The sequence below is a fragment of the Moraxella caprae DSM 19149 genome, from assembly GCF_000426885.1.
GTDB lineage: Bacteria > Pseudomonadota > Gammaproteobacteria > Pseudomonadales > Moraxellaceae > Moraxella > Moraxella caprae.
The window spans coordinates 1-55711 of the sequence record NZ_AUGF01000010.1 but is presented as its reverse complement, the minus strand read 5'-3'; the positions used below and the strand labels follow the sequence as shown (position 1 = coordinate 55711).

Sequence of the window (55711 nt, the reverse complement as noted above, 5' to 3'; positions counted from 1 at the left end):
TATACTTATGCCAAATCGGAAAATAATAAGCCCGTTCTTTCATTTTATAATACCACTTATTCCAAAACGACATAAGAGCCTTTTCATGTTTCACTTTACCGACCAAACTGCCTTTTTAGACAACATCACCACACTTGCCAACACACACATCGCCCCCAAAGTCATCGACATCGATAAGGGTTATTACCCCCTAGCTGAGATGGCTGAGCTGGGCAAGGCAGGACTGTTCGCCCCACACCTAAACGCCCACGGCAACCGCTTTGATTTGGCAATCCTTGCCAATGCCAACGTGGGGCGAGTGTGTGGCACGACCGCTTTTTTGACGTGGTGTCATCAAGTGATGGGGCTGTATATTGACCAATCGGACAACAGCCTGTTAAAGGGCGAATTTTTGGACAACCACGCCCTTGCCCACACCTTTGGCGGTACGGCACTGTCCAACCCGATGAAGACATGGGCAAACATCGAGAGCATGAAATTTGTCGCTAAAAAGGACGGTAGCGGCTACAAAGTTAGCGGTATCCTGCCGTGGATTAGCCACATCAAAGACGGTCAATACTGCGGTGCCGTGGCACAGATAGATGGCACGGACGATGAAGTGTTTTTCCTTTTGCAGTTTGATAAAGCACGCCAAAGTTCGTGGCAACTGCACCCTTGCCCTGCATTTAGTGGCATGGAAGGGTCTAGCACGCTACGTATTGAGCTGACCGACTACCCCATCAGTGCCGATGACATCATTGCCTTGCCCTGCAAAGCATTCATCGCCCGTATTCGCTCGGCATTTGTGCTCATGCAACTTGGTATCGGAGCAGGGATTATCATGGGAGCCATTGACGACATCAAAGAAGGCACGGCGGTCTCCAACGCCTTTTTAGAAGACCAAGCAGGCAGTCTAACCTTGGAGCTTGACAATCTGGTCGCCAAAACCCTAAGCCTTGGCAAAGATCCCTTTAACAGCGACAAAGAGTTTTTCTTAGACGTGCTAAACGTGCGTGAACAAGGGGCAATGCTGACCCTAAAAGCCACCCAATCTGCCATGCTTCACCAAGGAGCAAAAGGCTATCTGATGACTGCCCACCCCCAACGTCGTCTGCGTGAAGCTCAGTTTGTGGCGATTGTCACGCCTGCCATCAAGCATTTGCGTTATCTGTCTCATCAGCTGATGGATGAACCCAAAGTTCGTCCGATTGAGTATTTTATTTAAATTTATAAAAAGGTAATCATGACAACTTCCCCCACCGATGGTCGTGGTGCATGGCGTAAATTCATCTGCCTTGCCTGTGGCTATATCTATGATGAAGAACTGGGTGACCCCGAAGACGGCTTGCCTGCTGGCACTCGTTTTGAAGACATTCCCGATGACTGGCAATGTCCGCTGTGTGGCGTACGCAAAAGCGACTTTGAGCCTTATGAAGAGACAAGCCACATCGCCCCTGCCGTTGTCTTTGACCGCACCGAGCGTGGCGTGGTCATCGTTGGGGCGGGTCTTGCAGGTTGGGCGATGGTAGACGCTTTGCGTGCTTTGGACAAGGACTTGCTCATCACACTCATCAGTGCCGATGACGCCGACCGTTATCACAAGCCCATGCTGTCGGTCGCCCTATCCCAAAACAAAGGACGAGCCGAACTGGTGCGTGCCACGGGCAGTCAGTCTGCCCTTGATAACAACGTACGTCTGCTTGCCAACACCTACGTTACCAACATTGACACCCACACCCAGAGCCTGCACACCACCCGTGGCACGGTATATTATGACAAACTCATTCTCGCCATCGGTGCTAGCCCTGCCTATCCGCCCACCATCGCCAAAGAGATGGCATGGCACGTCAATCATTTGGAGCGGTTTGACGAACTCAAATCCCGCCTAACCACCCCCAAGCACGTCGCCATCATCGGGGCAGGCATGATTGGCACTGAGCTTAGCGAAGACTTGATAAAGGCAGGTCATAAGGTCAGTCTCATTGACGTACACCCCCGACCCTTATCCGCCCTACTGCCTGCCATGGCAGGTGAGCGGATTTTAAACGCCATTGTAGCCCTTGGGGTAAATTGGCTCGGTCATAGCATGGTCAAAGGTGTAAATGCCACCGCACACGGCTATGAGATTGATTTATTTGACTGCGACAACGAGACGGTCAGCCTCTTACTGGTCGATGAAATCATCGTCGCCACAGGGCTTCACGTTCACGAACGCCTGCCCTTGCGTGCCAATCTGACCTTTAACAAGCACACAGGCATCGCCGTCAATCCCCAAACCCTACAAACGAGCGTGCCTGACATCTACGCCCTAGGCGACTGTATCAGCATTGATGGCATGCCTTGTCGCTATGTCGCCCCCCACCGCTCACAGGCGAGCGTCATTGCAGGGCAAATCATCCAACAAGACGGACAGGGCACCATCTACAAACACACCCCACCGATGATTCGCCTAAAAAATAAATGCATCAGCGTCACCGCCAATGGTCTGCCCAAAGGCGTGGGCGACTGGCATGTGCTTAGCGATGATGATAATGGGCTTGTGCTTGAGATGAGAGAGCATGGCAATGTCGTGGCAACAGCAACGATAAAATCACCCTAACAAGCAAAAATACAAAGATAAAAAATATTCGGGGCGATGATTTGCCCCATTTTTATGAACGACGACATTTTATAATCGGTTCACCTCAAATACACCATCAAAGGGCGTGGAAAGCACGCCCCCACAAAGACATTTTTCATATTTGCATTGGTGCAAATTGGGGTTAATTTGCCATAATTGAGCTTACAATACTTTGAACGACAAAAAAACAACCGTAAATCGCTCTACGGTTGTTCATGCCATGGAGTGCCAAAATTAGAATGCTAGGTGAGCACCTACGCCCCACATGTTGGCATCAGAGTTTAGGTAGTTATAACCTGCTTCGATACCGAAGTTAGCGGTTGGTTGGAAACCCAGACCCACGCCACCAGCGATTGACGTTTTGTCTGTTTCGCTAGAATATAGGTTGCTGTTGGTTGTTTTGTTTTCAACTTCTGTTTTAGACAGACCCAATTTACCTTTGGCATAGACTGGTGAGTTGTTGAAGTGGTAACGATAATTACCATACGCACCATAAGTCTTCGCTTTTAGTTCGTAATCATTGCCATTATGGTTATATTTTTCGCTGTCAGCACCTTGGTATTCTAGCTCAACACCGACGTTTTGGTCGAAGTTATAACCACCATATACGCCATAAGCAGTCAAGTCACCTTTATGACCACGAGCGTTATCAACGTCAAATTGACCTACTTTTACGCCCACATAAGGCTGACCCACGCTATTTGCACCGTAGCTTACAGCAGCAGTAGCACTCATTGCCAATAGTGATGACGCACCAAGAGCTAGTAGGGCTTTGTTTAATGTTTTCATGGTTTCTCTCCAATTGTAGTGCAAGCACCGAGTTTGTTTATTATTTCGTCATCTGATGGTTCGTCATCAGTGCCGATGTGTGTATAGTAACAAAATATTTCTTAAAAACTGTGCGTATTTGTGGTGTCAAATGTAAAGTTTTGCAAAATTTCGCCCTACCCCCTTTTACATCTGCCCAATTTTGCAATATTTTGTTACTTTTATCACAATCCATGCCCAAATATTGCGTTATTTTGCCAAAAACATTCTTATTTATCATCAAAAACACCCAAAATCAGTTCAATCTTTTTAAAATTTTTGAAAATTTCAGCAAATTTTCCCCAAAAATTTTTAAAATCATCAAAAATTCTGGCGATTTTTGGTAAAAATGGGTAAGTTTTACATAAATTGTTACAATTTACGCCAAATTTTCATGATTTCTTGGTCAATGTTACAAACTTTTTGATAAAATCTAAGTTAAATCTTTTGGTAAATTTTAAAAATAGGCAAATTTATGACAAAATCACTCATCATTTTTGATTTGGATGGCACACTCATTGACAGCGTGCCTGATTTGGCGGATGGCGTGGACAAAATGCTTGCTCATTTTGACAAATCCCCTGCTGGCACCGACAACGCACGGACATGGGTGGGTAATGGCTCGGTGAAACTCGTGGAGCGGGCATTAGTGTGGGCGGAGCTATCACTTGACAATTTGCACCACGCCCATGAGATATTTTTAAAAGAATACGCCACTTGTCAAGGCAAAACGGTGGAGTACAATGGGGTAACGGACGGATTAAACTGCCTTATAACACAAGGCTTTACACTGGCTCTTTGCACCAATAAGCCCGCCCAATTTTTGCCCGACATTTTAAATAACATGGGCTGGACGGACAAATTCGCCTGTGTCATTGGGGGCGACAGTTTGCCTACTAAAAAGCCAGACCCCGCTCCGCTTTTGCACATTTGTGATACGCTTGGCATGGACAAATCGCAAGCGGTCATGGTGGGCGACTCCAAAAATGACATCTTAGCAGGACAAAACGCAGGGATAACCACGCTTGCCCTAACCTATGGCTATAACTATGGCGAGCCGATTGCCGACAGTCGCCCTGATGAGGTGTTTGATAATTTTGGCGATTTGGTTACATCTCTTTTATAACTCACAAAAACACACCCCAAAGACCTTGCTTGAGGTGTGTGCTGTGGTTTATTGACCGAACATTTGGACGTTTAGCCTTCCACCACAGGGATTTTACCGATTTTGGCTTGCCAGATTTTTGGGGCGGTGGCGTGTACCGATACACCATTGCTATCCACCGCCACCGTTACGGGCATGTCCTTGACTTCAAATTCATAAATCGCCTCCATGCCAAGCTCAGGAAAGGCAACCACTTTGGCGTTTTTGATGGCTTTTGAGACCAAATATGCCGAACCGCCCACCGCCATGAGATACACTGCTTTGTTGTCGGCGATGGCTTCACAGGCGATTTTGCCACGCTCGGATTTACCAATCATACCCAAAAGACCTGTTTGTTCTAGCATTTGACGGGTAAATTTATCCATACGAGTGGCAGTTGTCGGTCCTGCTGGCCCCACCACTTCATCACGCACAGGATCAACAGGTCCAACGTAGTAGATGAGTTTATTGGTAAAATCTACTGGCAAGGTTTCGCCATTATTTAGCATGTCAGTCATGCGTTTGTGAGCAGCATCTCGCCCTGTGTAGATTTTGCCGTTTAATAATAGCACATCGCCTGTTTGCCATGTCGCCACTTCTTCTTTGGTTAGGGTATCCACATTGACACGCTTGCCACTGTCGGGGCTATAAGTAATATCAGGATACACGTCCATGCTTGGCGGTTCTAGGTTTACCGCCCCTGTGCCGTCAAGTTCAAATTCCACATGGCGAGTGGCAGCACAGTTAGGAATCATCGCCACAGGTTTACTGGCTGCGTGCGTTGGATAGTCTAGGATTTTGACATCAAGCACGGTGGTCAATCCGCCCAAGCCCTGTGCCCCAATGCCAAGTGCGTTTACCTTTTCAAAGAGTTCAAGGCGTAGACTCTCTGTGGTAGAAAGCTCTGCTCCGCTTTCGGCTTTGGCTTTTAGCTCATGAATATCAATATGGCTCATGAGACTCTCTTTTGCCAAAAGGGTTGCTTTTTCAGGCGTGCCACCGATACCAATGCCCAAGATCCCCGGTGGACACCACCCTGCACCCATTTCAGGAATGCTCTTTAACACCCAATCCACGATACTGTCAGACGGGTTTAGCATGGCAAGTTTGGATTTGTTCTCGCTACCGCCCCCTTTGGCGGCACAGGTAACTTCTACCTTGTCGCCTGCCACGATTTCCATATGAATGACGGCAGGGGTATTGTCTTTGGTGTTCACTCGTTTGCCTGCAGGGTCGGCAAGTACGCTGGCTCGCAGGGTGTTATCAGGGTGATTGTAGGCACGGCGAACGCCTTCGTTGACCATGTCCGCCACGCTCATGTCACTGTCCCACGTTACGTTCATGCCGACTTTTAGGAACACTGTTGCAATCCCTGTATCTTGGCAAATCGGACGTTTGCCTTCGGCACACATACGGCTGTTTACCAAAATTTGGGTCATGGCGTCTTTGGCGGCGGGGTTTTCTTCACGCTCTAAGGCTTCGGCTAGGGCTTCGATATAATCGGTGGGGTGATAGTAGCTGATGTACTGAAATGCGTCTGCGATGGAGGCGATAAAGTCGTCTTTTTTGATGACAGTCATGTGAATTCCTTGTGATTGGCTCGCTAAAAAGCTGGCTGTTTTTATGGTCAAACAAATTTACAATAAGACAAACGAGACGAACGAAGTTGTACAAATAGTACTATGAGTGGGTGTGACGCAAGTATTATTGCAAAGTTGGCAGACCATTTGCTAAAAGCGGTATTATTGTAGCACAGATTATTACTGCTTTAAAATGTTTTTCCTAATTACCGCACAGGGTAATTGTACCACATCCCACAAAACAACAAGTGTTTAAAATAAGACCCATTTTACAAAGTTCTCACTCTACTATGTTTAATAGAAAGTTTGACATAACCACTTACTCAAACTAAATTTAATACAGTACAAATTAACAAGGCGTACTCATCATTGATGGCATCTTTACAGATATGATAAAAATTTGATGATTTAATCAATTTTTGCATGGGAAATAACAAAAACAGACTCACCCTAATTTTAAAGTTTTTAGCTATAATTTAACACCAATCGTATTTTTATTTGCCAGAAGCACCAACAAACCAAAATTTATGCAACAAAAAAACCAAACCTTAAAAAAGATTTGGTTTTTGTAGAAGTATTGACTATTATGGGCGGTCAACCAATTCTACATAAGCCATTGGTGCATTATCACCATCACGATAACCGCATTTGATGATACGCAAATAACCACCTGGACGAGTCTTGTAACGTGGTCCTAGCTCATTGAAAAGCTTACCAACGGTTGCCTTGTTACGAGTACGGTTAAAAGCAAGACGACGGTTTGCAACGCTGTCTTCTTTTGCCAGAGTGATGAGTGGCTCTGCTACACGACGTAGCTCTTTTGCTTTTACCAACGTAGTTTTAATTAGCTCATGTTCAATCAATGAATTGGTCATGTTTTGGAACATAGCCTTACGATGGCTGCTGGTGCGACCCAGCTTGACTCCGCTATTACGATGTCGCATGGTCAGTATCCTTTAAAATTAACGGCTACGGTAAGAAAAACGGTCATCAACTCGCAAATCGCTTGGTGGCCAGGTCTCTAAACGCATGCCCAACTCCAAACCTTTTGACGCAAGTACGTCTTTGATTTCAGTCAATGATTTCTTACCTAAATTTGGTGTTTTTAGAAGTTCAGTTTCAGAACGTTGCACCAAATCACCGATGTAGTAAATGTTTTCAGCTTTCAAGCAGTTTGCTGAACGAACCGTTAGTTCAAGGTCGTCCACTGGGCGTAATAGCACAGGGTCAATCTCTTCTTTTTCTTTAACTGGTTCAGGGGCTTCTTCGGCTTCTAAATCAACGAAGATTGCAATTTGTTGTTGCAAAATCGTAGCCGCCTTACGAATCGCCTCTTCAGGGTCAATCGTGCCATTAGTTTCAAGCTCAATGATGAGCTTATCAAGGTCGGTACGTTGCTCAACACGAGCATTTTCAACGTCATAAGCCACACGCAAAATAGGGCTAAAACTTGCATCAAGTTTTAAACACCCAATCGCTTTAGAATTGGCATCTTCACGACGTTGATTGGCAGGCTCATAGCCACGACCCATTACCACACGCAAACGCATTTTTAAATGCCCACGTTCACTTAGTGTACCAAGTACCAATTCAGGGTTGGCAATCTCAACATTATGTGGCAACTCAAGGTCAGCAGCAGTTACAACACCTGCACCCTTTTTATCCAATGTTAAATAAGCTTCGTTTTGGTCATGTAAGATGATTGCCAAACCTTTTAGGTTCAAAAGCAAATCTAGTACATCCTCTTGTAAACCCTCTAGTGTTGAATACTCATGATCAACGCCTTCAATTTCAGCTTCAATCACGGCAGCACCAGACAACGAAGATAAAAGAATGCGACGAAGAGCATTACCTAATGTATGCCCAAAGCCACGTTCTAACGGCTCGAGCGTGACCTTAGCAGTCGTTTCATTAACCGTATCTACATTAATTGCAGACGGTGTTAGAAACTCAGTTACATTTGTCATAAGTCACCTCGATTAGTTCGGATTATTTAGAATATAGTTCTACAATCAAGCTTTCGTTAATTTCAGCAGGTAGGTCACTGCGATCTGGTGCAGTTTTGAACGTACCTTGTAGTTTGCTGTGATCAACTTCTAGCCATTCTGGAATGCCACGTTGAGTCGCAAGCTCTACTGCGTTTTTAATACGAAGTTGTTCTTTTGACTTCTCATGCACAGCAATCACATCACCGTCTTGAACTTGGATTGAAGGAATGTTCACACGAACAAACTCATCACGACCTGCTTTTTTTAGCAGGATTGCACGGTGGCTTACCAACTGACGTGCTTCTGCACGAGTAGCACCAAAGCCCATACGATAAACAACGTTATCCAAACGGCGTTCTAGCATACCAAGTAGGTTTTCACCAGTAGCGCCACGCATACGAGCAGCTTCTTTATAGTAGTTTGAGAATTGACGCTCAAGCACACCATACATACGTTTTACTTTTTGCTTCTCGCGAAGTTGTAGGGCGTATTCAGAGGCTTTATTTTGGCTATTGCCATGCTGACCAGGTACGCGACCTGATTTTTTTGTCTTAACGTCGTAAGCTTTTACACCTGATTTGAGTTGCAGGTCAGTACCTTCACGGCGAGACAATTTTAGTTTTGGACCAATATAACGGGCCATGAGTTATCTCCTTAAACGCGGCGTTTCTTAGGCGGGCGGCAGCCGTTGTGTGGAATTGGGGTTACATCGCTGATGCTGTTAATTTTATAACCCAATGCACCTAATGCACGAACCGCAGACTCACGACCTGGTCCTGGACCTTTAACCAAGACATCAACGTTTTTAACACCATAGGTTTCTTGTGCTGTTTTACCAGCAACTTCAGCAGCAACCTGTGCAGCAAAAGGCGTTGATTTACGTGAACCACGGAAGCCTTGTCCACCTGAGGTGGCCCAAGCCAATGCATTACCCTGACGATCGGTAATGGTTACAATGGTGTTATTAAAAGACGCATGAATATGGGCGATACCTTCAGATACCGAACGACGTGCCACTTTTTTGCGGCTACGAGTGTCTTTTGCCATCTTTTAGCTTCCTAAATTAGTTACTTTTTAATTGCTTTGCGAGGACCTTTACGGGTACGCGCGTTAGTTTTAGTGCGTTGACCACGAACTGGAAGACCACGGCGGTGACGAAGACCACGGTAGCAACCCAAATCGACCAAACGCTTGATGTTCATTGAAATTTCGCGACGAAGGTCACCTTCGGTAGCGTAATTTGCAACTTCTGCACGAACAGCATCCAGTTGTGAATCATCTAACTGACCAATTTTGGTGGTCTCGCTGATACCTACGGTTGCCAAGATTTTCTTAGCAGTAGTGCGACCAATACCAAAAATGTAAGTTAGCGAAATCACAGCGTGTTTGTTGTCCGGAATGTTTACACCGGCAATACGAGCCATTGATTTCTCTCCGTTAGCACAAATGCTAGGCATTTGCTGTTTTACTCTACTGCTATCCTAGATAACAGCATGGCAATTAGCGGATGATACAATATCCGCTACAAAATTGCAAGTATTAATTTGTAAAATTAACCTTGACGTTGCTTATGACGTGGCTCTGAACTGCAAATAACGAGTACTTTACCTTTACGGCGTACGATTTTGCAACTGCCACAGATTTTTTTAACAGACGCTTGAACTTTCATGTCTACTCCTAATGTCATTTAGACTGGATTAAAGTTTGATCATGGTATTGATGGGTCATCAGATGTGCTTGCACCTGTGCAATGAAGTCCATAAGTACAACCACCATAATCAATAAAGATGCACCACCCAACTGAAAAGGCACGCCAAATGACGTTTGAATTACCATTGGCATTAGGCAAATGATCGCCATATACATCGCACCAATAAACGTTAGGCGATTTAGGACAAAATCCAAATATCGTTTCGTTTGCTGTCCTGGGCGTATACCAGGAATATAAGCACCACTACGCTTTAAATTCTCTGCCACCTCACCTGGGTTAAACATCAATGCTGTATAAAAATAACAGAAAAAGATGATTAGCACGCCAAACAGTAATAAGTACAAAGGACTGCCTGGTTGTAAGATGAGTGAAATGTTCTGCATGATATTTTGCAGTGTGGTTGGATTCGTCGAAGAACCTGCCCATTGCCCCAAACTTGCAGGCAACATCAGCAATGAGCTAGCAAAAATCGCTGGAATCACCCCTGCCATATTGAGCTTTAATGGCAAATGTGATTGTTGCTGAGCATAAACTTTACGCCCTTCTTGCTGTTTTTGAGCATAATTAACAGGCACACGACGTTGGGCACGTTCAATATAAACAATGCCAGCCGTCACTGCCAAACCCAATAAAGCAAAGATAAGGACAACCATTAAGTTCATGTCTTGACTAAATGCACCTGCAATCATGCCAGGGGCACTTGATACGATGCTGGCAAAAATAAGCATGGATATGCCGTTGCCAATGCCACGCTCAGTAATCTGCTCACCAAGCCACATCAAGAACATCGCTCCTGCGACCAATGAAGTTACCGCAGGAATCATGAAAGTCAAACCAGAGCTTAATGTCAAACCACCTGCAACAAGACCTGCTGACATACCAACCGCTTGCACAAATGCCAAAGCCAGTGTGCCTTGTCTCGTGTATTTATTTAAAATACGCCGACCAGATTCACCTTCTTTTTTTAGGGCATCAAGCGAAGGTATCACCGCTGACATCATCTGCACCACAATGGATGCCGAGATATAAGGCATGATACCCAGTGCCATGATGGACATACGCTCCAAAGCACCGCCTGAGAACATGTTAAACATGCCTAAAAAGGTGTTTTGACTGCCATCAAAAAATTGAGCAAGACGAATAGGATTCATGCCTGGTACAGGAATGTGCGAACCTAAACGATAGACAACCAACGCCCCAAGCAAAAATAACATGCGATGCCATAGCTCATCGTACTTACGAATAAAAGCCAATGGATTTAATGGAATGCCTGATTTAGGCGTTGATTTAGACATGGATTACTCCTCGACGCTACCACCAGCGGCAACGATGGCTTCTTTTGCACCTTTAGTAACTTTTACGCCTTTAAAGGTTAAAGCACGGCTAATCTTGCCTGATAGGATAATACGAGCACGCTTCATGTCACCACGGATGATATTAGCAGCTTTTAGCGTTTCAAGTGTTACCTCATTGCCTTCAATTTTGTTAAGCTCTGACAAACGCACTTCAGCTGTTGTCAAGGCTAGTTGGCTGGTAAAACCAAATTTTGGCAAACGGCGATAGATAGGCATTTGACCGCCTTCAAAGCCCACTGGAATGCTTGAGCCTGAACGTGAAGTTTGACCCTTGATACCACGGCCACCAGTCTTACCTAGACCTGAACCGATACCACGACCACGACGTTGGGCAGTCTTTTTTGCACCCACTGCTGGGGCAAGTTCATTTAAACGAAGACCCATTACGCTTCCTCCACTTTAACCATGTAATACACACGATTTACCATACCACGAGTAGATGGTGTATCTTCTACTTCTACGGTATGACCGATGCGACGTAGTCCCAAACCTTTTAGGCAGGCTTTATGGCTTGCCAAACGGTGTGAGCTAGACTTAGTTTGAGTAATTTTCATTGTTTTCATAACACTCACCTACTCTTAGCCCAAAATTTCTTCAACAGACTTGCCACGTTTAGCAGCAACTTGCTCTGGTGAAACCATGTCACGCAGACCTTTAAAGGTTGCATAGACCACGTTGGCAGCATTGGTAGAACCATAGCATTTTGCCAATACGTCTTGAACGCCAGCAACTTCTAGCACAGCACGCATTGCACCACCAGCAATAACGCCAGTACCTTCTGATGCAGGTTGCATGTATACTTTTGATGCACCGTGACGAGCATTAATAGGGTGTTGTAGTGTTGTGCCAGCAAGCTCAACAGTAATCATGTTACGCTTAGCGGCTTCTAGTGCTTTTTGGATGGCAGCAGGCACTTCACGAGCCTTGCCACGACCAAAACCAACACGACCATTACCATCACCAACCACTGTCAATGCAGTGAAGGAGAAGATACGACCGCCTTTTACAACTTTTGCCACACGGTCAACGGCAACTAATTTTTCTACCAAACCGTCAGTTTGTTCAACTTTTGCCATGATTAGAACTCCAATCCGTTTTCACGAGCAGCGTCAGCTAATGCTTTAACACGGCCATGATATTTAAAACCACTACGGTCAAATGCAACCTTAGTAATACCCGCAGCTTTTGCACGCTCTGCAATCAATGCACCCACAGCTTTTGCTGCTTCAACATTACCAGTCGCACCTGAGCGAAGGGTTGAGTCAAGGGTTGATGCTTGAGCCAAAACCACACCACCTGTTGGGGCGATGATTTGGGCATAGATGTGACGTGGCGTGCGAGTAACGGTCAAACGGTTAGCACCTAATTGACGAATATGGGCACGGGTTTTTTTTGCTCGGCGAAGACGAGCTGATTTTTTATCCAACATGTTTGCTCACCTTACTTATTTTTTCTTAGCTTCTTTACGAAGAACCACTTCATCGCTATAACGAACACCTTTACCTTTATAAGGCTCTGGTGGACGGAAGCTACGAATCTTAGCTGCTGCTTGACCCAATTTTTGTTTGTCGTTTGATTTTAGAACGATTTCAGTTTGGCTTGGACTTTCGGCAGTCACACCTTCAGGAAGATTATAAGCAATCGGGTGAGAGAAACCTAGGTTAAGGTTTACCACGTTGCCAGCAACTTGGGCACGGTAACCAACACCGATAAGTTGCAAACGACGCTCAAAACCTTCACTCACACCTTGAACCATGTTGTTCAACAATGCACGCACAGTACCTGTGTGCATCCACGCTTCTTTGGTGTCTTTAACAGGAGCAAGAATAACCACGTTATCTTCTTGCTTTAGCTCGACCAAATCATGCAGGCGTAAAGACAAAGAACCGTTCTTGCCTTTAACTTCAACCTGCTGACCGTTCAAAGTAACGCTGGTACCTGCAGGTAGCGTTACTGGGGCTTTAGCCACACGAGACATAGGAATTTCCTTTAATGATAAAAACAACCATCAATAATTGATGGCAACGAATAGCAACCAATTCTCACTATCCAAGATAATTTAAATTGGTTAAGAAATCAGGGTATTATAACACAAAAAATCCTTAGAGTAAACTAAGGATTTTTATTTTTATCACTTTAAATAAAAATAACAAATAAAGTGATTAGGCAACCAAAGCGATAACTTCACCGCCGATGCCAGCTGCACGTGCTGCACGGTCGCTCATGATGCCTTTGCTGGTAGAGATGATGGCAACGCCCAAGCCTTTTTGAACGCTTGGCAGTTCATCTTTACCACGATATTGGCGTAGACCAGGACGGCTATAACGCTTAAGTTCAGCGATGACGCCTTTGCCTTGGTAGTATTTTAGTTCAATGTTTAGAACTTTTTTGTTGTTTTCGCCGTCAACAACTTCAGCAGAAGTTAGATAGCCTTCAGCAACCAATAAATCAGCAATTGATTTACGTAGCTTAGAAGCAGGCATTTCTACACTTGGCTTATTTCTTGATTGTGCGTTGCGAATGCGGGTTAGCATATCAGCAACTGGATCTTGCATACTCATTGCGATACTCCTTACCAGCTAGCTTTACGAACGCCAGGTACATCACCTTGCATTACACGCTCACGCAACTTGTTGCGTGATAGACCAAATTTACGGAAATAGCCGTGTGGACGACCAGTCAAGCCACAGCGATTACGCAAACGAACTGGTGATGAGTTACGTGGCAATGCTTGTAGAGCAAGCATTGCGTCTAAACGCTCTTCATCACTGGCATTTACATCACTGATGACTGCTTTTAGCTGTGCACGCTTCTCGGCGTACTTAGCAACTGTTTTTTCGCGTTTTAATTCGCGATTAATCATGCTTTTCTTAGCCATAACGTTTACCTTATCTAAATGGGAAACCGAATGCTTTTAGCAATGCACGACCTTGGTCGTCATTAGCAGCAGTCGTTGTGATAGTGATGTCAAGACCACGAATACGGTCAATTTTATCAAAATCAACTTCAGGGAAAACGATTTGTTCTTTGATACCTAGCGAGTAGTTACCACGACCATCAAATGCTTTTGCAGAAAAACCACGGAAGTCACGAATACGAGGAATCGCAATGGCAATTAAGCGGTCTAAGAATTCGTACATTTGGTCGCCACGAAGGGTAACTTTACAGCCAATCGGCCACTCTTCACGAATTTTAAAGCCTGCCACTGATTTGCGTGCTTTGGTAACAACTGGTTTTTGACCAGCAATGACAGTCATGTCTGCCAAGGCACCTTCAAGTAGTTTTTTATCTTGTGCTGCACCACCAACACCCATGTTTAGAGTGATTTTGGTGATTTTTGGCACTTGCATGACATTTTCTAAGCCAAGCTCATCTTTGATTTGTTGCTTTAGCTTATCATTGTATAAAGATTTTAATCTTGCCATTACTATATACCCTTAGTATCTTATGCAGTCGCCACTACTTCACCAGTAGAACGATAGATACGGACTTTTTTGCCCTCTTCGTTTACTTGGTAAGCAACACGATCTGCTTTTTGGGTTGCTGCGTTATAAATCGCAACGTTTGAAATGTGTAGAAATGCTTCTTGCTTAACGATGCCACCTTCTTTACCTAGCATTTGGTTAGGTTTTTGGTGTTTGGTTACAATGTTAATGCCTTCAACTTTTACACGGTCTGCTTTAACCGCCAAAATTGTGCCTTGCTTGCCTTTATCTTTGCCAGCAATCACAACCACGGTATCGCCTTTGCGTAACTTTGCCATAGGATAGCCTCTAAAAGTTTACAGTACTTCTGGTGCTAGTGAAACAATTTTCATGAATTGCTCACCACGTAATTCACGGGTAACAGGTCCAAAAATACGAGTTGCGATAGGTGCTTTGTTATTGTTTAGAATAACTGCCGCATTATCATCAAAACGTAGTACAGAGCCGTCTGGACGACGTACCCCTTTTTTGGTACGTACAACAACCGCATTCATCACGTCGCCTTTTTTAACACGACCACGAGGAATGGCTTCTTTTACTGTTACCTTAATAATATCGCCAACTGATGCATAACGACGATGCGAGCCACCCAGTACTTTAATGCACTGTACACGTCTTGCACCACTGTTATCTGCAACTTCCAGCATTGTTTCAGTCTGAATCATCGCATTACTCCATAAATAATAATACAATAAAAGCCATTCGCTCCAATTTATGCTATTTTGCACAAATTTGGTAGATGAACGCCAATAAAGACGTTCATTATACTAGCAAATGACTTTTAATGCAAATAACTTTAAATTTTTACCGCAGTTTCAACCACGTCTACCAAAGTCCAAGTTTTAGTCTTTGAGATAGGACGTGTTTCTTTGATACGAACGATATCACCTTCTTGACAAACGTTGTTTTCATCGTGAGCTTTAAGCTTAGTAGAACGACGAACTTGCTTGCCATACATTGGGTGACGAATTTGGCGTTCAACAAGGACAGTGATAGACTTGTCCATTTTGTTGCTGATAACTTTACCAGTCACAACACCGACTTCTTGAGTTTGGTTATTCTCGCTCATGCGTCGCCTCTTTGTTTTTCGTTAAGCAAAGTCAAGATTTTTGCAATCGTGCGACGATTTGCTTTAACTTCGTGAGTGTTACCTAGCTGACCTGTTGCTTTTGCCATGCGTAGGCGAAATGCGTCAAGTTGCTTTTCGTCAAGCAATGTAGCCAGCTCTTCTACTGATTTTTCACGTAATTCGCTTGTTTTCATTACATTACCGTCCGTTTAACAATGGTGGTTTTGAAAGGTAGCTTAGCAGAAGCCAATGTCAAGGCTTCACGCGCAAGCTCTTCGCTCACACCTTGGATTTCGTATAGCATTTTACCCGGCTTGATTTCGGCTACCCAGTACTCAACTGGACCTTTACCTTTACCCATACGAACTTCCAATGGTTTTTCGGTAATTGGTTTGTCTGGGAATACACGAATCCAAATTTTACCGCCACGCTTGATGCGACGAGTAATGGTACGACGAGCTGCTTCAATTTGACGAGCAGTCATGCGACCACGACCGATAGATTTTAGACCAATCTCACCAAATGCAACGGTGTTACCACGTTGGGCAAGGCCTGTGTTACGACCTTTGTGCATTTTGCGGAATTTGGTACGTTTTGGTTGTAACATGGCTTACCCCTTGTCTGAATTGCGACGGTTGCTGGTACGACCACGGCGTTTTGGTGCACGAGTCTTCTCTTCTGCAACTGGATTGTAAACGCTGTTCATGCCGTCTAGAATTTCACCACGGAAAATCCAAACTTTCACACCTATAGTACCGTAAGTGGTCTCTGCACGAACTTCTGCATAATCAATGTCAGCACGCAATGTGTGTAGTGGCACACGACCTTCACGATACCACTCAGTACGAGCAATCTCAGCACCACCTAGACGACCTGACAACTCAACTTTGATACCGCCAGCACCAGCACGCATGCTGTTTTGCACGGCACGTTTCATCGCACGACGGAACATCACACGACCTTCAAGCTGTCTGGCAATACCAACAGCAACCAAACGTGCGTCTAGATCAGGCTGAGTAATCTCTTGGATATTTACCTGAGCAGGAACGCCCATAAGCTTGGTTAGGTCTTTTTGAAGTGCTTCAATGTCAGCACCTTGTTTACCAATAATCACACCAGGACGTGCTGAGTGAATGGTAATCTTAGCGGCACCCGTAGGACGCTCGATGCTGATGTTGCTTACCATGGCTTCTTTTAATTTATTGCGTAGAAAATCACGCACTTTGAAGTCATTTAGCAAGTATTCAGAGTATTGCTTTGGATTTGCGTACCAGTTAGCGTTGTGCTTTTTGATAACGCCCAAACGAATACCAATTGGATGTACTTTTTGACCCATGATTATGCTCCTACTTTAACAGTGATGTGGCAAGTGCGTTTGCTGATACGGTCAGCACGACCCTTGGCACGGGGCATAATACGCTTCAAAGTAATACCTTCATCCACATAGATGGTAGAAACACGCAGTGTGTCAATGTCTAGACCATTGTTGTGTTCAGCGTTTGCAATTGCTGATTGTAGGCATTTTTTAACAAGTTTAGCACCTTTTTTGTTGCTAAATGTCAAAATGTCTAAAGCACGCTCGATTGATTTACCACGAACTTCGTCCGCAACCAATCTTACTTTTTGTGCCGAAATGGCGGCACCACGTAATTTTGCAGTTACTTCCATGGTAGCACCTTATCTCTTAGATTTTTTGTCAACGCCATGACCACGATATGAACGGGTTGGGGCGAATTCACCAAGTTTATGACCAACCATTTGCTCACTCACGATAACAGGTACATGGGTACGACCGTTGTGAACAGAAATGGTCAAACCGACCATTTGTGGTAGAATCATGGAACGACGAGACCAAGTTTTGATTGGCTTACGGCTGTTTGTTTCTAGGGCGTTTTCTACCTTAGAAAACAGATGTGCGTCAATAAACGGGCCTTTTTTTAACGAACGAGGCATAAAACTCTTCCTTTATTTCTTGGCACGACGGCGACGGATAATCATACTGTCAGTACGCTTGTTAGAACGAGTCTTAAGACCCTTAGCTTTCTGACCCCAAGGACTGGTTGGGTGTTTACCAAAGTTACGTCCTTCACCACCACCGTGTGGGTGATCAATCGGGTTCATTGCCGTACCACGAACGGTAGGACGAACGCCACGCCAGCGTGCTGCACCTGCTTTACCAAGTGATTTTAGGTTATTTTCAGTGTTAGAAACTTCACCAATAACCGCACGGCAATTTGCGTGAATACGACGGGTCTCACCCGAACGTAAACGAACAATCACATAAGCACCGTCACGACCAAGCAGTTGAACCGCTGCACCAGCAGAACGTGCAAGTTGTGCACCTTTGCCAATTTTTAGTTCGATGTTGTGAATAACGGTACCCACTGGGATATTTTTAAGTGGCAAGCAGTTACCTGGACGGATAGGAGAACCCTCACCAGATTGAACCTGATCACCTACTGCCAATTTTTTAGGTGCAATGATATAACGACGCTCACCGTCTGCATATTTTAGTAGGGCAATGTGTGCAGTACGGTTAGGGTCATATTCAATACGCTCAACAGTTGCAATGATGCCGTCTTTGTTGCGTTTGAAGTCAATTAGACGATAATGTTGCTTGTGACCACCACCGATATGACGAGTAGTGATACGACCGTTGTTATTACGACCACCAGTTTTTGCTTTTGATTCAACAAGCGGTGCATAAGGACGACCTTTATAAAGGTGTGGATGCACAACTTTTTCAACAAAGCGGCGACCTGGTGAGGTTGGTTTTGCTTTTACGATAGGCATGGTTATGATCCTTATTCGTTAGTCGCTGTTTCGCCAGTGGCTTCTTCACCAGCACCGATTTGTACGTCTGAACCCGCTTTTAGTGTTACATACGCTTTTTTCACGTCTGAACGCTTGCCAACAACACGACCAAAACGCTTGGTTTTACCTTTGGTATTTAGCGTGTTTACTTTGACAACTTCAACACCTTCAAACATAAGCTCAACGGCTTGTTTGATTTCACGCTTGGTTGCACTGCTGTCCACTTTGAAAACTTGAACACCTAGGCTATCACCCAAACGTTGAGATTTTTCAGAAAAAACAGGGGCTTTTAGTACTTGATATAGTCTTGCGTTACTCATGCTAGTGTCTCCTCAAATTGCTTGGCGGCTTCAACCGTCATGATAACTTTGTCGAAAGAAACCAAGCTAACTGGGTCAACTTCACGAGTACCTAGCACATTCACGTATGGAATGTTGCGAGCTGCCAAGTATAGATTCTCATCAACTTCGTGAGTAACAATCAATGCGCGTGGGGCATTTAGCTCGGCAAGTTTAGCAACCAAACCTTTGGTTTTTGGGCTATCAACACTGATAGAGTCCACCAAAACCAAACGCTCTTGGCGCACAAGCTCTGCTAGGATGCATTGCATGGCACCACGATACATTTTGCGGTTTACTTTTTGAGACCAGTCTTGTGGTTTGGCGGCAAATGCACGACCACCACCTACCCAAATTGGTCCACGGATAGAACCCGCACGGGCACGACCAGTACCTTTTTGACGCCATGGTTTTTTACCGCCACCAGATACTTCGCCACGAGTTTTTTGTGCACGAGTACCTTGACGAGCACCAGCTAGGTAAGCAGTTACGACTTGGTGTACTAGGGCTTCATTGAACTCACGACCAAATGTCGTTTCTGATAGTTCAACCGCCGCACCTGTAACAGTTTTTAAATTCACGTTAATCCCCTCAACTAGGCTTTGACTGACGGACGTACGATAACATCGCCACCATTAGCACCAGGCAAGGCACCTTTGATGACCAGTACACCTTTTTCGGTATCAATAGACACAATTTCAAGGCCTTGAACAGTAACACGTTTGTTACCCATTTGACCTGGCATTTTTTTGCCTTTGAATACTTTACCCGGTGTTTGGTTCTGACCGGTAGAACCAAGTACACGATGCGACACAGAGTTACCGTGTGTGGCGTCCTGAGTGCGGAAATTATGGCGTTTTACGCCACCTTGGAAGCCTTTACCCTTAGACTGACCAGTAACATCAACCAACTGACCAACTTCAAATAAATCCACCAAAATATCGCCACCAACTTCACGACCTTCAAGTTCGCTTGCGTCAGCTCTAAATTCCCAAACACCACGGCCAGCGGCAACGCCAGCTTTTGCGAAGTGTCCTTTTTGTGCAGCAGTTACACGGCTTTCACGACGCTCACCTGTAGTGACTTGAATTGCGTCATAACCGTCAGTGTCTACTGTCTTGATTTGTGAGATACGGTTTGCGTTAACCTCAACCACTGTTACAGGAATAGATGCACCTGCCTCAGTGAAGATTCGGGTCATACCACGCTTAATACCGACTAAACCAATCGCCATTTTAGACCTCTTACTTATAATCGTTTATATTAAACCAGTTGTTCTTAGCCTAGGGCGATTTGAACATCAACACCGGCCGCCAAATCTAACTTCATCAATGCGTCTACTGTTTTGTCAGTAGGTTGAACGATGTCAATCATGCGTTTGTGGGTGCGAATTTCATACTGGTCACGAGCGTCTTTGTTGACGTGTGGTGATGTCAATACGTTGAACCGCTCAATACGAGTCGGCAAGGGAACAGGACCACAAACTTGTGCACCTGTACGCTTTGCGGTATCGACAATCTCTTGTGCCGACTGGTCAATCAGACGATGGTCGAAAGATTTTAGTCGGATACGGATTCTCTGGTTAGCCATGCCAACAAGCTCCTAAATTAAGTGCTTTATAAAACTTCCATCGCTTGGATTTCAGTCATGTTATTTTGATTAAATTTTGTCCTAGAACCGCTTTGGACAAAATAATACAATCCCTGTCCGCCAGACATGAATGCTGGCAACAGAGCTGTTGTTTATAGTGCCAAAATCGATGCTTCGGCTGTGGCGTTGATTCGCTTTGGGGCAAGCCTTACTCACTACTTGTAATCTATCCGAAGATAATCACTCATCTAAGCCAAATGTAGTCAAAAACAGACTTTTGCTTAAATGCAACGCTAAACAAGAAAAGTGTGCGTATTATACACGAAAAATCAAATAAAGCAAGAGCCATGCTTTATTTTTGGATAAAAAAGTGGCTAAATTTGCCTGTCTTTGCCCTAAAATTCATCAAATTCACAAAATGTTACAATTTTAATAAATTGATTGATTTTTAGGCAGATTTATTGGTAAAAAACCATTTTTACTCCACCAAAATCGCATATTGCTCTTGATGATAAGATGTATTTATGGATAAATGAATGGATGTATTTGTTAATTTTTGTAAATTTAATAAATCCTGATGTGATGACAAATAGTCCGCCACCAACTGACTGACTTTTATCGTCACATTAGGCCTTTTAAAAGAAGTGCTGTTTGCCAACTGACCCATGAGTGACCTTAGAATCTCAAATGCCACCGTCTGCACGCTTTTGATTTTGCCTGTGCCATGACAGACAGGGCAAGGCTCACGCAGCTCATCAGACAGACTGGGGCTGGTGCGTTTACGAGTCATCTCAACCAAGCCCAATTCGCTGATTTGAGTAATGTTGGTCGTGGCAGGGTCGGCTTTTAATGCATGGGCGAGCATGTCTAGCACTGTTTGCCGATGGGCGGATTTGTCCATGTCAATAAAATCTAGGATAATAATACCGCCAATGTTACGCACTTTTAACTCACGAGCGATGGCAGTCACCGCTTCTTTGTTGGTTTCATATGCCACGTCCACGCCTGCCTTGCCCTGCCCTACATACGAGCCTGTATTGACATCGATGGTCGTCATCGCTTCGGTATGCTCAATGATGAGATAACCGCCCGATGGCAACGGGCAATGCCGCAACAAGGCGTGTGTCAGCTGAGTCTCAATGTTAGGCGTAGACGAGCGACGCTCATCAGGCACAGACTGGGCAAACAGTGGGGTCAGCTTATCATGATGATAAATGGCAGATGTGATGGACGGCATGAGTGTGCAACTGGCATGCCGTACCTGCTCATAAGTCGCCCTATCGTCAATCCACACGCTTTGGATATCGTCAGTGATAATGTCACGCAAGGCACGCTCGGCCAAAGGTAGCTCTTGGTGGAGCAAGGCGTGCTTGGCTTTGTGCAGGCTTGCCTGTGTGCGTACTTGGCTGATGTCCGCCCACAATGCACCTAGATGGTCAAGCTCTGCCTGCGTACGCTCGCCCATGTCTGCCCATGTCTCATCATTACCAAATGCCTGCTCGCACGCACTACGAGCGATGAGCCCACCTGCATGCGATGATTGGCTAAGTAGGGTCGTCAAATGAGCTTTTAGCTTGGTACGATAAGCCTTTGTGCCGATGCGAGTAGACACACCGACCGACTGTGGCGATGTGGGCAGATAGACCAAATACCGCCCTGCCAATGCGATGTGCATGGTCACACGCACCCCTTTGGTGCCAAACTCATCTTTGGTGACTTGGACGACAATTCGTTCGCCAACTTTGGGTAGGAGCTTGGGCAGAAGTTTGGGGTCAAGTTTGGGCTTGTCAGGCTTAAGCTTGGGTCTAGACTGGGACTGCGTGGGGCTTTTATCTCTTGCCTGATGAGCCATGGGCAATGTCGTGATGAGTGTGGGCGTGGCAACATCATCTTGGGATGATGGGCGAGTCGGTAGCATGATGTCGCTTTGGTGCAAAAATGCCGAACGCTCACGCCCGATGTCAATAAACACAGACCCCATGGCAGGCAGTACCCGCACCACCGTCCCCAAATAGACATCTCCCACCAAACTGCGTGCCTGTACCCGCTCAATAAACACCTCATCAAGCTTACCGTCATCAACGATAACAAGGCGAGTCTCAAAGGGCGTGGCGTTGATTAGGGCGTGTTTTGACATAAAGATGGTGTGGGCTAGATGAATTAAGTTAGGGCAAGTTGGTTTAAGATAAGCTGGCTTGGTAGACTGATTGAACGCTGATTGGGTAAATTAGAAGGAAGTCACTTGGCTATGCTAGTGGGCTGATTTTATCGTCATTAATACGCCATCACTCTACCAATATTTGCAGACAGTCATCAATCAGCTCTGCCGTCTCGGCAAGGGGCAAGCCCACCACGTTGGTATAACTGCCGTTGATGGCTCGTACCCACGCCATTGCTCCGCCTTGAATGGCGTACGCCCCTGCTTTGTCGGCAGGTTCGCCCGTTGCCCAATATTGCTCTTTGTGGCTGTTAGATAATTTGATGAATTCTACTTGGGTGACAACTTTGATGATTTTTTGAAAAATGATTTGCCCATCTTTGACGATGCTGGCACACACCGCCGTCCAAATCTCGTGCGTACCACCTGATAATTTATCCCACATGGCAAAAGCATGGGCTTTATCGGCAGGTTTGGTTAAAATCTCATCATCTGCCACACCAATGGTATCTGCCGTGATAACGATAGCTGATGACACGTCCATACATGCCCTGCCCGCTTTGGTCTTAACCATACGCATGATGTAGTCGCGGGGGCTTTCGTGGGGATAAAAACGCTCGTCAATCTCCACCGATTTGACCGTAAAGGGAATCTGCAACTGCGTCAATAACTCATGTCGTCTGGGCGATGTGGACGCTAGGATAAGGGGTATCATCAGTAGGCTCGCTCTTTTAGTTGGCGGTTTATCCAGTACAGCGGATACCACATCACAGGAAACAGCACAATGCTACTCATGAGCGACCCCATGCCTGTCCACACAAACTGAGCATGAGAAAATGCCTGCAATATCCACAGCGACACCTGATAAACGCTCAGAGCAATCGCCCCCAATACCCACGCCTGCGACAGGGCAAGCTCTTTGGCATACAGCAGTAGTACCCGTATGACAAACGCCATAAGCACCGCACTAAATGCCTGATGCCCCAAATGCGTACCCAAGAGCAAATCCGAGACCAGTCCCACCAAAAATACCACCCACACCCCCATCATGGGCGAGCGATACATCACCCAAAAGGCAAGCACCATCGCCAAAAACATGGGGCGAACACTTGCCATGTCATGCCCCAAAGGGTAGACACTCAGCATGGATGCCACCACGAAGCTGATGATGATACCGATGATTAAAAAGGGTTTTGAGTTCATAAGTGGGCTTTATGAGTCCTATATGGCGTGATTAGCTGTTCTTTTTTGGGGCAGGGCTATCTTTGGGCTGTAAAATCAGCACATAACTGCTGTTTAGAAAATCAGCGGCGGGATTGACACGAATGTCGGCAAAATTATCAGTGCGAGTGGTGTCAATGTCCGAGACTTCCCCCACTTTATAGCCCGCAGGGAAACGCTCACCAAGCCCTGACGAGATAAGCTCATCGCCCACTTTAACATCGGCAGTCTTAAAGATATAATCTAGGCTTAGGCTATCAGGCTTACCCCCACCCGAGACCATCGCACGTTGTCCTGTGCGTGCCACCACGACCGCCACCGACTGCTGTTCATCGGTGATGAGTAGTAGGCGAGATGTATTTGGGTAGACGTTTAGCACCTGTCCGATGATGCCATGCTCATCGATGACCGTCTGCCCGATTTGCACGCCATCATTGGTGCCTTTGTTAATCACCACCACTTGTTTTAGGGGATTGGAATCCGTGCCGATAATGCGTGCCAGCAGTAGATGATGTTCGCTGGACTGCGTGGTGCTGAGTACGCCTTTTAGACGGGCGTTTTGGGCGAGTAGATAATCTTGGGTTTGGAGCTTGGCACGGGCTTGGAGTAGCTCGGTTTGCAAGCGGATATTCTCACGACGCAAGGCTTCTTTGGTGTGGATGGCATGGCTGGCATATTCCATGGCATAAGACGGCCCTAGGGACGCCTGATAAATGGGTTGCATGGATGCATGACTTAGGCGACGAATACCATCAAACCATTGGGGGTTTTTGCTGTCAAGCAACATAAAAATCAAGGCAAGCACCAAAAACGCAACCGTCATGCGTGCAAATACAGGTTTTTGTGAAAATATACTTGGGAGCATTGCCAGACCTTTTTTATGTAGGGCGTGTTGAATATTGGTATTTGCAATGAAAAATGAGAAAAATCGCACGTTTTTCAAGGAAAAAACTTGAGGCTGATAGTTATTCTATCAGACAAGTTTTTGACGATGAAAAACAAGATTTAGCCATTTTTCATGCAAAAATTGGTTGAATTTGTCAAATTTTGCCATATCTATAAGAATGTTATCAATGTTCAACACGTCCTACTTATGAACAAATAATTTCACAAGCCCAAAACACAAAAAGCGGTGCGTGAACACAGCTCATGATTTCGTGGATTTAGACAAAAATCATCGAGAGCGACTTATCATGAATAAAGTCAAGTGCCTTACCACCGCCACGAGACACGCAGGTCAATGGGTCTTCGGCGACAAACACAGGCAGTCCTGTCTCTTTGGAGATGAGCTTATCTAGGTTACGCAGTAACGCCCCACCCCCTGTCAGCACCACGCCATGCTCGGCGATGTCCGATGACAACTCTGGCGGGGTCTGCTCCAAGGCAAGTTTGACCGCATCAACAATGCCTGATACAGGCTCGGCAAGTGCTTCTTGGATTTCTTTGGAATTGACAGTAAAAGTCTTTGGCACGCCTTCTGCCATCGAGCGTCCACGCACTTCAACTTCTAGGTTTTCTTTTTCATCAAAGACAGCCGCACCCACTTCTTTTTTGATACGCTCAGCGGTCGTCTCACCGATAAAACAGCCATGGGTCTTTTTGACGTGATTGATGATGGCTTCATCAAATTTATCACCGCCGATGGTAATAGAATCTGCATACACACAGCCCGACAAGGCAATCACCGCAATCTCGGTCGTACCACCGCCGATGTCCACCACCATCGAACCACTGGCTTCATGCACAGGCAGACCCGCTCCAATCGCTGCCGCCATCGGCTCTTCTAAGATATGCACGCTGTTCGCTCCTGCCGAACGCACCGCCTCTTCAATGGCACGTCGCTCTACCAGCGTGGATTTGCATGGCACACACACAACCACATTCGGGTCAGCCAAGAATTTTTTGACTTTTACTTTTTTGATGAAATGCTTTAACATCTGCTGGGTAACTTCAAAGTCAGCAATCACACCATCTTTTAAGGGGCGAATGGCAGTAATGTTATCAGGGGTACGCCCAAGCATCTGCTTGGCATCGATACCTACCGCCGCCACCGTTGGGTTTTGGGTGCGGTTAGAACGCAGTGCCACCACCGTTGGCTCATCAAGCACAATGCCCTTACCAGGGGCATAAATCAAGGTGTTAGCAGTACCTAGGTCAATGGCAATGTTGGTCGATAAAAATCCCAGCAGGTTCATAACGCATGATTCCAAAAAATAAGAGTGGCAAGGCGTCACTCATCTTAATCCGTGAGTGAAAATATGATTAAAAATTAGCCAAATGCCAAATAGTTAAAAAATTGTGGTAAATTATACCGATTTATGGCAAAAAAATCATGAGGAATTATGAAAAATTTTGCCTAATTTGCAAGAAATTTTGACAAAATCGATTAAATTTGCCGATTTTTAACCAAAGTTACTAAATTTTACCAAAAATTAAGATAAACGTAAGAGTATAATTGAGTAAATTTTAATTTTTTGAAATCATTAACTTTATGGTAAAATTAGCCAGTCTATTCGCTTTTATCAAGCATTAACATTTTAACTGTTATTTTAGGAAAATTTATGACAATCACCGCCCAAGATGTGCAAAATTGTGCTAACCTATCTCGTCTTGCCATTGACGACACCACCGCTCAAAGCTACGCAGGTAGCCTTGACAAAATCCTTCTCATGATGAATGTCTTGTCCGATGTCGATACCGATGACATCAAGCCCCTTGCCAACATTCACGAAGCTTGCACCGAGTTGCGTGCCGATGTCGCCAATACTGACATTGACCGAGACGGCTTTCAGACGGTTGCCCCTGCGGTACAAGATGGGTTGTATCTTGTGCCACAGGTGATTGAATAATATCAAAATTTGGCATTGTTAAATTAAGATGTATTTTAAACAATGCCCAAAAAACCGATAGGGCGAATGTGATTCGCCCCCACAATACCCAATATTAAAATCTTGAAAATGACACACGAAAAAGGCATTTTATGACAGACCTACACCACCTATCCGTCCATGAATTAGCAGACGGCTTAAAAAACAAACAATTTAGCAGTCAAGAACTGGTCAAACATTTTGCCAGTCGCATTGATAGCCTAGACAGGCAAATCAACAGCTTTATCACCAAAGATTTTGACAACGCCCTAAAACACGCCGAACTTGCCGACAAACTGCGTGCCGAAGGCGACGCTCGCCCCCTGCTTGGCGTGCCAATGGCTCATAAAGACAACCTATGCACCAAAGGCGTGCTGACATCGGCAGGCTCAAAAATCCTATCCAATTTCGTCTCGCCTTATGACGCAACCGTGGTGGAAAATGTCGCCAATGCAGGATTTATCAGTCTAGGCAAGCTCAACATGGACGAATTTGCCATGGGTTCGGACAACGAAAGCTCGTATTTTGGGGCGGTACACAACCCTTGGGATACCGCTCGTGTGCCAGGGGGGTCGTCTGGTGGGTCAGCAGCAGCGGTGGCAAGCGGTTTTGTGCCTGTGGCGACAGGCTCAGATACGGGCGGTTCTATTCGCCAACCAGCGAGCTTTTGTGGTATCACGGGCATTAAGCCTACCTATGGGCGCGTGTCTCGCTATGGCATGATTGCTTATGCGTCAAGCCTTGACCAAGCAGGCACTTTTGGCAAATCCGCCCTAGACTGTGCCTACCTGCTTTCCCCGATGACAGGACACGACCCCAAAGACGCAACGTCTATCAACCGCCCCACCGAAGATTATGTGGCGGACATTTTGGCAACCGACACAGACGGCAAACCCCTAGCAGGCAAAAAAATCGGCGTGGCAAAGGCGTATTTTGGGGCAGGTCTTGACAACGAAGTAGAAAAATCCATTCGCACCGCCCTAGCCAAATATGAAGAGCTGGGGGCCCAAATCGTGGAAGTGGACATTACCGACCCTGCCGTAACGCTTGCCACTTATTATCTGCTCGCCCCTGCCGAAGCCAGCTCAAACCTGTCTCGCTATGACGGCGTGCTTTTTGGCTATCGCTGTGAAAACCCCAAAGATTTGCATGACCTATACACCCGTTCACGCTCCGAAGGTTTCGGGACAGAAGTGCAACGCCGTATCATCATGGGAACGTACGCCCTATCGGCAGGGTATTTTGACGCTTATTATACCAAAGCCCAAAAGGTTCGCCGTCTTATCGTGGACGACTTTAAAAAGGCGTTTGAAAAATGCGACATCATCGCAAGCCCCACCGCCCCAACGGTTGCCTATAAATTGGGCGAAAGCCTTGACCCTGCCAGCATTTATCTGCTTGACGTATATACCATTGGCGTAAACTTGGCAGGTCTGCCCGCCCTATCGCACCCTGTGGGACAAGCGAACGGCTTGCCTGTGGGCTTGCAACTCATTGGCAAGCATTGGGCGGAAAGTGAACTATTAAAAACCGCTCATATTTATCAGGCGAATACCGAGTTTCATAAAGAGTTATCAAGCATTGCCAAATAATCAGATAAATTAGCATAAGGCAAAACTGTCTTATGCTAATGATAAAGGAGTAATCATGCAAACTGTTACTTTACAATTTGATGATGTTTATTATCAAAAGTTAATGAACCAAGTGGGCAAAGATAATTTGGCGGAGTTTTTTCAAAAAATTTCCGAGCCTTATTTTTTATTAAATAAAACAATGGATACGCCAATTTCGCCAAACAATCGCCCTTACCGTTTGGGTGCATTATCCCATATTAAAGTGCCTGATAATTTTGATGACATTGAAATCACGGATTTTGATGTATGAGATATTTATTAGGCACGCACATTTTATTATGGGCATTGCAAAATAGCCCCAAACTGAGTAAGCAAGCCAAAGACATTATTACCAATCCAAATGCCAAAGACATTATTACCAATCCAAATAATGAATTATGGTTTAGTTCTGCCAGTATTTGGGAAGTTGCCATTAAACTTAGTAGCGGTAAAGTAAAAGATGATGAATTGATTGACCCTGATTTATTACATCAAACGCTTTTGCAAGAAGACTATCAAGAATTAACCATAAACGGCACGCACAGCAGTGAAGTTGGGCGTTTGCCATTTATCCATAAAGACCCTTTTGATAGAATGCTCATCGCCCAAGCCAAAACCGAACGGTTCATCCTAATGACGGCTGATGATAAAATCAAGCAATATGATGACGTAACCATTTTAATGATTTAAATCCAAGGAAACCCTATGACCCAACAAGCCCCCCTAATTGACGGCTATGAAGTCGTGATTGGTATTGAAATTCATTGCCAATTAAACACCGACAGCAAAATCTTTTCAAACGCCCCCACCGCCTTTGGACAAGAGCCAAACACCCAAGCCACCATAGTGGATTTGGGCTTTCCAGGGGCGTTGCCTGTGTTAAATGAAGGCGTGATTGAGCGTGCCTTAAAATTTGGCATGGGTGTCAATGCCGAGCTTGGCACATACAACACCTTTGACCGCAAAAACTACTTCTACCCCGACCTACCCAAAGGCTATCAAATCACGCAAATGGCAAACCCCATTGTCGGACGTGGCTACATTGACATCCTTGTAAACGCAGGGCAAAAAGACGAATACACCAAACGTATCGGTATCACACGAGCCCACCTAGAAGAAGACGCTGGCAAATCGGTGCATGACGCTGTACCGCAGATGACGGGCGTGGATTTGAACCGTGCTGGTACGCCACTCATCGAAATCGTCTCTGAGCCTGATATGCGTTCGGTGGGCGAAGCGGTTGCTTACGTCAAGACCATTCATGAGCTGGTTACTTGGCTTGGCATCTCGGACGCGATTATGGCAGAAGGCTCTTTTCGTGCCGACATCAACGTGTCTGTACACAAGCTAAACACGCCCTTTGGCACTCGCTGTGAGCTCAAAAACCTAAACTCGTTCCGCTTTATTGAGCGAGCTATAAAAAGTGAAATTGAACGGCAAATTGACGTCATCGAAGACGGCGGTAAAGTCGTGCAAGCCACACGCCTATACGACCCCGAAAAAGACGAAACCCGTGCCATGCGTACCAAAGAAGAAGCCAACGATTACCGCTACTTCCCCGACCCCGACCTGTTGCCTGTTGTTATCTCTGATGAGACGCTTGCCAAAGTGCGTGCCGACATGCCAGAGCTACCGAGCGTGCGTAAAGAGCGATTTGCCAATGAATTTGGCTTGACCGCTTATGATGCCAACGTGCTAAATGGTAGCCGTGAGCTGTCGGATTATTTCTTGCAAGTGGTTGAAATCATTGGCAAAAATAACGCCAAAATCGGAGCAAACTGGGTCATGGGCGAGCTGTCAGGCTCACTCAATAAAAACGAGCTGACCATTGACAAATCACCAATCTCTGCCGAACGCTTGGCGGGGCTGATTGCTCGCATTTTGGATAATACCATTAGCGGTAAAATCGCCAAAGAAGTGTTTGGCTATCTGTGGGAGTCCGACAAATCTGCCGATGAGATTATCGCCGAGAAAGGCTTAAAACAAGAAACCGACACAGGGGCGATTGAAGCCATTATTAAAGAAGTGCTTGCTAATAATCAAGCAATGGTGGACGAATATAAAGGCGGAAAAGAAAAAGCCTTTAATGGACTGGTCGGACAAGTCATGAAAGCCAGTCGTGGTAAGGCAAATCCAGCTCAGGTAAATGAGCTTTTGAAGAGGTTGATTGGGTAGGATAATAAACCCCAAATATCGGTTGGTGTTTGGGGTTTTATTTATAGGAATAACGATGATTGATGTTACAAAAGTTTCTCAGCATTTTAAGAAACCAGAACTCCATCTTTCAGAAAGTTTTTTAAAAATATATTGCTCCAATGAGATAACAAATTATAACGATAGTGGCTACATTGTCTATTGCCAAATGAATTGCTATCGTTTTGATTTAGAAACCAACATTTATCTTATTCTTAAATCTTGTGAAAACTTTTTACAATCATCACCCACTTGGTTTGATTTTTATAGATTTAAGGAAGGTTATCCATTAAAATTAAGCAATTATATCAATGAAGCCATTCAAGAAATTCAAAGTTCAGAAAATCAAACCAACAATCATCATTTGTTACAACAAATCTTAAATCAGCAACTAGAAAAACTAAATGAAGTTGATAAAATTTACACCTTTGACTTAAACCGAGAAAAATTTAGAAGTTCTATTTTAGACCAAGTACAAGACCCGATTGACGGATTATCCAAACTGATATTCTGGATAGATAAAGATGAAAATATTCATTTTTTATGGGTGCGAGAAAGTAGGTAGTAAAACTGGTGCGTAATACGCACCTTACCACCAACCATTTTTTTAATTGCAAAATGAAACCAAACCCAATTATTAACCCTTGCCAACACCCATTTAACCCATTTCTTTAAACAAAATAGCAATAATGAATGGTTTTTAAAAGAATTTCCTTATGAATTTGACAAAATAGCAAAACATTGGCAAATTGATAATAATTGTATCAACACTATATTACACTCAGAACCGCTAATTTTAGTGCAATGTCAAATCACTTATCAAAATTTAGCTGTGGCGGATTATCGCTTGTATTTGGATAAAAATGGCGTGTTGATTGATGAATTTTTTACCATAAAAGAGAATGAAAAATGCCGACCATCAAAACCCTAATCCACTCCGCCGATAGCCTACTCATCACCGCAGGAGCAGGCATGGGTGTGGATTCTGGCTTGCCTGATTTTCGGGGCAATAACGGAATGTGGCAAGCCTATCCCGAGCTTGGCAGACGGCAGATGGACTTTACCACCATCGCCAACCCCCAAGCCTTCGCCCAAAATCCACGCCTTGCTTGGGGGTTTTATGGACACCGTTTGGCACTGTACAAAGCCACCACGCCCCACGCAGGCTTTAGTGAGTTATTGGCACTTGCTGACCGCCTTGATTTGCCTTATTTTGTCTTTACCAGCAATGTGGACGGGCAATTTGTCAAGGCAGGGTTTGACGCTGACAGAATTTATGAATGCCACGGCTCTATTCATCATTTGCAATGTGTCATACCCTGCTCTGATAAAATTTGGACGGCGGACGACTTAACGCCTGTGATTGACAATGACAAATGCGAGTGGCTTGGGGAGCTACCCACTTGCCCTGATTGTGGCGGGTTGGCTCGTCCTAATATCTTGATGTTTGGCGATTTTGCTTGGCAATCTCATCGCACAGACAAACAAGAAATCCGCCTGCACAAGTTTTTGACAACCCACCAAAATCCTGTTGTCATCGAGATTGGAGCAGGAACAGCAATCCCGACGGTTAGACGCTTTGGCGAGCAGTTCGCCCCACGTCTGATTCGCATTAACCTGCGAGAACCTGCCACACCCCAAGGTGGGATTGGGCTTGGTATGACGGGCATACATGGGATAGATGAGATTTGGCGGGCGTTGTGTGAGTGATTGCTTGGCAATATACCTTAAAACAACAAATTTCAATCACGAACGAATCTCTCCATGTCCAAACACCACCCATTTTTGGGAAGTCAGCCCATGTAGTCCCACAGGACCCCGAGCGTGGATTTTGTCTGTTGAGATACCAATCTCCGCCCCCAGTCCATACTCAAATCCGTCCGCAAAACGGCTAGACGCATTGACCATGACCGAGCTTGAATCCACTTCACGGATAAATCGCCCACTGTTCTCATAGCTGTTTGTGATGATCACGTCCGTATGGTGCGAGCCGTAGTGATTGATATGGGCGATAGCGTGGTCTAGGTCGTCCACGACTTTTACCGCCAGCATGGGGGCAAGGTATTCGGTGTACCAATCATCATCGGTGGCAGGCTCTATGTTTACGCCAGTATTTGCCAAAATCTCTTTAGATTTGTCGCACACCCTAAATATCATGGCATCATCCACGCCATGCATCGCTTGGGCAATCTGTGGCAAGGCGGTATTAGCAATGTCCGCATGAACGAGCAAAGTCTCCATGACATTACAGGGCGAGTAGCGAGAAGTCTTGGCATTGACGCACACCTTGACCGCCATGTCCATGTCCGTCAGACTGTCCACATAAGTGTGGCAGTTGCCGTCTAGGTGCTTGATGACTGGCACACGGGCGTTATTGGCGATACGCTCTATCAGTCCCCGCCCGCCCCGTGGGATAATCACGTCCACCACGCCCACCATAGCGATGAGCTTATCCACCGCATTACGGTCGGTCGTGGTTAGCACTTGCACCGAGTCGGTCGGTAGTCCTGCCTGCTCCAAACCTATATGCACCGCATGGGCTAGGACTTGGTTGGAGTGAAAGGCTTCTGAACCGCCACGCAGGATAATGGCGTTGCCTGATTTGATGGCAAGACTCCCTGCTTCTATGGTAACGTTGGGACGACTTTCATAAATCATACCAATCACGCCAAGCGGTACTCGCATTTTGCCAAGCTGTATGCCACTGGGACGGTAGGTCATCTCGCTCATCTCGCCAATAGGGTCGGCAAGATTTATCACGTCATCAAGCGAGCTTAATATACCATTAAACACTTTATCACTGATAATAAGGCGGTCAAGTAAGGCACTATCTAGCCCTTTATCCTTGCCGTTTTGTATGTCTATCTCATTGGCGGATAAAATCTCATCTTTTTGGGCGATGAGAGCCGATTTGATACAGGTTAGGGCGTGGTTTTTGGTTTTGGTGTCGGCACGGGCAAGTGTGGCAGAAGCGGTTTTGGCACGCACGCCCACGTCATTCATGTAGGTGCTAAGGTCGGTCATGGCAATCCTTAATGTGAGTGATGGACTTATATTAAAGGCATTTTTTATAAAAAGCAACTTTTATCAAAACAGCAGTAAAAACAGCTTTGTCTCGCTGATACGACATAACTTTTAAAAATGGTCTTGTAAAAACCATCTTTTTAAAACCATTTTTTAACATCACACTTTTTAAGCCATGATTTTTAAAAACAAACACACACAAAAATGACGACCCAAGGCCGTCATTTTAAGGTTTTAGAAATGTATTTGTTTGTGGTTTATTTTACCTTGGCACGGTATTTAACCACGCTCGTACCACCAAGACCGATGTCTTCTAGCGTCCATCTTAGGGCTTTATAATCCGACAGGGGCAACTCTTGGACTTGTCCGCCGACATTGGCACGGATGGGCGAGCGGACAAAGCGACTGCCATCAATGGTTGCATGGGGGAATCTGGGGTGGATGCCACCAACCAACGCCAAACCATCGGCAATACTTAGGGTAACGTCCATCGAACGCACTCGCTCCGAGCTGTTGTTGGTGAATAGACCTTGATATTCTAAGATGTCGCCTGATTTGACGGGCGTACCGGCATTAATGGGGGTTAGTGTTTCTTGACCGTTGATGTTTTGCACAATGAACGCATTCACCACGCTTTGAATCCCTGCTGATGAGCCTTGGCGTTGGGGAGCTTGGGTTTGAGCAGGGGCTTGCAAGGGGCTAACCGCCATCGGAATCACGGCAGGGGCAGGGTTTTGACCCAATGGGTTATAAATGGGGGTACTTTGCGGGGCGACCGTGACCACCCTGCCTGCCGTTGGGGTGTTTAGCGTTGGGGTATTCCGATTGGCTTGGGGGTTGGCGGTATAGCTAATCTCGCCTGTACTGGCTTGGTTTGGGACTGACTCTGTGGTCTCGGTCGGGGTGGGTAGCATGGCATGGGCTGACACGGCAACCGACAAGGCGGTCAAGGACAACACGGCAACACCGCCACGCAACATTTGGATAGGCATAATCATTCCTTCATTAACTCTATGGTAAAAATAAATGTCGCCCATGATAGCATGAAAAGCTGTTGCGTGCGTTAAGCGTGCGTTTATTTATGGTAACTTTCTGCCAAATTTTGGCTAAATGGCAAGACATAACAAAAGACGGCACGATAAAAAAGGGCACAAAAGACAAGTCATGAGACAATAATTTGATGAGTTTTGCTGATTTTATGATAAAATTCATCAAAAACACCATCATAGCACGCCATGACCCACCCAAACCCCATCCACTGGTTTCGCCACTCCTTGCCCTACATCAATACCCACAGGGGCAAGACCTTTGTCGTCATGATGACTGGTAAATCACTCGCCCATGACAGCTTTGCCACGCTGGTGCAGGATTTGGCACTACTGCACAGTTTGGGTATTCGCTTGGTGCTGGTGCATGGGGCAAGGGTGCAGATAAATGATGCCCTAGCACAGGCGAGACTGTCCGATGACACACCTTTTTGCCATGGCGTGCGTGTTACCCCCACATCTGCCATGCCGACCATTTTGGCGGTGGTCGGACAGCTCACCCTAAAAATCCAAGGCGAGTTTTCCAAAGGGCTTGCCAACACTCCCTTATTTGGGGCAAAAATCAGTACAGTAACAGGCAACTTTGTCAATGCCAAGCCCTTTGGCGTACGTCACGGCGTGGACTTTATGCAGACGGGCGAAGTCCGCCGTATCGACACCAAAGCCATCAAACACAGCCTTGACAATCATCACATCGTCATCGCCAACTCCATCGGCTTTTCGGCAACGGGTGATTTGTTTAATCTTGATGCCTTAGATGTCGCCACGCACATCGCCACATCGCTGGTGGCGGACAAACTCATCATCTTAGACAAAAGCCTGACCGACTCGCACGGCTCGCTCATCAAAGAACTCACCGCCACAGAAGCTCACGAGCTTATCGAAACATCCACGCTCGCCCCCATACTCACGCACGCCATTCACGCCTGCCAGCATGGTGTGGGGCGTGTTCAGCTTATCGACTTTGACAAAGATGATGCCTTGTTGGGCGAGCTGTTCACCACAGACGGGCGTGGCACGATGATAAGCCAAAGCAACTACGACCACATCAGGCAAGCCACCGCCCTTGACATCATCGGTATCATGGCAATCATTCGCCCCCTAGAAGAGCAGGGTATTTTGGTTGCTCGCAGTCGTGAACGCCTAGAAGAGATGATAGATGAGTTTAGTGTTATGGAGCGAGACGGCAAAATCATCGGCTGTATCGCCATGCATGAGTTAGACGATGAGAGCGTGGAGATTGCCAGCGTTGCCATGCATGGCGACTATCGCAGTGGCGAGCGTGGGGCGAACCTTTTAAAATTTGCCGAACAAAGTGCCAAACGCAGGGGCAAATCCCGTCTGTTTGCCCTGACCACACGCACCTTGCATTGGTTTATTGAACATGGATTTGGCGAAACCACCCCAAACGAGCTACCTTGTGAGCGGTTTAAACAATGGCAAAATGGGCGAAATTCCAAGGTACTGATTAAACACGTTTAGCCTGATGTTACCGCCCCCACCGCTTCGCCACACCCTGTGTCAACAAACAAATAATCCCCACCCAAATCAGCCCAAAACTTGTCAGCATCTGCCATTCAAACACCCCGCCGAGCACCGTAATGGCAAGGATAAACAGCAATGCAGGTTCAAGATAACCAAGCAATCCAAACAAGGACGTGGGCAATAAGCGGTTGGCTTCTAGGTTCGCCTGTTGTGATAACACGCTGATAAGCCCCAAGCCAATGACTTTTAATATCATCACGGGCGAGCCGATGACCGCCGACATCGCAGACGCATGAAAACACAACGCCACAAGGCAAATGGGGGCGATGATGCTCAAATCCACAAACAGCCCCGTCAAGGCAGGGATATTTTGTCGCCGTCTCATCACATAAAAAATCGGATAAGTCAAACACACCCAAAACGTCGCCCAGCTGACCTGCCCTGTCCGCATAATCTCCATGCACACGCCCACGCCTGCACACGCCACCGCCAGCCACTGCAAACGAGTCAGTCTCTCACCCATGACAAAGCCAACCAGCACCATCACCAGCGGAAACAAGAAATAGCCCATAGACACCGCCACGCCATGACCGTTTAGGGGTGCATAGATAAACAGCCACAACTGACTGGCGAAAATTGGCGTGGGGGCGAGTAGCCACACCCAACCCCGAATCCCCTTGACCCGAGACAATCCGCCCAACACAAATCCCCATTTGCCAAGCACGCTGATGAGTGCCACCAAACACCCCCACATCATGACCATTCGCCACAAAAACACCGCCGTCCCTGTCAAAGGCGGTAGCCACTTGCCATAAGCATAGACCATCGCAAACATGACATTGGACAAAATGGCAAGAATTACGCCTAAGGCAAAGGTGTTTTTGGGTGGGGCAAATTGGCGTGGTAGGACAAGGTTCATGACTTGGTTGGTGTGCTGGTAAAAGATGATGTATTATAAAAGGTTTTTTGATAAAATTTTTAAACTTTATCATCATGACGAATTTTTGCAAATATTGACTGGTTTTGATAAAATTTACCCAAAATTTTGCTTGCCAATCATGACTCAAAACACAGATGACACCGACAAAACCCTGCTAAACCTACTCCAAGACGACCGCACTCTACCGCTTAAAACCCTTGCCGAGCATACAGGCACAACACCTGCTACCGTGAGCAGTCTATCAGTTGACCCCACCAAGACAAACCGCTTTAACCACTAAGGATTATCATGAAATACATCCCCCTTTTGGTCGCCATGCTTACCCTGTGTGCCTGCGACAAATCCGCCACCGAGCATAACTTTGCCCCTGCCACAAGTCAGTCGCCTGTCGAGCAACCGAGCAAGCCGTCCACCCCCGAGAACCCCCACGACCTACAAGCCCTTGCCAGCGAGCTTAGCACATCCGACCCGTCCGCCTTGCCTGATGTACAGCCACTAACCACCGCTGATGGCAAAATCGCCCTTGACAAGACCCACATTCTCACCGACTCACCTAAGGCAGACACGGCAACGTATGAATATCCGCTCGCCCTTGACAGCATGGCGGTCAAAAACTACGCCAAAGCCTATAACATCACGGACAAACAAGCCCAACACAGCATGGTCATCGCCATGGCAAGCCCCGAAGTGCTAAGCAAAATCCTAGACCAATTAAGAGACGGCAAATACATCGCCCATCAGCTCACCGATGGGGCAGACATGACGCTCGTCATCACGACCACCCCTGATGTCGTGGCGGATAAGTTTGATTATGTCTTTGCCGATGAGTTCGGGCGTGGTTTGGTGTTGCCGGTGGTAATACAGCCCAAAAAATGATGTTAAAGATGTTATTTTAAAGGCATGGTTAGGACGGATAATAGCCCGCCCTGCCTGTGTGTTGTATTTAGATGAGCGCTTGTGTCAATTTATCATCACACATTATGCAGTCCAAACTGCGATTTGACTTCATGTTTAAAGCGTTTGACCACTGCCAACGCATCTTTTAACAAATCACGCTCCAAGGTAGAAAGTAGCTCGGTATCCACCTGATTGGGGCTAATCGGCTCGCCATTTCGCACATAAAACAGCCCCGCTTTTAGGCGTAAATTCATCAAATACGCCAACGCATCTGCCGTGTCTTTGGCAAGTTGTTCGCTGATAACGCCTTGATTTTTTAGGGCAAGAAGTCGCTCAAAAGTGCTTGTCTCGTCTATCCTTGCCTTTAATGCCAACGCACGCACGCCATGCACCACAGGGAATAACCCCATTTTTTTGATGTCCATTTTGTGTGTTTCACCCTTACCCAAAATCTTGGCAAAAAAGCCCCGATTGTGTTCGTCAAACTGCATGATCGCACGTGCAAAATTCATCTGCATGCCCACGTCTTTATCCAAATGGGCGTTCAGATGGTGTTTGACTTCATCAAGCAAATCCGCCTTGCCTGCCACCGTCCGTGCATCCAAAAATATCGCCATATCCATCAGACTCTCGCCATCGGCACTTTTGCACCAATGGGCGACCGTGCGTTTGAAGTCGCTCACCGTCTGGCACCATTTGGCATTGGACACCATAATCCCGCCTGCACAGGGCGGATAGCCAAACTTGGCAAGCGTGTCCGAGAACTTTACGGCATATTCATGTAAGGCGGTCATGTCCACATCATCATCGGCGATTAGGGCGTTGTCTTGGTCGGTTTTTAATACCTGCTCGCCACGCCCCTCAGACCCCATGACAATAAGGCACGTCTTGGCGACCATGTCAGGCGGTGCAATCAGCCCCCACGCCTTTTCAAACAGTTGCCCATTTAGCACCTGCATGAGTTTGGCAAGCTGCAGGGCACTCATACCGCCTGCTTGCAGGGACGACACCGAATCGGTCATTTGCTGGGCGATTTGAGCAAGCTCAGACAAAGTATCGGCACGGTGTAGGCGTTCGGCAACCAAATGACTGTGGCTGGACAGATACGCCAAAATGTCCATTTGTTCAAGCAGTCCGACAATGCGTCCATTGTCCTTGACAGCAAGGCGTTGAATACGGCGACTCATCATCATAAGCAGGGCATTGAACAAAAAATCTTCGCCATCAATGCCCACAATGTCAAAATTGGCATAGGTGTGAATCGGGTCGTCCGTCCTTGCCCCACCTGCGATGACATCACGAAATACCGATTCGGTAATCAGTCCGATTTTGTTGTCATAATTGACCAGCACCGATTTGCTTTTGTTATCACGCATCAGGCGAGCAAGTTCGGCAAGGGTCAGCCCACCATCAACGCTTAGGGTGCTGTGGTGGTAAGCGTCAGCGACTTTGGCGTGAAACAGTCCTGAAATTTCTTGATTTTCTTGGGGGGCAAGGCTGTTAAAGCGTTCGGCAATGCCCGTATAAAAGTATGCCCCAAAGCGGGCATTTGAGCCAACTAATTGTAAAATCAAAGACTTAGGAATGGCATACACCAAAGACTGCTCGGCAGAAATAAAGCTGTGGGCGGAAGTTGCCTCAAACATAGCACGAGCCTCAAAGCTGTCATTGGTGCGGTACAAAGCCACCACGTCGCCATCATCGCCAAGTTCTTTGACCATACCTTTGATGACGACATACAGAGCGTCCATCGGCTCGCCTGCAGTGATAATCGGGACGTTGTCGTCAAAAAAGACGATTTGCAGGTGTTTTTGCAAAAGTTTTTGTTCGGCGGGGTTTAGGGTGTTGTAGGGGGCGAAGTTGAAATTAAATCTGTCCATGATGGCTTATCCGTGCTTTCTGGTTGGTAAACATTATAGCATAAAATAACCACAGGACAGGGCGTCAGGCATACTAAGCGTCAGGCAAGCGATACATCCAAATGGCGGTCGCCAGACAAAGTATGCTTGTCAGCACCGCCACCCACAGCTTATCGGCAGGCAGTCGCCAAAACAAAAACGCACTGGATGCCGTCATCATGCCCCACGCCAAATATTTGGCAAAGCGTGGCATGGCACGTCGCTCTTCCCAATCGATGAGCATTTTACCAAAAATCTTGTGCCTGATGAGCCAGTCATGAAACTGCCGAGAGCTTTTCGCCCAGCAGTAACCTGCCAGCAGGATAAACACCGTGGTCGGCATACCGGGTAGTATCGCCCCCAAAATCCCAAGCCCCACAAAAATAAACCCCATGATAAAAAACGCCCAACGCAGTAAGACATTCTGATGCAGGTCGTGTTTGGGCAGTTGTGATGATGGGGTATGGTCGGGGTCGGTATAATCAGGGTCAGTGTGGTCGGACATGGCAATACAACAATCAAGGCAGGCTTGTACCTGCTATCGACAAGACGGTAGGCAGGCTCATCTTGCCATAAAAGCCCTATTATAGCACTTTGGCGATCAGGGCGAGATTTAAAATATTGAAAATAAAAATCACCCACCTTTATAGGGCGATACAGCATAGCATAAATAAGGCATGTTTGTAAACATAAATGATTATTATTTTTTTATTTACAAATTGATAAAAATAGGTTATCTTATATCGGTTTTTAATATGTTTTTAACATGTGTTTCACACAGGTGATTTATGAGCGAACTTACCCTAACCGAAGCCCTAAAAGAGCATTCACGCACCACCCACGATGCCGTGGACAACCTTGTCATGAGTATGGAGCCCTTTGCCAGTCATGACAACTACCGCAAATTTTTGCAAGCCCAATATGAGTTTCACAGCACCGTAAACCCCATTTATCATGACACAAAACTAGCAAGTCAAATTGAGGGTTTGGCAGAGCTTGCTCGCCTTGACCGTGTCAAATCAGACATGAAGGATTTACAGGTAGAACCCTTCGGCAAAGATGTCGAAACGCCCACATTCACGGACGCTGAGGCTATCGGCTGGCTTTACTGCGTGGAGGGCTCGAACGTGGGGGCGGCGATTTTATACAAAGAAGCAGGCAAAATTGACCTGTCCGATGAATTCGGTGCGTCTCATCTGGCAGCCCATGCAGACGGACGTATGCCTCATTGGCGTGCCACCAAAGCCAAAATCAATGCCTTGCCTTTAAGTGATGATGATAAACAATCTGCCATGAAAGGGGCAGATGATGCCTTTGCTTATTTTAAGCGAGTGATTCGTAAAGTGTACGGTACTCAAGCGTAATTATGCTATACTAAGTCGTTTGCTTCATCAAACGGCTTAGTTTTTGGTGTATGATATGATAAATTATCTAAATTCTCATTGGCAGTTTATATTTTCTCACGGTCATCAAACCCTTTTTGACAATCTCATCACCCACTACCAACAGCCCCACCGTCATTATCATAATCTCACCCATTTATCTGAATGTTTTATGTGGTTTGATGAAATAAAAGATAATTTATATCGTCCCGATTTGGTTGCCATTGCCCTTTTTTATCATGACGTAATTTATAATCCCAAAAGCCCCACCAATGAATATGACAGTTCGGTCATGATGAAAGATGAATTACAAGGCATATTATCCGATACAGATATTGGTATTACTGAGCGTTATATTCTTGCCACCAAAGACCATATCAATCCTTTAACGGGCGATGATAAGGCAGATTTGGATTATTTATTGGATATTGATTTGGCGATATTGGGAAGTGATCTTGATAGATTTGATGAATATAATCATCAAATCAGGCAAGAATATGCGTGGGTAAATGGACTGATTTATCATTTTAAAAGAAAGGCGGTATTAAAGGGATTTTATCAAAAAGATAGGGTTTATTTGACGGATTATTTTTATGATAGGTTGGAGAGTCAGACAAGAGGGAATTTGAGAAATATTACAAATTAATTTTTTGTATAAAATACAATTTATCAATAATTAAAAAATAAAATGTCTTACCTACTATATTATGGTGTGTGTGCATAGCACTCTTGAAATTAAACAAGTATTGCTTTTAGTGACACTATGAGCTCTGAAAGCACCATTAGTATCGCTAAGAGATAGAATATCAGTAGATAAGACATTGGTATTATAGCATATCAGTAAGCATTTCTCAATTGCTTTTTCTTTAAATATCTTAAAAAATCAATATTCTTCCAATCAACAAACCAGCTGTATTTCTTTAACTTACTTACAATTTTTTGTGCATTGTCGTTGCAATTTAATGTTGGTAAAAATATCTTTGTTATTTCTATTTTTTCATTGTCGTTTAGATATGGACAACTCATACAATCAAGATATAAATGAAAAGTTTCAGAATGAGCTTTTATCGGATTTTCGGCAATCTTATCCTTAATCTTATTAACAACTTCATTTTTAGGCAAATGATAGTAATCTTTGTTTTTAAATATAAATAATGCAACAATGAGACTAAAATAATTATATTCATCACCATTTATACCAAATAAATATTTCTTGACATTATCATTCTCAATTTCACTTTCTGATATTTCACAGTAAGTCAATAAAATATTCAATCTTTCTATCAATGTTGCTTTTTGATTGGACAACTCATTATCCAAAAGTTCTAACAATGAATTTCTAGCGGTATACCTAAATCGCTCTTGATAATTAGATAAAAGTTGATTGTTTCCAATCAATCTATCAATAAAAATAACAATTTTTGAAAACTCAATTGAATTACTGACATTTGGATCTATTGTAAAACAATATAATGATACCTCAAACATAAATAAGAGAAAATTTATAACAGGATTGCAGTTATTTTTCTCATCATTTAAAATACTATCGCTATAGCGTATAAATTTCAAAATTTGGGATAAAAATGCTTTTATGACATACCCAGAAAACCCAGAGTTCAAATCATCATTGATATTCCAATAACTTTTTATTTCTCTAATAAATTCATTGGCTCTATGCTGTGGATTCTTTAATTTATTTCCATCTAAAAAATAACACTTACCATTTTCATCATTTTTTAAATAAATAATTTCACTCATTTTAGATAATAAAAAACGGCGAATCTCTGCAATATTACGACTTCTTTGAGTAATAAATGGTCTTTGGAAATACTTTGTCTTAGCCATATTTAGAGATAAATTATAAGACTTTAATTTATTAGAAATTACCTCCAAAATTTTATCTTCATCCTCCTTTTCTTTGAAAAATATGCAATAATCATCAACATATCTTCTTATGGCATAATGCTCATTATGTTTTATTTGATACTTTTTCTCTAGTTCTTTTTGGATTTCAAAGTCAATTCTTTGAAAAATTAATTCGGCAAATATTCTAGAAAACTCAGCACCTATCACAATACCATTTGTCTCATTGTAATTTATAGATTGCATTAAATTGTCAAAACCATCCTCAAAAGAATTTTCTTTTGGTTTATTTAGGTTATCTTTTATATATTTCTTGCCTTTAATTGCCCAAGAGATGCTATGTGTATAAATAGAATCAAAACAATGAGCAACATCTAGCATAACTAAATAAACAAATTTTTTCTCCAGTCGCAAAAAATCAACAGAGTCATAAAATTTGTAATTAAACTCAAACTTTTTATATGAAAAAAATGATGATGCAAATTCTTGATTGTTATTTTCAATATCTACTTTATGCTCATTTGATTGACATTCATCCAAATCATCCTCACTCATTAATTTTTGATAAATATCATCATTTTTTAATCGAAAAACAGCACTGTTTACCTTGCTTGGATAACGCAAGGAAAACTCACTACGACCACAATTATATAAAATGATAGTATAAAATTTTCTATAAAAATCAACAAATCTAAGTTGATCAAGTGGATGAATTAATTTTAACGAGCGAAAAGAATGTATATTTTTTGAAATTTGATACTCAAATGGTATGGTATATTTATTATTTAAAAAATCACTAGAATTTACATTGGTCAATCCCAAGTCTTTAATAAAAATCTCATAAAAATCAATTGATTTTTTGCTTTTATCTATCGCATTATACAAACCATAATTATTAAAAATAATAGGCATATGATAAGGCTGAGTATCTGTAATTAGAACTCTATAAAAATCATCCGAAGAAAGTAATATTTTACTCTTTTTTGATTTACTCATTTTAATAACTCCAACAACGATTGATTTGCTTAAATTCTTTTGGATTTCGAGAGAATTTTTGAAATTTTTTATCCTTAAAACCGTTAATAAACTTATACTTGGATAGCTGCACTTTTTTATCATTAGATAACAAATGCTCACAGCCAAGAATATCCTTTTGTAATTTTATGCTAAAAATGATGGATTGTAAAAATTTATCTAAGTCATAAAGGCTTAATCTACCTTCATCTATTTTTTCAATGGTTATATATTTATAATTGTAGTAAATACCACTTTTGATTTTGGTATCGCGATTTTTATTATAAATAAAATAATTATTTGTTAAAAATTTTATTCTCTTTAACAATAAAATAAAATTTTTATTTCTATTGTAATCTAAAAAAGACTTAACTATTCTTGTCTTTATTTTCTTGATTTTTTCTGGTGCAATATCTACATAAAAATTAACCTCTTTTTTTGTATAATCAATATAAAACTGGTAACCTAAATATGAAAAATATTCTTTTATGGGTGTAGCATTATTATTAATATAAAATTTAATAATTTTGCTTTTTTTAGTATTAAATTGTAAGCCTTCTGGCAATTTATCTTGCAAATCACATTCTTTCAAGTCTTGATTTGTAGTAAAAATAATAATATCATCAACAAATCTAGCATAAAAAAATACACCATCCATTCTCTTACATGCTTTGTCAAAATTTCTCATATAATATTCTGCCAAAATAGCACTCATGGGCAAACCTCTTGGCAACCCATAAATTCCCTCTCTTTCAAAACACTCAAAAAAACTTTCTAAAATCTTTACCGTGTCAAAAGAGTAAATTTTATCCCTTTTAATTTTATCTAATAAATTAGTTCTATCTATCGATTCATAAAAACTCTTAATATCCAATCTTAGAATATTATAAGGCTTGTGCTCTTGTATTAATGCCATAATAGATAAAACGATCTCGTTGCGATTTTGTTGAGATATTTTATTGATGGATTTAAAAGAAGTTATAAATCTTTTTTGAAATAGATATTCTCGCAGGTTATAGTAACTATAAACAGATTTTCCCTTTAAACTTCCTTTAATTGGCGCTCTTATTGGTGTATTTGTTCTATAATCATTGATTAGTTCCAATAATATCTCATCTTCACCATGCTGAAAATAGTCCTTAAATAAGAAGTTTTTCTCATAATCATTTAATACAAACTTTAAGCTGTCAAGATTAATTGATTGATCCAACACTGTAAACTCCGATTATTACTTAAGAACACCCTATGCATTCATCATTAATAAAAGTCTTATATTTTTTTCTGACCAAGAGAGTTCATTTACAAAAACCGCCCCATTTGGAGCGGTTTTACACCAGTCAAGCAATTACTGCTCAATGCCTTTCATCGTCAGCTTGATGCGTCCACGATTGTCGATGTCTTGGACTTGAACTTTAACAGTTTGACCTTCTTTTAGGTGGTCGGTTACATTCTCAACACGCTCATCAGAGATTTGGCTGATATGCACCAAGCCGTCCGTACCCGGTAAAATGGTAACAAACGCCCCAAACTCCACAATGCGAGCCACCGTCCCTGTATAGACCGTACCCACTTCCACTTCGGCGGTGATGGCTTCGATTTTGGCAATGGCGGCACGGGTAGATGCTTTAGATTCGCCAAAGATACGAATTGTACCGTTGTCGTCAATGTCCACAGTCGCCCCTGTCTCTTCGGTCAAGGCACGAATGGTTGCACCGCCTTTACCAATCACATCACGGATTTTTTCAGGGTTAATCTCAATGGTGGCATAGTTTGGAGCATGAGCGTTAATCTCGGTGCGAGACGTGGCGATCACTTCGTTCATGGCATTTAGAATGTGGATACGCCCTGCATGCGCTTGTTTTAGAGCTTGCTCCATGATGTCGGCGGTAATGCCTTCAATCTTAATATCCATTTGTAGGGCGGTGATACCATTGACCGAACCTGCCACTTTAAAGTCCATGTCGCCCAAATGGTCTTCATCACCTAGAATGTCTGACAATACCGCGAATCTCTCGCCTTCTTTAACGAGACCCATCGCGATACCTGCCACAGGGGCTTTTAGTGGCACGCCTGCATCCATAAGCGACAACGACGCACCGCACACGCTCGCCATAGAGCTTGAACCATTAGACTCGGTAATGTCCGACACCACACGAATGGTATAAGGGAAACGCTCCGCCTTAGGCAATACCGCTTGCACGCCACGGCGAGCCAGACGACCATGCCCGATTTCACGGCGTTTTGGGCCACCTTCACGACCTGTCTCGCCCACCGAATAATGTGGGAAATTATAATGTAGCATAAAGTGGTCTTGCTTGGTGCCTGACAGCGTATCCACCAAGTTCACATCACGGCTAGTGCCTAGCGTGGTGGTTACAAGAGCTTGGGTCTCGCCACGGGTAAACAGGGCAGAACCATGCGTATAAGGCAACACGCCCACTTGGATATCGAGTGCTCGCACGGTCTCCAAATCACGTCCATCAATACGGGGCTTGCCTGATAGGATATTATCACGCACGGTGCGGTATTTTAGGGTTTCAAACAGCTCTTTGATTTGAGCGACTTTGTCGGCATAGTCTTCTGCTGTCTCATCGCCTGCTAGAGCCAATGCTTCATCTTTTAGTTCGTCTAGACGTGCATAGCGATCTTGCTTAACAGTGATGGTGTACGCCTCGCTCACCTTGGCGGTGAACTGCTCTTTAAGCTGATTGTTTAGCTCTTCGTTAATCGTAGGGGCGACAAATTCGGCTTTGGCATTGCCAACAGCTTGGGCAAAGGCATTGATGTTATCAATGACAATCTGCTGTTGGGCGTGTCCGTACAGCACCGCACCGAGCATTTGGTCTTCGGAGAGTTCGTCCGCTTCGGATTCTACCATCAGCACGGCAGATTTGGTACCGGCCACCACTAGGTCAAGCGAGCTGTCTTTCATCTGGGCAAGGCTTGGATTTAGGATATATTCATTACCGATAAAGCCCACACGAGCTGCTCCGATAGGGCCGCTAAATGGGGCAGGGGAGATTGCCAACGCCGCAGACGCACCAATCATCGCTGCAATGTCGGCATCTTGGGTTTTGCCCGATGAGATAACCGTTGCCGTTACTTGGATTTCGTTAAAATACCCTTCTGGGAATAGCGGACGGATTGGACGGTCAATCAGACGAGAAGTCAAAGTTTCAAATTCTGACGCACGACCTTCACGCTTGCCATAGCCCCCTGGGATTTTACCCGAAGCGTACATTTTTTCTTGGTAGTTTACGGTGAGTGGGAAAAAGTTTTGCCCTGCCACAGCTTCGGGACGCACCACAACCGCCACCAGTACCGACACATCGCCCATATGCACAAGCACGCTGTTGGCTTGGCGAGCGACACGCCCTGTTTCTAGGACAACTTGCTGATTGCCATATTGAAATTCTTGACGAATGATATTAAACATAGGTTTTCCTTACATGATTGGGTTTTTCATTGATAAGATGATTTAAAGCCCTAAGAGATGTTTTTAATAATGGTATTTTTAACCTTACATTTTTATCATAAAATCACAGATTTTGTAGGGGCGTGTTGAACACGCCCTATGTCCCACTAATTTCATTTAAAAATACAAAAAATATCTCTTAGAGTTCTAAATCTCACCCTTAATCAACAATTTATAAACTTAAAACAACAAAAACGGCACGCAAACGCACACCGTTTTTGACAAAATTAGACAGCCTAATTTGAAATTAACGGCGTAGTCCAAGCTCACCGATAAGAGCGGTGTAGCGGTCTAGATCTTTGCCTTTTAGGTAGTCTAGCAATTTACGGCGTTGGTTTACCATACGGATAAGACCACGGCGACTGTGATGGTCAGCTTTGTGGGCTTTGAAGTGGTCTTGTAGGTCGTTGATACGAGCGGTCAATAGAGCCACTTGCACTTCTGGGCTGCCAGTGTCGTTTTCGCCACGTTTGAATTTGGCGATGATATCGAAACGTTGTTGGTTGGTTAGCATAACTAATCCTTAAAATACGCAATGCGGATACATACAGGCAAACATTGCATTGCTAAGGTTTGCCTAAGCCCTATCCCCATAGATAGGGCAATTTTGCCATTATAGCATAAAAATTTTAAAAAAGCATTAGGACACACCCTAAAAATCAAAATCCCCTGCGTGGAGAACAAGGGATTTTGCCAATCTTAAACAGATTAGAAATTATAACGCAGACCGACTTTGGCACCGTATTGATTCATTTTTGTATCATCAACTTTGCCTAAGTGGTTGTATTCTACGCCCACATCTAATGCCATTTGTGGGTTAAAGGCATATTGCACACCTGCAAGCACACCTGCACCTACTTTGGTTTTTTTCACTGATGAATTATCAGTGATATCTGTCAACTGACCCGTTGCTGATATTGCAGTAGATACATCATGGTAATCAGCTTTTAGCTGATTAATGCCGACACGCACGCCTGCATAAGGGGTTAGCCCTGCCGTGGTGTTAAAATCATAAATGGCAGATAGACCCAATGACTGTGCTTTCATCGTACCTTTCCACTCTGCATAGCTAGCAGTGCCACGCTCGCCTTCTGAGCCATTTTCTTTGATTTTACCAAAGTTGGTGTAATCTGCTTGATAACGTACCGCCCCCATGTCTTTACCAACTGCAACAGTATAACCAGCGCCGTTGTCTTTGAGTTTTTCGCCATCTACTTTGGCTTCTAGTTTTGATACGCCAACATTACCCTGTACATACAGACCGTCAGTACCGATTTGAGCCATTGCCAATGTTGAAGTGCTTGCCAATAGGGTAGCTAAAAGTAGTTTTTTCATCATACGTTCCTTAAAAGTTAAAAACACACTTTATGATAGGGCGTGTTGATAGGGCATATTGCCAAATCACAAAGCAAGTTAATTGTAACAGCTTTTGTCATTTAAGCAAGTAAAAATCTTTATCCATTACAAAAACGCCACAAATCAGCCCTGCACCACTTTGACAGGTTGCAGTCGCCCACTCATCGCCACTTGCCCAAGCCCTAAAAAGTCGTCATCATGATATAGCCGAATTTGTGCGGTATCATCAGTAAAGCTTACATCATCAAGGCGGTCTTTGATATTTAGCCGTTGCCCCATTTTAATGCGTGCCGTTTCGTCTGTGGTGAGTTTAACAATAGGTAAATGATTAAGCAATACATCAACGGGTAATAGCTTGCCAAATCGCTCATCAAATGACAAATCCGCCAAATCATCAAGACTGATGGCATCTGCCACGTCAAATCCGCCCGTACTGGTGCGGTGCAAAGCGGTCAAATGCCCCACCGTGCCAAGACGCTCGGCTACCGTCTCGCCCAGCACTCGCACATAAGTGCCTTTGGAGCAGATGACATCAAGGGCGATTTCATCATTGCTTAATTTATTTAAAGCCAAATGATGAATGACAATGGGGCGTGGAGCTCGCTCTATCTCAATGCCATCTCGGGCGTATTCGTAGAGTTTTTTGCCGTCTTTTTTTAGGGCGGAGTACATGGGCGGGGTTTGTTGTTGTTCGCCCAATAAATCGCAAGCCAATTCATCAAGCCCCTGCTCGTCAAAGGTTGGCACATTTTTTTGGGCGATGATTTGCCCTTCTTTGTCGCCTGTGTCGGTCTGCTCGCCAAGTTTGATAATGGCGGTGTAGCCCTTATCGGCGTCTAGCCCAAAAGAACTAAATTTGGTCGCATCCCCTAAACAAATCGGCAAAAGCCCTGTCGCCATGGGGTCAAGCGTGCCTGTATGACCTGCTTTTTTGCTGTCAAAATCTGATGACATAAACAGGCGTTTGGCTTGGGCAAGAGCCGAATGCGAACTGATACCGCTTGGCTTATCTAAGAGTAACACCCCAGAGACAATCTTTTTTGCCATTAGCTGTTATCCACGTCATTGGTACTGCTCTCGCCCGTTTTTTTCATGGCTTCATTCACCAGATTCATCATGTGGTTGCCGTGAGCGGTAACTTCATCATAATGAAAACGTAGGCGTGGCGTGGTGCGGGTTTTCATGGTGGCGGACAGCTCGGTACGCAAAAAGCCTGATGCGTTTTTTAACACTTGCAGGCTCTCACGGTGAGCATCAATGTTCATGCCACCGTCCGTATCGCCGTTTTTGGACGGCTCCAAAATGGTGACATAAACATCAGCATAACCCAAATCGGGGCTAACTTTTACGCTAGAAATGGTAACAAATCCCGTCAGGCGTGGGTCGTTAATCTCATCACGGATAAGCACCGACAAGGTACGCTGAATCTGGTCGGCTAGGCGTTGTAAGCGTTGGCTCATGGTTTTCTCTCTTGTTGTTTGGTTTTTGGTGGTTATTGATGGGGTTAGTATAGCCGATTTTTGGGAATTTGGCGATTTTTAATGTCAATGCACTCATCATCGGTATTTTTATTGATATGATTAGGGCGTGCCTGCCATTAATAACATTTTTACAAAGCAAGATGAAAATTTAACACCTTAATCCATTTTTGCATGAAAAATGGCTAATTTTCTCACTTTTCATTGCAAATACCAAAGGCAGGCACGCCCTAATTATTTTATTTTTATAAAAATCAATAATTTATGTTAATTTTCATCTATATTAAGATAATTTAAAAAATAATCTACCATTTTTTTTATGAAAATTGAATGACCATTTAATGAAAAATTACCCAGCCATAACACAAGACAACACAATTTTTTACAGTTTACATAAAGTTACCAAGTCTTACATTTGGCGAACCAAACACACGTGAAAAACCCCTATTTTTTACCAACTTATCCTATTTTTCATGTCAAAACATCCCTACAATACACCCATCAAGTCAAGCACATGAAGCACTTGTAAGTTGCCATAAGGCATTTATTAATATCACTTAGGAGAAACATATGAGCCGTTTAGTTCGTTTACAAGACATTGAAGCCACCGAGCGTGAAGTATTGGGTGCAGACTACTACAACCCAGCAGGGAAAACCGCTTATGGCCTTGGCGAAGAGAAAATCGGTAAAGTAGAAGATGCCCTTGTAGAAGTAGAAACAGGACGTGTGCGTTATCTTATCGTTGATGTAGGCGGTTGGTTCAGCTCAAAAGAAGTGCTTATCCCAGCGGGTCTATCTCGCATTGTTGGCGATGATGTGTACTTTGATAGCCTAACCAAAGACCAAGCAGAAGTTATGGAAGCCTACGACCGTGATTATGTCTATAACTACCAAGAACAATATGCCAAAGACCGTGAGTTTTTCGCTGCCGAGACACTGCCTGCCGAGAGCCGTGTTGAGCTGACCGAAAACCACTACACCGCACCCAACACTCTAGAGTTGCTCGAAGAGCGTCTGTCTGTGAATAAAGACCGTATCGTCTCTGGCGTGGCAAGTATTGGTAAACGTGTGGTAAGCGAGGAGCAACGTGTTGAAGTTGAGCTACAAGAAGAGCACGCCCATATCGAGCGTACTGCCGTAAACCGCCCAACTGACCGTCGTATCGGTGATGATGCTGGGGTTGCCACCGTAAGCGTTGAGCTAGAAGCAGAGCGTGCTAATGTGAGCAAAGACACCTTTGTTACCGAAGAAGTAACGCTAGGCAAGACCACTGGCACTCGCACCGAGACCATTTTGGAAACCATTCAGCGTGAAGAGCTAAACGTGGACGACCTAGGTAACATAGTTGATCGTGAAGGCAACGTGGTTAACTATGAAGGCATTACCGCCGACGAAGTTCGCCGTGCTCGTGGTCTGTAATCCGACCACCGCCAAAAAGTCAGGGCAATGCTCTGGCTTTTTTGGGTTTTGGCGTTATTGATTGGTGTTTTGATGGTTAAATTCATGTTTATTCAATGAATTTTTTAAATTTATCTTTGCTAAATTGACATGTATTAGAATAACCACCATGCCCAATTTTCAACTTTTAAACCAAAACTTAAAAATCTACAAATTTGTTAAAATTAAGGACAATGTATGTCAAACCCTAAAGATAAGCGTGATGACGTCACCACATTTGATAATCCACAAACCCTAGAGTTACTCGCTGAGCGGTTGGTTGTTGATACCCAAAAAATGCAAGTAGGCAAAGTTATCCTTGAAAAAGTCGTCCGCACTAAGACGGTCAATGTTCCTGTGGAGCTGACCGAAGAGTATCTTAGCATTCGGATTGTCAATGATAATTTAATGGCACTGGCAGATACAGTCATGGCAGATGATGACACGCCTGCCACTGTACTCATGAATGGCACGCCCATGAGCGAGCCTGTGGAGATTTTAATCAGCAAAGAAGTAGCAAAGCTAAGCAAAGAGACTCATGTCGCCGAAGAGATCAACCTACACAAATACAGCCAAAATATCAGCAAAACGATCAGCGGCACTGTGCAACATGAAGAGCTTGTGGTAACAGGCGATGAGTTTTTGGACAAGTCATCTTAAGGGGTGTCACCCATTGATGATTAATTTTTAGGGCTTGCCTACCTTTGGTATATGTAATGAAAATCACAAAATGGCGATATTTTTCAACATAAAAATAAACCACAAAGAGTAAGTAATCCCAGTTACCAAAAAGCACTTTTTTATCATGACAAAATCGGTTATGATAGGATAATGTCGTATTATATTTGTTTTTAATTAGTTTTTTAAAATAGATTTCTTTTCAAACCCCAATTTTTGCGGATTTTTTAAAATTTCAACCCCAGTATTTATAAGTACAAGGGTTTATTTTTAGTTTATCTCATAAAGATGTCTGGGGCGTGTTGAACTTCGGTATTTACAATGAAAAATGAAAAAATCGCCCATTTTTCAAGGAAAAATCCGCAGTTGATATTGAAATACCAACAAGGATTTTGACGATGAAAAATAATTCGACCACTTAATTTAAAGAAATTAAGGTAAAATCTTGAAAATTTACACGATTAAGTGGTCGGATAGCCATTTTTCATGCAAAAATTGATTAAGATTGTCAAATTTTCATCTTGATTTTAAAACAATTCTATCAATGTTCAACACGCCCTAACAACTTCCAGACCCAAAATTTATCGGATACTCCTATGACCTATTTTAAACCCCTAGCACTTAGCATTATTGCTTTGACAACCATCAGCACTGCTCATGCCAACGACCTACCCACCCTATCCCAAAGCCATTTTGACCAATGTCTAAACACCCTAAAAAACAACAGTAACTTTCGTGGTGTCGCCAGCACCTTTGAGCAGTACCGACCGAGTAGCCCTGACCCAACGGTGATTCGCTCACTCAACTATCAGCCTGAATTCAAAAAAGACGCATGGGACTATCACGCCTCACTGGTTGATAGCGAGCGTGTGGCGGATGGTCTGCGTGCCAAACACGAGATGGCGGACGTACTAAGACGCATTGAAAACCGCTACGGGGTCAAGCCCGAACATGTGCTTGGCGTGTGGGGTGTTGAGAGTAATTTTGGGCAGACCCTTGGGAAAAAGGATTTGTTTACCAGCCTTGCCACGTTGTCTTGCTTTGACCGTCGCCAATCATATTTTCGTGGCGAATATGCCAGTGCCTTACGCATCGTCCAAAATGGCGACATTCGCCCACAGGACATGACAGGCTCATGGGCAGGAGCATTTGGTCAGACTCAGTTCATGCCTAGCACCTTTTTGGAGTTGGCGGTAGATTTTGACAACGACGGACGTAAAGACCTTGTCAATTCCAAGGCGGACGCTTTGGCGAGTACCGCCAACTTTCTTGCCAAAAAAGGCTATCGCACTGGCGAGCCTTGGGGTTATGAAGTCAAACTAAATGGCTATTCAGGGTCAAGTGGTCGCACCAACAAAAAATCCATCAGTCATTGGCAAAACATGGGCATCACCCTACCCGACGGTCGCCCCCTACCGAACAACATAGCATCAGCAGGACTACTGCTACCTGCTGGGCGACAAGGGCCGGCTTTCTTAGTGGGTAAGAACTTTGATACGTTCTATTCTTACAATGCTTCTGAAAACTATGCCCTTGCCATCGCTCATCTTTCTACCTTGATTGAAAATAACGACACCAATGTTAATTTTGCCACCCCTTGGCCGACCGATGACCCTGGCATCAGTCGTCGCGAAGCCAAAGAAATTCAGCAAGCACTCATTAATAACGGCTATAACATTGGTAATGTTGATGGCATTATCGGTGACAACACTCGCATTGCCATCAGGGATTATCAGCGTAAAATGGGCGTGCCTGCTGACGGACGTGCAGGGCAAAAGTTCTATCGTCTCATCATGGGCAATACTGGCAATGTCAGCCCAACCTATCCGCCCGTGTCCAGCCCCACACAAAGTGTGAATTACGGCAATCAAACAGGCACAGTACAAATCCGCCAAGACAGCCTAAACCTGCCCCAAAACCCAAACTCATCATTTAGTATCTCTCGGGGGTCGGTTAGTCAAAGTTCTTATGGCAATGTTTCTCATGGCGGTGTCGTTTATCGTCGCATACAAAATTCTGATGGGACGACGAGCTTAGTGCCTGTTAATAGCCATTGATATCATAGAACCACAAAAAAGGAGTGATAACATTCACTCCTTTTTATACACCCCATCAATTAACTAACACCCATAACCCATCTGATAATCTTTAAAAACAAGCCAATCATCCACATTACCTCGAATGCGTTTGCCTGTGGGCGTAGTGTGAATAATCTTTGGCGAGAGATACTCATATTTTTGACACAAAAAGTTTATCACTTCAAAACTGGTAACAGGCTTACAATCACTTACCAAATACACAGGCTTGACGGCACTCAGAGTTAATACCTGACAAATCACCTGTGTCAAATCATCACGATGAATACGATTGGTATAATGGGCGGACGGTACGCCATCGATATGGGCAGACTGGGCAAGGCGTTTCATTCGCACACTCTTTTCATGATAAATACCAGACGGTCTGACTATCGCACACCGCTCGCCAAAGGTGTGCTGTAACACTTGCTCAGCTTGCAACAGCACGCAGGCGGTATCCGTACTGGGGTGTGTTGGCGTATCAATATCCACCCACTCACCTCCATTTTCGCCATATACTGACGTGGACGAGACAAATAGCACACAGTGGAGGTTTGGCAGATTAAGTCCTGCGATATGCTCACACACTGCCAAATAACTCTCACGATAGGCTTGTACTCTATCGGTCATCTCACGATTTGGTGTGATGATAATGGCGATATGGCTAAATAGGGCAAGTTCATCTTGAGTGAGCATTCTTGCGTCTTTTTGCCAAAATTGTACAGGCTCATCATAACTCTTGGCAGTGCGTGCTAATCCCACCACATCATGCCCTGCTCGGGATAACATTTCGGCAACTGCCTGACCGATGTCGCCCTGTCCGATAATCAGATATTTATTTTTGCGTTCATCAATCATCTTCCATCCCCCGCAAAACCCGCATCACACTAGGATAAGCAATCATACCAATCACACCAATCACAACCACGACCACCATCAACTCAATCAACGTGAACGCCTTTTGCCCACCCATTAATATCACCCTACGCACAAGCAAGTTACTCACATAAATATAAGTAAAGTTAAGTCAGCTATTATACACAAATTCAACGATTTTAAAAACCAAAACCCCCTCTATCAATGACAGAGGGGGCTAAATAAGGTGCTGACGATGACCTACTCTCACATGGG

Annotated in this window: 67 protein-coding genes; 18 read left to right on the top strand and 49 right to left on the bottom strand. The window is 44.4% G+C overall.

The genetic code is table 11. The features are described from left to right. The first annotated feature begins 85 nt into the window (after window positions 1–85). Entirely contained in the window at window positions 86–1204 is a 1119-nt protein-coding gene (locus tag K941_RS0104400; RefSeq protein WP_029102658.1) for an acyl-CoA dehydrogenase family protein, read from the top strand. Window positions 1205–1222: 18 nt separating this feature from the next. After that, a complete protein-coding gene (locus K941_RS0104395; RefSeq protein ID WP_051225871.1) occupies window positions 1223–2578 on the top strand; it encodes an FAD-dependent oxidoreductase in 1356 nt (451 codons plus the stop codon). Between the two features lie 255 nt (window positions 2579–2833). Here K941_RS0104395 and K941_RS0104390 read toward each other — a convergent pair whose 3' ends face one another. Next, window positions 2834–3388 carry a porin family protein gene (locus K941_RS0104390; RefSeq protein ID WP_029102656.1) on the bottom strand — a complete coding sequence of 185 codons (555 nt, stop codon included), beginning with the start codon at window positions 3386–3388 and terminating at the stop codon, window positions 2834–2836. Between the two features lie 493 nt (window positions 3389–3881). On the opposite strand from K941_RS0104390, the gene K941_RS0104380 reads away from it, so the two are divergent. After that, window positions 3882–4532 carry a phosphoglycolate phosphatase gene (locus K941_RS0104380; protein WP_029102654.1) on the top strand — a complete coding sequence of 217 codons (651 nt, stop codon included), beginning with the start codon at window positions 3882–3884 and terminating at the stop codon, window positions 4530–4532. Window positions 4533–4603: 71 nt separating this feature from the next. Here K941_RS0104380 and K941_RS0104375 read toward each other — a convergent pair whose 3' ends face one another. The 34 genes from K941_RS0104375 to K941_RS0104205 all read right to left on the bottom strand — a co-directional run bounded on the left by K941_RS0104375 (window position 4604) and on the right by K941_RS0104205 (window position 26054). Further along, a complete protein-coding gene (locus tag K941_RS0104375) occupies window positions 4604–6130 on the bottom strand; it encodes a fumarate hydratase (RefSeq protein ID WP_029102653.1) in 1527 nt (508 codons plus the stop codon). A gap of 584 nt (window positions 6131–6714) precedes the next feature. After that, window positions 6715–7074: a 50S ribosomal protein L17 gene (gene rplQ / locus K941_RS0104370; protein ID WP_029102652.1), complete on the bottom strand. Its 360-nt coding sequence runs from the start codon at window positions 7072–7074 to the stop codon at window positions 6715–6717. Window positions 7075–7092: 18 nt separating this feature from the next. Then, on the bottom strand, window positions 7093–8097 hold the full coding sequence (locus K941_RS0104365; RefSeq protein ID WP_029102651.1) for a DNA-directed RNA polymerase subunit alpha: 1005 nt from the start codon (window positions 8095–8097) through the stop codon (window positions 7093–7095). Window positions 8098–8119: 22 nt separating this feature from the next. Then, window positions 8120–8761, bottom strand: a complete 642-nt coding sequence (rpsD, locus tag K941_RS0104360) for a 30S ribosomal protein S4 (protein WP_029102650.1) — start codon at window positions 8759–8761, stop codon at window positions 8120–8122. A gap of 11 nt (window positions 8762–8772) precedes the next feature. After that, the gene (rpsK, locus tag K941_RS0104355; protein ID WP_003656963.1) at window positions 8773–9165 is read right to left on the bottom strand and encodes a 30S ribosomal protein S11; all 393 of its coding nucleotides are present in this window, start codon (window positions 9163–9165) and stop codon (window positions 8773–8775) included. A 20-nt stretch (window positions 9166–9185) separates the two neighbouring features. After that, complete coding sequence (gene rpsM / locus K941_RS0104350) at window positions 9186–9542, bottom strand: 30S ribosomal protein S13 (protein ID WP_029102649.1); 357 nt, start codon at window positions 9540–9542, stop codon at window positions 9186–9188. Window positions 9543–9670: 128 nt separating this feature from the next. After that, window positions 9671–9787: a 50S ribosomal protein L36 gene (gene rpmJ, locus K941_RS16775; protein WP_036364264.1), complete on the bottom strand. Its 117-nt coding sequence runs from the start codon at window positions 9785–9787 to the stop codon at window positions 9671–9673. A 14-nt stretch (window positions 9788–9801) separates the two neighbouring features. Beyond that, on the bottom strand, window positions 9802–11124 hold the full coding sequence (secY, locus tag K941_RS0104345; RefSeq protein ID WP_036387461.1) for a preprotein translocase subunit SecY: 1323 nt from the start codon (window positions 11122–11124) through the stop codon (window positions 9802–9804). A 3-nt stretch (window positions 11125–11127) separates the two neighbouring features. Beyond that, a complete protein-coding gene (gene rplO, locus K941_RS0104340) occupies window positions 11128–11568 on the bottom strand; it encodes a 50S ribosomal protein L15 (protein WP_029102647.1) in 441 nt (146 codons plus the stop codon). Further along, the gene (gene rpmD / locus K941_RS0104335) at window positions 11568–11747 is read right to left on the bottom strand and encodes a 50S ribosomal protein L30 (RefSeq protein ID WP_029102646.1); all 180 of its coding nucleotides are present in this window, start codon (window positions 11745–11747) and stop codon (window positions 11568–11570) included. The genes rplO and rpmD overlap by 1 nt, the downstream gene beginning before the upstream one ends. 15 nt (window positions 11748–11762) lie before the next feature. After that, on the bottom strand, window positions 11763–12260 hold the full coding sequence (rpsE, locus tag K941_RS0104330; protein WP_029102645.1) for a 30S ribosomal protein S5: 498 nt from the start codon (window positions 12258–12260) through the stop codon (window positions 11763–11765). Between the two features lie 2 nt (window positions 12261–12262). Continuing rightward, window positions 12263–12613, bottom strand: a complete 351-nt coding sequence (gene rplR / locus K941_RS0104325) for a 50S ribosomal protein L18 (RefSeq protein WP_036387459.1) — start codon at window positions 12611–12613, stop codon at window positions 12263–12265. Window positions 12614–12628: 15 nt separating this feature from the next. After that, complete coding sequence (gene rplF, locus K941_RS0104320) at window positions 12629–13162, bottom strand: 50S ribosomal protein L6 (RefSeq protein ID WP_029102643.1); 534 nt, start codon at window positions 13160–13162, stop codon at window positions 12629–12631. A gap of 184 nt (window positions 13163–13346) precedes the next feature. After that, window positions 13347–13745, bottom strand: a complete 399-nt coding sequence (rpsH, locus tag K941_RS0104315; protein ID WP_029102642.1) for a 30S ribosomal protein S8 — start codon at window positions 13743–13745, stop codon at window positions 13347–13349. An 11-nt stretch (window positions 13746–13756) separates the two neighbouring features. Then, window positions 13757–14062 carry a 30S ribosomal protein S14 gene (gene rpsN, locus K941_RS0104310; protein ID WP_029102641.1) on the bottom strand — a complete coding sequence of 102 codons (306 nt, stop codon included), beginning with the start codon at window positions 14060–14062 and terminating at the stop codon, window positions 13757–13759. A gap of 10 nt (window positions 14063–14072) precedes the next feature. Then, window positions 14073–14609, bottom strand: coding sequence for a 50S ribosomal protein L5 (rplE, locus tag K941_RS0104305; RefSeq protein WP_029102640.1), 537 nt, complete (start codon window positions 14607–14609; stop codon window positions 14073–14075). A 20-nt stretch (window positions 14610–14629) separates the two neighbouring features. Beyond that, entirely contained in the window at window positions 14630–14947 is a 318-nt protein-coding gene (gene rplX, locus K941_RS0104300) for a 50S ribosomal protein L24 (RefSeq protein WP_029102639.1), read from the bottom strand. A gap of 18 nt (window positions 14948–14965) precedes the next feature. After that, window positions 14966–15334, bottom strand: a complete 369-nt coding sequence (gene rplN, locus K941_RS0104295) for a 50S ribosomal protein L14 (protein WP_029102638.1) — start codon at window positions 15332–15334, stop codon at window positions 14966–14968. A 131-nt stretch (window positions 15335–15465) separates the two neighbouring features. Continuing rightward, window positions 15466–15738 (bottom strand): 30S ribosomal protein S17, encoded by a 273-nt coding sequence (gene rpsQ, locus K941_RS0104290; protein WP_029102637.1) that lies wholly within the window; start codon window positions 15736–15738, stop codon window positions 15466–15468. Beyond that, window positions 15735–15932, bottom strand: a complete 198-nt coding sequence (rpmC, locus tag K941_RS0104285; RefSeq protein ID WP_029102636.1) for a 50S ribosomal protein L29 — start codon at window positions 15930–15932, stop codon at window positions 15735–15737. Before rpmC ends, rpsQ begins: the two co-directional genes overlap by 4 nt. After that, window positions 15932–16345: a 50S ribosomal protein L16 gene (gene rplP / locus K941_RS0104280; protein ID WP_029102635.1), complete on the bottom strand. Its 414-nt coding sequence runs from the start codon at window positions 16343–16345 to the stop codon at window positions 15932–15934. Before rplP ends, rpmC begins: the two co-directional genes overlap by 1 nt. A gap of 3 nt (window positions 16346–16348) precedes the next feature. Then, entirely contained in the window at window positions 16349–17074 is a 726-nt protein-coding gene (rpsC, locus tag K941_RS0104275; protein WP_029102634.1) for a 30S ribosomal protein S3, read from the bottom strand. 2 nt (window positions 17075–17076) lie between these two features. Continuing rightward, the gene (rplV, locus tag K941_RS0104270; RefSeq protein WP_029102633.1) at window positions 17077–17406 is read right to left on the bottom strand and encodes a 50S ribosomal protein L22; all 330 of its coding nucleotides are present in this window, start codon (window positions 17404–17406) and stop codon (window positions 17077–17079) included. Window positions 17407–17415: 9 nt separating this feature from the next. Continuing rightward, window positions 17416–17691: a 30S ribosomal protein S19 gene (rpsS, locus tag K941_RS0104265; RefSeq protein WP_029102632.1), complete on the bottom strand. Its 276-nt coding sequence runs from the start codon at window positions 17689–17691 to the stop codon at window positions 17416–17418. A gap of 12 nt (window positions 17692–17703) precedes the next feature. Next, a complete protein-coding gene (rplB, locus tag K941_RS0104260; protein ID WP_029102631.1) occupies window positions 17704–18531 on the bottom strand; it encodes a 50S ribosomal protein L2 in 828 nt (275 codons plus the stop codon). An 11-nt stretch (window positions 18532–18542) separates the two neighbouring features. Then, complete coding sequence (rplW, locus tag K941_RS0104255; RefSeq protein WP_029102630.1) at window positions 18543–18872, bottom strand: 50S ribosomal protein L23; 330 nt, start codon at window positions 18870–18872, stop codon at window positions 18543–18545. After that, window positions 18869–19471 carry a 50S ribosomal protein L4 gene (gene rplD / locus K941_RS0104250; protein WP_029102629.1) on the bottom strand — a complete coding sequence of 201 codons (603 nt, stop codon included), beginning with the start codon at window positions 19469–19471 and terminating at the stop codon, window positions 18869–18871. Before rplD ends, rplW begins: the two co-directional genes overlap by 4 nt. 14 nt (window positions 19472–19485) lie before the next feature. Continuing rightward, entirely contained in the window at window positions 19486–20124 is a 639-nt protein-coding gene (gene rplC / locus K941_RS0104245; protein WP_029102628.1) for a 50S ribosomal protein L3, read from the bottom strand. Between the two features lie 44 nt (window positions 20125–20168). Further along, window positions 20169–20480 carry a 30S ribosomal protein S10 gene (gene rpsJ, locus K941_RS0104240; protein WP_003656991.1) on the bottom strand — a complete coding sequence of 104 codons (312 nt, stop codon included), beginning with the start codon at window positions 20478–20480 and terminating at the stop codon, window positions 20169–20171. A 478-nt stretch (window positions 20481–20958) separates the two neighbouring features. Further along, on the bottom strand, window positions 20959–22617 hold the full coding sequence (locus K941_RS14690) for an Rne/Rng family ribonuclease (RefSeq protein ID WP_036387456.1): 1659 nt from the start codon (window positions 22615–22617) through the stop codon (window positions 20959–20961). A 148-nt stretch (window positions 22618–22765) separates the two neighbouring features. After that, window positions 22766–23353, bottom strand: a complete 588-nt coding sequence (locus tag K941_RS0104225; RefSeq protein ID WP_036387453.1) for a Maf family protein — start codon at window positions 23351–23353, stop codon at window positions 22766–22768. Beyond that, complete coding sequence (mreD, locus tag K941_RS0104220) at window positions 23353–23841, bottom strand: rod shape-determining protein MreD (protein ID WP_029102626.1); 489 nt, start codon at window positions 23839–23841, stop codon at window positions 23353–23355. The genes K941_RS0104225 and mreD overlap by 1 nt, the downstream gene beginning before the upstream one ends. Before the next feature lie 31 nt (window positions 23842–23872). Further along, complete coding sequence (mreC, locus tag K941_RS0104215) at window positions 23873–24724, bottom strand: rod shape-determining protein MreC (protein WP_029102625.1); 852 nt, start codon at window positions 24722–24724, stop codon at window positions 23873–23875. Window positions 24725–25022: 298 nt separating this feature from the next. Continuing rightward, window positions 25023–26054, bottom strand: coding sequence for a rod shape-determining protein (locus K941_RS0104205; RefSeq protein WP_029102624.1), 1032 nt, complete (start codon window positions 26052–26054; stop codon window positions 25023–25025). 366 nt (window positions 26055–26420) lie between these two features. Between K941_RS0104205 and gatC the strand changes: the two genes are divergently transcribed. From gatC to K941_RS0104170, 7 genes are all read left to right on the top strand, one after another. Continuing rightward, complete coding sequence (gene gatC / locus K941_RS0104200; RefSeq protein ID WP_029102623.1) at window positions 26421–26708, top strand: Asp-tRNA(Asn)/Glu-tRNA(Gln) amidotransferase subunit GatC; 288 nt, start codon at window positions 26421–26423, stop codon at window positions 26706–26708. Between the two features lie 131 nt (window positions 26709–26839). Continuing rightward, window positions 26840–28318 carry an Asp-tRNA(Asn)/Glu-tRNA(Gln) amidotransferase subunit GatA gene (gene gatA, locus K941_RS0104195; protein WP_029102622.1) on the top strand — a complete coding sequence of 493 codons (1479 nt, stop codon included), beginning with the start codon at window positions 26840–26842 and terminating at the stop codon, window positions 28316–28318. Window positions 28319–28373: 55 nt separating this feature from the next. After that, the gene (locus tag K941_RS0104190) at window positions 28374–28610 is read left to right on the top strand and encodes a hypothetical protein (protein ID WP_029102621.1); all 237 of its coding nucleotides are present in this window, start codon (window positions 28374–28376) and stop codon (window positions 28608–28610) included. After that, window positions 28607–29029, top strand: coding sequence for a type II toxin-antitoxin system VapC family toxin (locus K941_RS0104185; protein ID WP_029102620.1), 423 nt, complete (start codon window positions 28607–28609; stop codon window positions 29027–29029). Before K941_RS0104190 ends, K941_RS0104185 begins: the two co-directional genes overlap by 4 nt. A 15-nt stretch (window positions 29030–29044) precedes the next feature. Further along, a complete protein-coding gene (gatB, locus tag K941_RS0104180; RefSeq protein WP_029102619.1) occupies window positions 29045–30514 on the top strand; it encodes an Asp-tRNA(Asn)/Glu-tRNA(Gln) amidotransferase subunit GatB in 1470 nt (489 codons plus the stop codon). Window positions 30515–30569: 55 nt separating this feature from the next. Continuing rightward, window positions 30570–31097, top strand: coding sequence for a hypothetical protein (locus K941_RS0104175; RefSeq protein WP_029102618.1), 528 nt, complete (start codon window positions 30570–30572; stop codon window positions 31095–31097). A gap of 344 nt (window positions 31098–31441) precedes the next feature. Next, window positions 31442–32242 carry an SIR2 family NAD-dependent protein deacylase gene (locus K941_RS0104170; protein ID WP_029102617.1) on the top strand — a complete coding sequence of 267 codons (801 nt, stop codon included), beginning with the start codon at window positions 31442–31444 and terminating at the stop codon, window positions 32240–32242. 36 nt (window positions 32243–32278) lie between these two features. Here K941_RS0104170 and K941_RS0104165 read toward each other — a convergent pair whose 3' ends face one another. Next, window positions 32279–33556, bottom strand: a complete 1278-nt coding sequence (locus tag K941_RS0104165; protein WP_029102616.1) for a glutamate-5-semialdehyde dehydrogenase — start codon at window positions 33554–33556, stop codon at window positions 32279–32281. A gap of 257 nt (window positions 33557–33813) precedes the next feature. Beyond that, the gene (locus K941_RS17690) at window positions 33814–34548 is read right to left on the bottom strand and encodes a hypothetical protein (protein ID WP_051225870.1); all 735 of its coding nucleotides are present in this window, start codon (window positions 34546–34548) and stop codon (window positions 33814–33816) included. Between the two features lie 243 nt (window positions 34549–34791). Between K941_RS17690 and argA the strand changes: the two genes are divergently transcribed. After that, on the top strand, window positions 34792–36084 hold the full coding sequence (gene argA, locus K941_RS0104145; protein WP_029102613.1) for an amino-acid N-acetyltransferase: 1293 nt from the start codon (window positions 34792–34794) through the stop codon (window positions 36082–36084). A gap of 7 nt (window positions 36085–36091) precedes the next feature. Here the strand turns inward: argA and rarD are convergent, their stop codons facing one another. Beyond that, complete coding sequence (gene rarD, locus K941_RS14685; RefSeq protein WP_051225869.1) at window positions 36092–37006, bottom strand: EamA family transporter RarD; 915 nt, start codon at window positions 37004–37006, stop codon at window positions 36092–36094. A gap of 139 nt (window positions 37007–37145) precedes the next feature. Here rarD and K941_RS16765 point away from each other — a divergent pair, with 139 nt between their 5' ends. Together K941_RS16765 and K941_RS14680 are read left to right on the top strand one after the other, a co-directional pair. After that, the gene (locus K941_RS16765) at window positions 37146–37307 is read left to right on the top strand and encodes an AsnC family protein (protein WP_084137672.1); all 162 of its coding nucleotides are present in this window, start codon (window positions 37146–37148) and stop codon (window positions 37305–37307) included. Between the two features lie 8 nt (window positions 37308–37315). Next, window positions 37316–37903 (top strand): hypothetical protein, encoded by a 588-nt coding sequence (locus K941_RS14680; RefSeq protein ID WP_084137671.1) that lies wholly within the window; start codon window positions 37316–37318, stop codon window positions 37901–37903. Between the two features lie 95 nt (window positions 37904–37998). Here the strand turns inward: K941_RS14680 and K941_RS0104125 are convergent, their stop codons facing one another. Continuing rightward, window positions 37999–39804: a DUF294 nucleotidyltransferase-like domain-containing protein gene (locus tag K941_RS0104125; protein WP_029102611.1), complete on the bottom strand. Its 1806-nt coding sequence runs from the start codon at window positions 39802–39804 to the stop codon at window positions 37999–38001. Between the two features lie 73 nt (window positions 39805–39877). Beyond that, the gene (locus K941_RS0104120) at window positions 39878–40327 is read right to left on the bottom strand and encodes a YbaN family protein (protein ID WP_051225867.1); all 450 of its coding nucleotides are present in this window, start codon (window positions 40325–40327) and stop codon (window positions 39878–39880) included. A 283-nt stretch (window positions 40328–40610) separates the two neighbouring features. Here K941_RS0104120 and K941_RS0104115 point away from each other — a divergent pair, with 283 nt between their 5' ends. Further along, window positions 40611–41186 (top strand): biliverdin-producing heme oxygenase, encoded by a 576-nt coding sequence (locus K941_RS0104115; RefSeq protein WP_029102609.1) that lies wholly within the window; start codon window positions 40611–40613, stop codon window positions 41184–41186. A 55-nt stretch (window positions 41187–41241) separates the two neighbouring features. Next, a complete protein-coding gene (locus K941_RS0104110) occupies window positions 41242–41850 on the top strand; it encodes an HD domain-containing protein (RefSeq protein ID WP_036387449.1) in 609 nt (202 codons plus the stop codon). Between the two features lie 191 nt (window positions 41851–42041). Here K941_RS0104110 and drt3b read toward each other — a convergent pair whose 3' ends face one another. The 7 genes from drt3b to K941_RS0104075 form a co-directional block, all read right to left on the bottom strand. Next, complete coding sequence (gene drt3b / locus K941_RS0104105) at window positions 42042–44063, bottom strand: antiviral reverse transcriptase Drt3b (protein ID WP_029102607.1); 2022 nt, start codon at window positions 44061–44063, stop codon at window positions 42042–42044. Between the two features lies 1 nt (window position 44064). After that, window positions 44065–45294: an antiviral reverse transcriptase Drt3a gene (drt3a, locus tag K941_RS0104100; protein ID WP_029102606.1), complete on the bottom strand. Its 1230-nt coding sequence runs from the start codon at window positions 45292–45294 to the stop codon at window positions 44065–44067. A 132-nt stretch (window positions 45295–45426) separates the two neighbouring features. After that, window positions 45427–47517, bottom strand: a complete 2091-nt coding sequence (gene pnp, locus K941_RS0104095) for a polyribonucleotide nucleotidyltransferase (RefSeq protein WP_029102605.1) — start codon at window positions 47515–47517, stop codon at window positions 45427–45429. 286 nt (window positions 47518–47803) lie between these two features. Continuing rightward, a complete protein-coding gene (gene rpsO / locus K941_RS0104090; protein WP_029102604.1) occupies window positions 47804–48070 on the bottom strand; it encodes a 30S ribosomal protein S15 in 267 nt (88 codons plus the stop codon). 194 nt (window positions 48071–48264) lie between these two features. After that, window positions 48265–48891, bottom strand: coding sequence for an opacity family porin (locus K941_RS0104085; protein WP_029102603.1), 627 nt, complete (start codon window positions 48889–48891; stop codon window positions 48265–48267). 144 nt (window positions 48892–49035) lie between these two features. Continuing rightward, complete coding sequence (gene truB / locus K941_RS0104080) at window positions 49036–49959, bottom strand: tRNA pseudouridine(55) synthase TruB (RefSeq protein WP_029102602.1); 924 nt, start codon at window positions 49957–49959, stop codon at window positions 49036–49038. Further along, complete coding sequence (locus K941_RS0104075) at window positions 49959–50372, bottom strand: ribosome-binding factor A (RefSeq protein WP_029102601.1); 414 nt, start codon at window positions 50370–50372, stop codon at window positions 49959–49961. The genes truB and K941_RS0104075 overlap by 1 nt, the downstream gene beginning before the upstream one ends. Window positions 50373–50960: 588 nt before the next feature. On the opposite strand from K941_RS0104075, the gene K941_RS0104065 reads away from it, so the two are divergent. The 3 genes from K941_RS0104065 (at window position 50961) to K941_RS0104055 (ending at window position 54562) form a co-directional block, all read left to right on the top strand. Then, on the top strand, window positions 50961–51809 hold the full coding sequence (locus K941_RS0104065; RefSeq protein ID WP_029102600.1) for a DUF2382 domain-containing protein: 849 nt from the start codon (window positions 50961–50963) through the stop codon (window positions 51807–51809). 216 nt (window positions 51810–52025) lie between these two features. Further along, on the top strand, window positions 52026–52487 hold the full coding sequence (locus K941_RS14675; RefSeq protein WP_051225865.1) for a YsnF/AvaK domain-containing protein: 462 nt from the start codon (window positions 52026–52028) through the stop codon (window positions 52485–52487). A 614-nt stretch (window positions 52488–53101) separates the two neighbouring features. Then, window positions 53102–54562, top strand: coding sequence for a lytic murein transglycosylase (locus tag K941_RS0104055; RefSeq protein WP_029102599.1), 1461 nt, complete (start codon window positions 53102–53104; stop codon window positions 54560–54562). Window positions 54563–54625: 63 nt separating this feature from the next. Here K941_RS0104055 and K941_RS0104050 read toward each other — a convergent pair whose 3' ends face one another. Further along, window positions 54626–55438 carry an NAD-dependent epimerase/dehydratase family protein gene (locus K941_RS0104050; RefSeq protein WP_029102598.1) on the bottom strand — a complete coding sequence of 271 codons (813 nt, stop codon included), beginning with the start codon at window positions 55436–55438 and terminating at the stop codon, window positions 54626–54628. Further along, entirely contained in the window at window positions 55431–55553 is a 123-nt protein-coding gene (locus tag K941_RS16760; protein ID WP_084137669.1) for a prepilin-type N-terminal cleavage/methylation domain-containing protein, read from the bottom strand. The genes K941_RS0104050 and K941_RS16760 overlap by 8 nt, the downstream gene beginning before the upstream one ends. Window positions 55554–55711 lie beyond the last annotated feature (158 nt).

What these genes read in the sequence shown, in the direction of transcription:
- rplO (WP_029102647.1), bottom strand. Translation starts at nt 11,568, where the DNA reads ATGGGTCTTCGTTTAAATGAACTTGCCCCAGCAGTGGGTGCAAAAAAG.
- rplR (WP_036387459.1), bottom strand. Translation starts at nt 12,613, where the DNA reads ATGTTGGATAAAAAATCAGCTCGTCTTCGCCGAGCAAAAAAAACCCGT.
- gatC (WP_029102623.1), top strand. Translation starts at nt 26,421, where the DNA reads ATGACAATCACCGCCCAAGATGTGCAAAATTGTGCTAACCTATCTCGT.
- rplB (WP_029102631.1), bottom strand. Translation starts at nt 18,531, where the DNA reads ATGCCTATCGTAAAAGCAAAACCAACCTCACCAGGTCGCCGCTTTGTT.
- truB (WP_029102602.1), bottom strand. Translation starts at nt 49,959, where the DNA reads ATGGCAAAAAAGATTGTCTCTGGGGTGTTACTCTTAGATAAGCCAAGC.
- K941_RS0104125 (WP_029102611.1), bottom strand. Translation starts at nt 39,804, where the DNA reads ATGGACAGATTTAATTTCAACTTCGCCCCCTACAACACCCTAAACCCC.
- K941_RS0104175 (WP_029102618.1), top strand. Translation starts at nt 30,570, where the DNA reads ATGATTGATGTTACAAAAGTTTCTCAGCATTTTAAGAAACCAGAACTC.
- rpmC (WP_029102636.1), bottom strand. Translation starts at nt 15,932, where the DNA reads ATGAAAACAAGCGAATTACGTGAAAAATCAGTAGAAGAGCTGGCTACA.
- rplP (WP_029102635.1), bottom strand. Translation starts at nt 16,345, where the DNA reads ATGTTACAACCAAAACGTACCAAATTCCGCAAAATGCACAAAGGTCGT.
- rpmD (WP_029102646.1), bottom strand. Translation starts at nt 11,747, where the DNA reads ATGAAAACAATGAAAATTACTCAAACTAAGTCTAGCTCACACCGTTTG.
- rpsS (WP_029102632.1), bottom strand. Translation starts at nt 17,691, where the DNA reads ATGCCTCGTTCGTTAAAAAAAGGCCCGTTTATTGACGCACATCTGTTT.
- K941_RS0104110 (WP_036387449.1), top strand. Translation starts at nt 41,242, where the DNA reads ATGATAAATTATCTAAATTCTCATTGGCAGTTTATATTTTCTCACGGT.
- K941_RS14680 (WP_084137671.1), top strand. Translation starts at nt 37,316, where the DNA reads ATGAAATACATCCCCCTTTTGGTCGCCATGCTTACCCTGTGTGCCTGC.
- gatB (WP_029102619.1), top strand. Translation starts at nt 29,045, where the DNA reads ATGACCCAACAAGCCCCCCTAATTGACGGCTATGAAGTCGTGATTGGT.
- gatA (WP_029102622.1), top strand. Translation starts at nt 26,840, where the DNA reads ATGACAGACCTACACCACCTATCCGTCCATGAATTAGCAGACGGCTTA.
- K941_RS0104400 (WP_029102658.1), top strand. Translation starts at nt 86, where the DNA reads ATGTTTCACTTTACCGACCAAACTGCCTTTTTAGACAACATCACCACA.
- rpsN (WP_029102641.1), bottom strand. Translation starts at nt 14,062, where the DNA reads ATGGCTAAGAAAAGCATGATTAATCGCGAATTAAAACGCGAAAAAACA.
- mreC (WP_029102625.1), bottom strand. Translation starts at nt 24,724, where the DNA reads ATGCTCCCAAGTATATTTTCACAAAAACCTGTATTTGCACGCATGACG.
- K941_RS0104115 (WP_029102609.1), top strand. Translation starts at nt 40,611, where the DNA reads ATGAGCGAACTTACCCTAACCGAAGCCCTAAAAGAGCATTCACGCACC.
- K941_RS0104190 (WP_029102621.1), top strand. Translation starts at nt 28,374, where the DNA reads ATGCAAACTGTTACTTTACAATTTGATGATGTTTATTATCAAAAGTTA.
- rplF (WP_029102643.1), bottom strand. Translation starts at nt 13,162, where the DNA reads ATGTCTCGTGTGGCTAAAGCCCCAGTAACGCTACCTGCAGGTACCAGC.
- K941_RS0104065 (WP_029102600.1), top strand. Translation starts at nt 50,961, where the DNA reads ATGAGCCGTTTAGTTCGTTTACAAGACATTGAAGCCACCGAGCGTGAA.
- rpsE (WP_029102645.1), bottom strand. Translation starts at nt 12,260, where the DNA reads ATGGCAAAAGTTGAACAAACTGACGGTTTGGTAGAAAAATTAGTTGCC.
- K941_RS0104050 (WP_029102598.1), bottom strand. Translation starts at nt 55,438, where the DNA reads ATGATTGATGAACGCAAAAATAAATATCTGATTATCGGACAGGGCGAC.
- rplE (WP_029102640.1), bottom strand. Translation starts at nt 14,609, where the DNA reads ATGGCAAGATTAAAATCTTTATACAATGATAAGCTAAAGCAACAAATC.
- rpsO (WP_029102604.1), bottom strand. Translation starts at nt 48,070, where the DNA reads ATGCTAACCAACCAACAACGTTTCGATATCATCGCCAAATTCAAACGT.
- K941_RS0104365 (WP_029102651.1), bottom strand. Translation starts at nt 8,097, where the DNA reads ATGACAAATGTAACTGAGTTTCTAACACCGTCTGCAATTAATGTAGAT.
- rarD (WP_051225869.1), bottom strand. Translation starts at nt 37,006, where the DNA reads ATGAACCTTGTCCTACCACGCCAATTTGCCCCACCCAAAAACACCTTT.
- K941_RS0104390 (WP_029102656.1), bottom strand. Translation starts at nt 3,388, where the DNA reads ATGAAAACATTAAACAAAGCCCTACTAGCTCTTGGTGCGTCATCACTA.
- K941_RS0104055 (WP_029102599.1), top strand. Translation starts at nt 53,102, where the DNA reads ATGACCTATTTTAAACCCCTAGCACTTAGCATTATTGCTTTGACAACC.
- argA (WP_029102613.1), top strand. Translation starts at nt 34,792, where the DNA reads ATGACCCACCCAAACCCCATCCACTGGTTTCGCCACTCCTTGCCCTAC.
- rpsJ (WP_003656991.1), bottom strand. Translation starts at nt 20,480, where the DNA reads ATGGCTAACCAGAGAATCCGTATCCGACTAAAATCTTTCGACCATCGT.
- rpsD (WP_029102650.1), bottom strand. Translation starts at nt 8,761, where the DNA reads ATGGCCCGTTATATTGGTCCAAAACTAAAATTGTCTCGCCGTGAAGGT.
- K941_RS17690 (WP_051225870.1), bottom strand. Translation starts at nt 34,548, where the DNA reads ATGCCTATCCAAATGTTGCGTGGCGGTGTTGCCGTGTTGTCCTTGACC.
- secY (WP_036387461.1), bottom strand. Translation starts at nt 11,124, where the DNA reads ATGTCTAAATCAACGCCTAAATCAGGCATTCCATTAAATCCATTGGCT.
- K941_RS16765 (WP_084137672.1), top strand. Translation starts at nt 37,146, where the DNA reads ATGACTCAAAACACAGATGACACCGACAAAACCCTGCTAAACCTACTC.
- rplV (WP_029102633.1), bottom strand. Translation starts at nt 17,406, where the DNA reads ATGGAAGTAACTGCAAAATTACGTGGTGCCGCCATTTCGGCACAAAAA.
- K941_RS0104075 (WP_029102601.1), bottom strand. Translation starts at nt 50,372, where the DNA reads ATGAGCCAACGCTTACAACGCCTAGCCGACCAGATTCAGCGTACCTTG.
- rplN (WP_029102638.1), bottom strand. Translation starts at nt 15,334, where the DNA reads ATGATTCAGACTGAAACAATGCTGGAAGTTGCAGATAACAGTGGTGCA.
- rplW (WP_029102630.1), bottom strand. Translation starts at nt 18,872, where the DNA reads ATGAGTAACGCAAGACTATATCAAGTACTAAAAGCCCCTGTTTTTTCT.
- K941_RS0104085 (WP_029102603.1), bottom strand. Translation starts at nt 48,891, where the DNA reads ATGAAAAAACTACTTTTAGCTACCCTATTGGCAAGCACTTCAACATTG.
- rpsM (WP_029102649.1), bottom strand. Translation starts at nt 9,542, where the DNA reads ATGGCTCGTATTGCCGGTGTAAACATTCCGGACAACAAACACGCTGTG.
- K941_RS0104165 (WP_029102616.1), bottom strand. Translation starts at nt 33,556, where the DNA reads ATGACCGACCTTAGCACCTACATGAATGACGTGGGCGTGCGTGCCAAA.
- K941_RS0104205 (WP_029102624.1), bottom strand. Translation starts at nt 26,054, where the DNA reads ATGAACCTGCTGGGATTTTTATCGACCAACATTGCCATTGACCTAGGT.
- rpsQ (WP_029102637.1), bottom strand. Translation starts at nt 15,738, where the DNA reads ATGAGCGAGAATAACCAAACTCAAGAAGTCGGTGTTGTGACTGGTAAA.
- rpmJ (WP_036364264.1), bottom strand. Translation starts at nt 9,787, where the DNA reads ATGAAAGTTCAAGCGTCTGTTAAAAAAATCTGTGGCAGTTGCAAAATC.
- K941_RS0104395 (WP_051225871.1), top strand. Translation starts at nt 1,223, where the DNA reads ATGACAACTTCCCCCACCGATGGTCGTGGTGCATGGCGTAAATTCATC.
- K941_RS14690 (WP_036387456.1), bottom strand. Translation starts at nt 22,617, where the DNA reads ATGTCAAAACACGCCCTAATCAACGCCACGCCCTTTGAGACTCGCCTT.
- K941_RS0104185 (WP_029102620.1), top strand. Translation starts at nt 28,607, where the DNA reads ATGAGATATTTATTAGGCACGCACATTTTATTATGGGCATTGCAAAAT.
- rpsK (WP_003656963.1), bottom strand. Translation starts at nt 9,165, where the DNA reads ATGGCAAAAGACACTCGTAGCCGCAAAAAAGTGGCACGTCGTTCGGTA.
- mreD (WP_029102626.1), bottom strand. Translation starts at nt 23,841, where the DNA reads ATGAACTCAAAACCCTTTTTAATCATCGGTATCATCATCAGCTTCGTG.
- rpsH (WP_029102642.1), bottom strand. Translation starts at nt 13,745, where the DNA reads ATGAGTATGCAAGATCCAGTTGCTGATATGCTAACCCGCATTCGCAAC.
- pnp (WP_029102605.1), bottom strand. Translation starts at nt 47,517, where the DNA reads ATGTTTAATATCATTCGTCAAGAATTTCAATATGGCAATCAGCAAGTT.
- rpsC (WP_029102634.1), bottom strand. Translation starts at nt 17,074, where the DNA reads ATGGGTCAAAAAGTACATCCAATTGGTATTCGTTTGGGCGTTATCAAA.
- K941_RS0104225 (WP_036387453.1), bottom strand. Translation starts at nt 23,353, where the DNA reads ATGATACCCCTTATCCTAGCGTCCACATCGCCCAGACGACATGAGTTA.
- K941_RS0104170 (WP_029102617.1), top strand. Translation starts at nt 31,442, where the DNA reads ATGCCGACCATCAAAACCCTAATCCACTCCGCCGATAGCCTACTCATC.
- rplX (WP_029102639.1), bottom strand. Translation starts at nt 14,947, where the DNA reads ATGGCAAAGTTACGCAAAGGCGATACCGTGGTTGTGATTGCTGGCAAA.
- rplQ (WP_029102652.1), bottom strand. Translation starts at nt 7,074, where the DNA reads ATGCGACATCGTAATAGCGGAGTCAAGCTGGGTCGCACCAGCAGCCAT.
- rplC (WP_029102628.1), bottom strand. Translation starts at nt 20,124, where the DNA reads ATGGCGATTGGTTTAGTCGGTATTAAGCGTGGTATGACCCGAATCTTC.
- drt3b (WP_029102607.1), bottom strand. Translation starts at nt 44,063, where the DNA reads ATGAGTAAATCAAAAAAGAGTAAAATATTACTTTCTTCGGATGATTTT.
- K941_RS0104380 (WP_029102654.1), top strand. Translation starts at nt 3,882, where the DNA reads ATGACAAAATCACTCATCATTTTTGATTTGGATGGCACACTCATTGAC.
- K941_RS0104375 (WP_029102653.1), bottom strand. Translation starts at nt 6,130, where the DNA reads ATGACTGTCATCAAAAAAGACGACTTTATCGCCTCCATCGCAGACGCA.
- K941_RS14675 (WP_051225865.1), top strand. Translation starts at nt 52,026, where the DNA reads ATGTCAAACCCTAAAGATAAGCGTGATGACGTCACCACATTTGATAAT.
- K941_RS16760 (WP_084137669.1), bottom strand. Translation starts at nt 55,553, where the DNA reads ATGGGTGGGCAAAAGGCGTTCACGTTGATTGAGTTGATGGTGGTCGTG.
- K941_RS0104120 (WP_051225867.1), bottom strand. Translation starts at nt 40,327, where the DNA reads ATGTCCGACCACACTGACCCTGATTATACCGACCCCGACCATACCCCA.